Genomic DNA, 57,671 nt, shown 5'->3' with positions numbered 1-57,671 from the left:
TCCACCAAAAGATCGCTATAGTGTAAGAATTAACCGACGAGCAATTGTAATGGTTACGTCAGTTTTATTGTTTTGTTGAATGTGTTGCGGTGGAGTAATCAAAGGCGCGAGGGTTTTCGTGCCTTTGATTAAGAAAGGTTTAAGATACTGTAAATCGGGAGGCCAGCTGCTCTAATTGCGAAGCTCTGCCGTTTAAGTTAGTACTGCCGTCACGATTTTTTGCGGCTAGACTTGCAGACTCAGCACTTTGATCTGAGATGACCACGATGCGCTGTGCAATGTCTTTACCAACAATCGCTTGCTCTTCTGTTGCCGTTGCTATGAGTGCATTCATATCGTGGATATTGGCGATCGCTCGCTGGATCTCCTCAATGGCTGCTGCGGCGTCATTAGCTTGTTGAACGGTCGCTTCACCGCGTGTTCTGCTTGAGTCCATCGCTTTTACCGCTTCATCAGAAGCGCCTTTTAACTGCTCAATCATTTGGTTGATCTCACCAGTGCTTTGTTGCGTGCGACTCGCAAGTTGACGCACCTCATCAGCGACGACCGCAAACCCTCGGCCCTGCTCACCTGCTCGAGCGGCTTCGATAGCAGCGTTAAGCGCGAGTAGGTTGGTTTGCTCCGCGATATCTTGTATGACAGCGAGTGATGTCGAGATGTTCTTCACATCGCCCTCTAGCCTGCTAATCACATTACTGGCTTGTAGTACTTCTTCTGCGAGTTCACGTACCGAGGAAGCGGCAGTGTTTACCGTCAATTGTGCATCGCGAGCGTTCGTGTCGGCTGCTTGGGCTGACTCGGCAGCGCTGGTTGCGTTACTGGAAATTTCTGATGATGTTGTGGTCATCTCTGTCATCGCCGTTGCCACTTGTTCGGTCTCTTCACGCTGACTGGAAGCTAGGCTGTCAACTTGAGCGGCCCGAGACTTCATTTCTTTGGTTTCTTCAACCACGGCATGGCTAGTGCTCGATACATTAGCAATGATTTCCTGCAGGCTTGAAACAAAGGCATTGAAGTTACGTCCCAAGCGCTTAAATTCAGGGGCGTCAAACTCTTCCATACGTGCGGTCAGGTCGGCATCGCCCTTTGCAAAGCTTTGAAGTGAACTGTCGAACTTCTCTAGCGGCTTCATGATGCTGCGATTAATGAAGGTCGCAAGCACGAACACAAAGGCTAGTGTTAGACCAGATAGAATAAAGATAGTGAAAATCTTACTCTGTAAGGCAGAGGTAGCTTCTTGCTCCATTTTAGAAATAGTCTGGTCGATGTCATCGATATAAAAGCCAGTACCGATCATGAGATCCCATTCGGGGATATACCAGTGATCATTGAAGACGCTTGATTTTTCCTGAATAGAGGATCATGCTAGCAACTATGAAAATTACTCTGACCAATGAACAGAAGCAGGAACTAAAAATCCAGCACAGCACAACGCGTGACGGACGAGTTCGTGACCGTATAAAAGCGGTTATTCATGCGAGTAATGGTTGGTGCCCCGAAGAAATTGCAGACGCACTTCTTATTCATGAATCCACTGTTCGTCAACATATCAAAGATTACCTAGAGTCGAACAAGCTCAAGCCTGAAAATGGCGGTTCACAAAGCTATCTATCGGCTCAGCAAACCCAAGAGTTGGTTCAGCATCTAACTGAAAATACATACCACCATTCGTCCGAGATTATTGCGTACGTATTTGAAAGGTTTCAGATTCACTATAGTGTTCCTGGCATGAACAAATGGCTTCATCACAATGGTTTCAGCTACAAACAGCCGAAAGGCGTTCCACATAAGTTCGATGAGGAAAAACAGCAAGCGTTCATAGAGGCTTATGAAGCACTGAAAGCAAGCTGTGGCGAGGATGAATCGATAGTGTTTATCGATGCCGTTCACCCCACACTGTCAACCAAACTCTCCCATGGTTGGATACGTACAGGTCAAAGTAAAGTTCTGGAAACAACAGGTAATCGTAGCCGATTGAACATTGTTGGTGCTTTGAACCTATCAGATATTGGAGCGACCATTGTTAGCGAATACGACAGCATTAACAGTGAAAACATGGTTCGATTTTTCTGTAAACTCAGAGAGAGCTACCCGTTAAATCACAAGCTCCATGTCATCTTAGATGGAGCTGGATATCACCGCAGTGATTTAGTCAGAGATGCGGCATTTGTCCTTAATATTGAACTGCATTATCTCCCACCTTACAGCCCGAATCTTAACCCAATAGAGCGGCTTTGGAAGGTTATGAATGAGAAGTCAAGGAATAACGTTTACTTCAAAAGTAAACGGGATTTCAAGGAAGCCATTACCCAATTCTTTACTGTGACTCTTCCAGAGATTGCAGGCTCGCTGACGTCTCGAATTAATGATAATTTTCAGGTGTTCAAGCCTGCATCTTCAAGTTGATTGGGTATATACATGGAGAAGCTCAACTTAGGTTCTGCCATAGTTTGTCCCGGTTTTGGAAAGTAGTAGGTCGTATACTGTCCAGACTTGGCATTACGAATCAAGTCTTGGATAAAGTAGTTTCCCTTACTGTCTTGAGCAGAATAATAGTTGCTACCAATGTCTTTGGTGCTCGTTCCCATCAAAAGTCGATCGCCTTTTGAGTTATAGCCAAAGATATAACCATTGCCGTCAAACTTCAGATGGCGCAGCACCTCCAAACCTTCTTCTAGGCTGGCACCCTCTTTTGCTAACCTCAAGACTGAGGTTTGAGCAAGCTCAACGTAGTTTTTGAGTTCAAGTTGCTTATTGCTGAGTAGGTTCTGGCGAGTGTCATCAAACTGTTGTTGATTTAGTGCAGAAACCTTGGAGTAGGTGATCCCCAGTATCCCAATTGTAACGAGCAGCAAAGGTACTATGGTAAGTACATAAAGTCGCTTTCGAATCGACAAATTCATAAACATTCATCCTAATAGTCGTAGTTGTGTATCGTGCCCTTTTTATTGAGCATCTGAACAATAAGCAAGCAAACGCTGTGCCATTTACAGGATGAAGATCGGTAATAAAGCGTCACGGATTATATTTTCATCTTAACTATCTGTTTGTTATGGAAATAATCATAGCAGTCTGGTGGTCTGACCCGTCGTGCTGCAACTAAGGGTTCGATCAGAAGCGAGGGGTGTGATGTCACGAGGGTCGGTTTTGGTATTGGGTGGATAAATGTTGCCGCCCTCTGTTATTGATGGTGGTTATCTATATGAATTTATTAAATAAATTCTTTGTCTCTATTGCTTTTTCTTGACTATGCTCAAAGAGCGAGGCAGGGAGTTTGCCACGCAGAACAACACGTTAGTAAGGAGATATCGCAATGAAATCATTAGTGGTTTTCGTGCTTAGCACGGTATGTTCTTTTTTTGCATTAGCCGATGATGCAGGTGAGCCTGGCAATATTTGTCTAACCGATGCCGGTCTGGTGGTCACAACTCACCTCGATACCTGTCCGAAAGATATGAAGAAACTCTAACGCAATTGAACCAGCTTAGCTGGTTCTTTTTTTTCACTAGGCTTAGAACTCACTCCGCAACCATTTACTCTCACTTAAACCAAATAGCTCGTTAACTAAATTTTTCCCATTATGATTCAATGTTGGAATACACTGAATCATCGTATTGGAAATATCACAGTAATATACTTGGGTATTTTACTTTTGGTATTTAACAATATTTATTTAAGTATTTTATTCATTCCGTATTTAAGCTATTCGCTTTTACGTTAGTTCATGTTTTGTCCTATTTTGCTTTTGAATAGATGCAAAAGGTAATTAAAAATCGTCATTTTTAACCAAAATGAAACCTTTTTGGATCGTTTTTATATCGTGTTTAACCAATGGTTATCAATGTGAGCTTGTGTATCAGTGAAACTTTATAATTTTGAGACATAGAGCATTACTATTTTTTCAAAATATTGATTTGAACTATTTTAATATTTATTTTTGGTAGTAAGTTAATAACCAACAAACAAAGTAATACTTTCTAGTAGTGGCATTAATAATGGTTACAACACATGTAACATTAGTGCTCTTTGCTAGAGAATTATTATACCTGTTTGATACTAGTCAGAGTAAATGGCCATGATGGCCAACTTTTTTACCAGAAGGATGCTTGTTGAAATTTTGCCGATTGAACCGGAGGCTTCGTCTCATCTTGGCAAAAGGGATGCGCAGAATAGTTATGCTAAAAAACCTATTTAACAAACTTGGGATCGAACTTTGGTTTTCAGCCCACCTCGCATACGGCTTTGTACAGCTTGTATTCATTCCTATTGTTATGCCAGCTTTCGTTGCCGAGCGAACGGGCAGTTTTGCCAATGCAGGTATTGCAATGGGTTTCTTCGGTGTGGCAGGTCTCGCAGCACCGATTATCGGTTTACTTGCAGATAAGTTTAAAGCGCACCGCTTAGCGCAGTTCTTAGGCATGATCGCGTATATCATCGCTGGTTTCTGCTACATCGCATCGGGTACTGATTTTACAATGATGGCGATTGGCTCAGTGTTCTTTGGCCTGGGCTCCGCAACGCTACTAATGCTTAACCCAGTGTTTATTGCCTTTGCTGGATATGACAACAAAACTGAGGCATTAAAGCTTGGTCGTATGGCCCAAGCGGCGATCATCGGTACTTTACTAGGTGGTGGAGCTTTAGCGGCATTGACTGATGGCGGCTTTGGTTATGAGACAAGCTTTTACACTATGATGGCGACTGTGGCTGTTTTATCTGTTGTGACATTTCTTAGCAACAAAGAAGCCGGACAGCGCGTATTAGACACGGCTGAAGCTCGTGAAAAAGAGGCGGCAGAAGAATCTCAAGAGAAAGTGAACATCGTAAAAGTATTATTCTCGAAGTTTGGGCTGTTCTTATTTGCGGTTGCAGCATTATGTGCAGGTCAAGGTGCATTCCAGGCTCAATTTCCTAACTTGATGAAGAATGCATTCACGGTTTCTGAAGCGTTGTCGGCGACGAGTCTTTCTATCTCAGCAGTATTAGGATTGATTGTTGTTATTGCAGCTGAGAGATTTTCAGCGAAGTTTGGACCAACAGCACTATTCAAGCTTTGTACGGTTGCGTCTATCGCAGTTATCGCAGCACTGTATTTCATTGCAGAGCTTCAATTCATTCCGACTGTGATTCTACCAGTGGCTTTGGTGATCGTTTATCTACAAGGCATTACTGTGACAGACATGTGTTCGCCGGCGGTCGCATCTCGCTTAACACGTGTTGGTGCGGGCTACACGCAAGGTCTAATGATGTTCTTTATCTCAATCGGTTTTGCGACAGGTAGTGCGATTAGTGGTTTCACGGTTGAGTCATTCAGTTGGAGTGCTCTGCCTGTAGCGATTGGTGTGTTAACTGCTGTCGCATTTGTGGCGATTTGGATTGTTACCAAAGAAAAGCAAACGCACGAGCACAAAGCAAAGACAAATCAAGCGTGAGTATTATGAGTTTATTGACAAATATCGTCTCTTAATTCAGTTTGTAGTTTTTGAAGATGTCGATTGCTTGAGAAATGTGTATGTAAAAATCCGATAAACAGGGTATATCGGATTCTTACACACAGGTGAGGTAACTCAATTTAACTGCCGACTAATACTTAATTGGTCGGCATTAGTGCGCTAAGCACCTTCTTTCGAATTTGTGTTCTATTGATTAGTTCAGGTAGGCATTGAGCATCCAAAGCAGCTTTTCTTGTTCGCGAATATAGTCGCCCATTAGTGCGGCGGTACCTTCATCACTCGCTTCTGCGGCTTGCTCTAGGATTTCGCGTTGACGATGAATCAGCACTGAGAAACCGTTTACCAACCCAGTGACACATTCTTTGCCTCGGAAAGCATTTTGGTGTTCTTCAATTTGGCTTTGTTCAAGGTAACGACTGAACGAATGATCTGGAGTATGACCAATGGTCAGAATGCGCTCCGCTAGCTCATCTATTTTGGTCTGGAGATCGGTGTAGATTTCTTCAAATTTCACATGGAGTTCAAAAAACTGCTCACCTTTAATGTTCCAGTGGTAACCACGAGTGTTCATGTACAACACCTGGTAATTCGCAAGTAATTGGTTTAGCTCAACTGCGATTAACTGAGATGCGTTTTTATCAAGGCCGATTAGGTTAGTGCTTGTCATAATACTGTCCTCCAGGAAGAGTGAAATCTTGTTTTGTTGGGGTCAGTATATGGTGTTTCCAGAAGTCGGGATAATCGATTGTAAGGATAGTATTGATAGTTTTAAACTATTGAAAAGAGACCTGATGAGGTCTCTTTTTAGGGATTAGTGGGAAATAATCACTTCTTCATTAGGCACACGATGACGCTCCCCGTAGATACCTTCTTCAGTTCGCACGCCGCAACTGATGATCATCGTGATCTCATCATGGTCTGCGATACCAAGTAATGCTTTTGCTCGCTTGGAATCGAATCCTTCCATTGGGCATGTGTCATAGCCCTGTTCTCGCATAGAGAGCATAAAGGTCATAGACGCCAGTGCTGCGCTTTTGTGGAGACACACGCGCACATCTTGCTTGCTGACTTCGCGCACCATAGGCTTGTTGCGCCCTAACCAAAAGCTGTAGAGCTTTCTTACCATGCCTCGAATACCCCACGCGTCATTGTTATAGACCATAGGGATCAGCTTGTCGTAGTACTTAAATGCACGCTTTGATGTTTCATCTTCGCGGCCGGCAAAGTTTGCTCGAACGATGTCGGCGTTCATGGCCGCGCGCTGTTTCCATTTGCCTGGAGTAACGGTCACTACGACCAGCTCATTAGCGGTCTTCGCCGCATTTTGCCCCATACAAATGTCGGCAAGCTTCTGACGTTTATCTTCACTGATGACACGATGAAACGCCCACATTTGCATGTTGCTGCTGTTAGGGCTTAGCGTTGCGTGTTCAAGTGCTCGTTGCACAGCAGTATGGTCAAACGCCGCTTCAGTATCGTATTTGCGAACCGAGCGGCGAGAGTTAAGGAGTTGTTCAAGTGGAGAGGCGTTATTCATGGTTATACCTGATGCTTTTAATCGGCACCTTTCTATCAGGTATCCCGCCTCTCTACAAGTAACATGGCACTCAGCCAGAGAGGAATTATTTCGCAGATGGATAGTTTGCCATGGGTTTTCCGTTCAGCTTAATACTGCGCAGTTTGGCAAACGAGATAGGGGTTTTCTCTATGATGAACATCAAGATGACCGAGCCAACTAGTGTGCCAAAGAAGATGACCATATCGGCTGAGACTGTTTGTAGCTCGAGTTTGGCGACCAAGTTGTTCATATAGATGACGACTAACAGATGGACTAGATAGATCGGTAACACCCACTGCCCGAGCTTTAGCCATATTGGCTGATTGCCGAGTTGCGGTTTAGTAAGTAAGAAAAAGAACAAACCTGCCGCCCAAATCGCCGTACCCAATAGAAAATCATTCATATTAAATATTTGCCCCTGACCATGCAGATAATAAGCTTCTGCAAAATGCAGCAACATACCGGCAGCAGCAACAAGAAGGGCGAACGTCGCAGACATAGACCAATTATTACGGCGGGCTTCGAATCCAATGGCGACCATCAAGAAGCTAAAGAAAGGGCCATTTCTGGTAAAAATTGGCGTTGCTACCTCAGTTATGACGCCATAGCTTCCTGCGATAAGTCCGTACACATAAATAATGGCGGCAAAAGGAATGATCAGTCTGCGACATTTATTATCGACAAACCAAGCAATCATCAAGACTGCTATAGCCAAGGATGGAATAAACCACAAGTGAACTAATCCGCCTTCAAACAAGGAGTTCAGAGGTGCTTGCATAAGGTATTGCCAGTATCCTTGTCGCTCCGCTAGATAGCCATGCTCTGCAACAACACCTAAGTTAAACGGCAACACGAGGTGGATGATGCTCCAAACTAACCAAATTACCATCAGCGGTATGCAGTAGTCTTTCGCCGTTTTGTACGGAGCGGCATTCAGTTTTGGATAGATGAGATAACCGGCAATAAGGAAAAATAGCGGTACAGCGAATCGTGCGGCTTGGTTGGTGACAAAGTTTAACCAGGGCTCTTCATCAATGTAGCCGTAGTCCATAAACAACTGACAGTGAATAGAAATAATAGCCACTAAAGCGATCACTCGAGCTAGCTCGAAACTCGCAATTTTCTCTGATTTTTTAATAGCTTGCTGCATATCTTATAAATGGCTCTGCAATGAAATTGGAACCCGTCCACATTAGCATTTATGTGTATTCCTGATGTGTTCAGCATCAATAATTTAGCGTGCAACAACAAGAATTTTGCAACAATTTGTGCTGAGTCGTAAATTCCTTATCTCTTGTTGAGCGTTCACTTTTTCTAAACTGAGCGTAGAAATTATTTGATTTTATAGAGTTAGCTTACCGCATAGCATGGGATCCGATTTAAGGGAGGCAGCTATGCAACAATTAGATGAATTTGAAGACTTCAGCTTTGAGCTTGATGAATGCGATATCGAGTATTTGGGGTGGAATGATAAAGAGTGGCTTATAGAGCTTGGCGTGTTTTTACTGATTCTGGTGGCGGCTCTTTCTATTGCGGCATGGCGCTGGCTGCAAGTATGAAGGTAGGTCGTCCCGCGCTCTAGACGACCTCTTCAGAATGCAAAAGACATTAGGGTAAAGCGACATCATTCGTTGTCGAGTTTACCAATCCACCTGTCTCCATAAGCGCTCGAATAATCCGGAGTGTCGATACACTCGGCGAGATCATCACATGGCTCTAGCGGTCCAACTACCGTTCGATAGGGCAAAATGCCAGCCCAGACAGGGACATCAAGATCTTCTTTGTCGTCATTGACACCGTGTCGTCCAATTTTCACAGAAGCCTCGGTGAGCTCAATGGCAAGCACTTCTGTGGCCGTGAGTTCCTTTTGATTACTCAGTCTTACTTGCTCGGTTCTGCCCGGGGCAATATGTTCGATAAAGAAGTTTAGTACTCGATCTTTTTCTTGGTTGTCATCAATGGTCTCAAATTGACCAAACACAACGGCACTTCGATAATGAGCACTATGGTGAAACGCTGACCTTGCTAACACCCAACCGTCAAATAATGTAAAGGTAAGACACGTTTTCTGACCAGATTTTAGCGCTCGAATGAGACGGCTGTTCTTCGCTCCGTGAACGTAAACTCTGTTATCTACACGCCAAGCCAGCATCGGAATGATGATTGGACCGTCGTCTTGGTTTATGGCTATGTGCGCGATAAGCGACTCATCGATAATATCGTAAAGAGCTTGCTCCTCTAGCACCGCTTTGTGAGCCCCTTTTTTGATTTGTGTTCGTTGTGTTTGTGACAGCATGTAATCTCTCCTCCTTAATCCTTTACAGCCAGATTAAGAATATTTTGGTACTCTGTTTAGGTCCAGAATAAGATAAATGGTGGATCCAGTTTGAGTGCTATTGATTCTAGTGAGTTGACGTTACAGGTATCGTCTTTGACCTCTAGCGGTACAACACTTCAGCAAACCCTTTTTGAGCAAATACGAACGCGCATCTTAAAAGGATTCTGGGCTTCAGGTGCAAAGCTGCCTTCTACCCGCACGTTGGCTAGTCAGCTTAAGCTCAGTCGCAACACTGTGATTCAAACCTACGAGCAGCTTGTTGCGGAGGGGTATTTAATAGCGAAACCAAACAGCGGTTTCTATGTTGCAGTGTCGCTCCCGGAGCAATACCTGACAACGGAGCAGGTGGTGCCACCCTCAGAGCCCGGAGACGACAATACGCCAAACAACGGGCTGTTTGCGCCTGGCGTTGCCGAACTTGCCTCATTTCCAATGAGTACTTGGAATCGGTTATTGCAACGTCATAGCAGTCGTAGTGCGTTACTTGGAAACCAAGATTTACAGGGGCTAGTGACGCTAAGGGAAGCACTCCATCGCTACCTAACTGGAAGTCGAAGTGTTGTTTGCCACCCGAATCAAATCATTGTTACGTCGGGCGCTCAGCAGTCCATAGCGATAGCGCTTTTAGCAACCCAAAGACTCAAACCTCATCAAGGCTTTTTGGTGGAGTTCCCTGGCTATCGACAGGTCGTTAAGGTGTTGGATACCTTCAACATCGACTATGACTACGTCGATGTTGAGGGAAGTAAAGGGCTGGATATCCAACGTGTGCTTAGCAGTGATTCAACAGGTATTTACTTAACGCCGAGCAATCAATACCCGATGGGATGTTCTATTCAAACGGAGCAACGCTTGCAGCTCATAGAATGGGCGCAGAATAATCAATCATGGATTATTGAAGATGACTATGACAGTGAGTTTCAGTTTGATAGTCGTCCATTTCGCAGCATGCAGGGCTTAGCCGCGGAGAGCGGTAATGCGGACAAAATGATTTATATAGGCTCGATGAGTAAAGTGATGTTTAACTCGCTGCGCATTGGCTATATGGTCGTTCCTCCCCACATGATTCAACTGTGTTTGGAAATAAAAGATGCGCTGTCTGGAGATACGCCCGCTCTCGTTCAAGCGGCATTAGCGGATTTTATTAGCGAGGGGGCATTGGTAAGGCATATTCGTAAGATGCGCCGATTGTATGAACAGAAATACCGCTTAATAAGACAAAGCATTCAAGAGTCTTTTGGCAGCGATTGGCAAGTGGTATCGCAAGGGGCGGGTTTGCATGTAACGGTCGAGTGGCAGAGTGGCGCTAGTGAAGTTGAGCTGTCGCAGAAAGCGCACGATGCAGGCATGGTGGTGAGACCGATGCGATTCTACGAACCAATAGAAAAGCAGCGAGAGTTTGGGTCAGTAGTCCTCGGGTTTGGTAACGCCCCATTAGAGGCGATACCGGGGAAAATCAAGACGTTGAGTCAGCTTTACTATTCACTACTGAATGTCACTACTTAATGAGTTTCAACAGTGATTTAAACTGCTCTCCTCGAGCAACCTTCTGCAATTCGAAAAGTGCCATTTCAGTGGAGGTGAGCACTGCCCCCTCTTGAGCTAAGCGTTTCAGCGCCAGATCTTTGTTAGCTGGGTTTCGGGAGGAGACTGTATCCGTAACTAGGTGTACTTCATAACCTGCTTGCAGTAGATCACAGGCAGTCTGATGAACACAGATATGCGCTTCAATACCCACGAGTAAAACCTGTTTTCTGTCGCTCGCGTTTGTTGCTTCACGCACATTCGCCTCTCCCCAAGCACTAAACACGTCTTTTGCAATTGGAGTTTGATGGCTAAGCTCTTGACTGATTTCTTCAATCGTCGGTCCGAGTTTATCGGGGATCTGCTCGACCCAGATAATAGGGAGTTCCATTAGATTTGCGGCTTTCGTGAGCGTATTGAGGTTGCTAAATAGTGTCTCTTTGTCGTGCATCAGCTGCGCAAGTTTTCCCTGCACATCTATGATCATTAGCTGCGTGTTGTTTTGTTCTAACATCTAGTTCTCCTGATCTAATATTTGTTCGACAAACCAAGTGCCTGCACTGCCCAATCCGCTGCGCCAAGACAAATCAACAGGCCAGACTAAAGAACCATCATAGCGACCGACGTTTAATTTGGTAACTAGACCATGGTCGATAAACGGTTGAGCGAGCTTCGTAGGGTAAGCGACATAGCCGATACCTTGAAGAAGCATATCTTGCAGCTGATAGTGATTTTCGTAACGAATTAATCTCGGGCTATAGCGGAGAGATTCAATCAGCTCGCTGGTGGCGACTTTTCCCTCTAATGACAGGATCTGTGGGTATTGTTCAAGATCTTCGGTGGTGATTTCACCGCGTAATTTAGATAGCGGGTGATTTGGAGACGCTAAAAAGCACCATTCAATAGTGTCGACAGTCTGAACATTAGTGCCACGTGCAGGGCTAAGTCCACCCGGTGCAATCATAATATCGGCACCTTGGTCGTCATTGTCGATGGCGAGGGAGTGGGTTTCGGCATCGACCAGCACTAAGTCGACTTCAGGGAACTGACGCGTCAGCTCTGCGAAAACCTCTACAAATCTCGGGTAGAGGGTCATGCTATGAGTCGCAACAGTGATAGTAGGCTCTTCACCCCGCTGTAAAGATTGCACTTTGCGGTCAATTGCTTTGAGTCTTGGAACTACCTCTAATGCTTGGAAGTAGAGTACCTTGCCTTCTGGAGTCAGCGTGGGTGCCTTTCCTGCCACTCGCTCAAACACGCTGATCCCTAAATCGATCTCCATGGCTTGCACTGCTTGATTCACGGCCGAAGGGCTGACGCCCAGTTTGCGAGCTGCCGCAGAGAATGAACCTGTTTCGGCAATCGAAACCAGATATAAAAGACGCTCGGTATTCAGTAACATGCTTTCCACCAACAACAAAGACTAAGTCTACTCTGCAAGAAAGTAGTAAGGACGTAAACCATTAAACGTGGTTTATTCAAAGAAAGTTAATTTAAAGATAGCTTATTGAATGATAAGTTGTTTCCTAGTGGCTGTAATCCCACGTCAACGCAGCTATAGTCAGTCTTTACATTGTAAATCAAAAAAGCCCAACGTCTGTTGAGCTCTTGATAGGCGGGTGGATGCTAACCGAGATTAACCGTGTGGTTGTTCTACTCCTTTCGCATAGCTAACAATTTGCTTGTCTGAGTTTGGTTTGTACATGCGAAGGATACCTGTCCAACCTTCTTCGACATCAATATTGTTGATTGCCTGCTCGCCACAGTTGAAGTTCACGGTGTAAGAGCCGTCTTTGTTCGCCTTCAACTCATCTTTACGACTCGATAGAGCGAATTTTTCAGTATGAACATACGCATCTGAACCATAGGTCGTGATGGAGAAGAAACCGTTCTCACCCAGTGGTGGTGCGTCAAAGTTCATAGTCTGGCACTGACCTGAGCGGTCGTCTGCCAAAAGTACTTTGTAGTAAGCGTGTTCGCTTGGCAGTCCGCCGAAGCCCATTGATGTCAGACCCAACGCATGGAACTGCTCCACCTTGCGCGGTGCTAAGTGCTGCTCGGGTTTGAGCGTTTTGCCATCAGGGGCGCCCATCGCCTTGGTAAAGTCGAGTTGGAGCACGTTCGCTTCCAGCGCTAAGCGGACCTTTTCTCGATCGAACTGATCAAAGCCTTTAGGCTTATAGCGCTCAGCAGAGGATGCCATACCTTTGATCATATCTTGTTTAAGGTTGCCCTCTTTGATGTCAGCAGGGTCATTGGAGGCCACTTGAGTGCGGGCGATAACCCAAACGTGCTGTCCTGAAGAGAGCATATCTGGCGTGATCGTCACCTTGTTTTGTCCTTCTGATGCATAAAGTACGGCGACAGTGCGATGCTGTTCATCAATCACTTGAAGTGCCTGATAGCTATCTAGGATTGGCAGTTCAAAAGTCACACCACCTTTTGTGTCCCAGATTGACTTTGAATACAGTGTGTCTCGGTTCTGTCTAACGACGGTTTGTGTCTCCATCGTCAACAGTTGGCGATCGTGGGTGAAGTGGTTGATGCCAGATTTCTCTTGTTGCTCGAAAAAGTACTTATCTGACTCAGCAGCGATGAAGTTATCTTTGCTGACCTTGGTTGTGCCACCATTTTCTAGCTGCAAAGCGGTTGGTTGTCCCTTCTTCGGTAAGTGGTCACCAAGGTCATGTGCCATGGTCGTGGTTGCAAATAGAGAAGCGGTAATCGTTGCCAAAATAGTAAGTTTTTTCATCTTAGATAGCCTTATTTCAAGTTTGAAGTGCTTGCGGTGATTAAGCTCAAGCAGGGTGTCGACTTCATTCCTTGGGTCTGTGGCTATAGTAAGGCGTCGTAATTATATTTTGAAATCATGAATTTCAATTACTGATATGCATTCAGTGAATATCAAAGGCTAGTTGAGGTGCGAATGATGTAGTCTTCAGTTAAGAGAGGCAACGATTGGGTGGAATAACACCTTCAACAGTTGCTAATAGGTGTATGGGGAAGGAAGAGTAACGGATTTTAGTCTAGAGTTTTAACACCAATCGAAAACAACTGTCATAAACAACAAGGAAGTAGAATGAAGTCGTTACAGCAATGGCTAGATGCATACGGAGAAAGCCACCAGAACAGCACCAACAGAAAAATACACAAAGTAGCCGTCCCCGGTATCTATTTATCGATCGTGGGACTCATATGGTGCATTCCTCATGTATCTCTTGCTGGCGTCGCCATTAACTGGGTGTGGCTGGTTATGCTCCCTGTGATGTTTTTCTACTTTAGGCTGTCTCGCTCGGTGTTTATTCAAATGCTGCTGTTTACCCTGGCTTGCCTGGTCGTTATTACGTTTGCGGATAGGTTTGGGTTATCGATTCTCAACCTGTCGATAGGCTTGTTTGTCGTGCTTTGGATAATGCAATTCGTGGGACACAAAATCGAAGGCAAAAAGCCCTCGTTTTTCGATGATATTCAATTTCTACTTATTGGTCCTATTTGGGTTTTCAGACAAAAATAAACCCCTCTATAGAGGGGCTTAAGTGTTTCTATCAGATATCCCAATTACGAGCGGCGGCTAGAATAAGCTGCCGTTCATTGAAAGGTGGACAAAGATACTCGCGGCATAACCAATGGCGATAACAGGCATCCACTTTAAGTGGCCAAAGAAGGTGTATTTGCCGTGTGCGGCTCCCATTAACGCAACACCTGCCGCACTACCAACAGAGAGCAGGCTACCACCAACCCCTGCGGTAAGAGTAACCAACAACCAGTTCCCCATCGAGAGCTCAGGGCTCATAGTTAATACTGCAAACATGACCGGGATGTTATCGACGATAGCAGACAGAATACCCACCATCACGTTCGCCCAGATAGGATCCCACTGGGTATACATGATCTCTGAGACGACGCTGAGATAACCGAGCAAGCTTAAACCACCTACACACATGACCACGCCATAGAAGAACAGCAGTGTGTCCCACTCCGCGTGAGATACACGTCTGAATACGTCAAATGGGACGATAGATCCAAGTGCTTTCAGAGCAGCTTCGTCATTGTTGGCAATGGCGATTGCTTTTTTCTTAGCGATAGACGTTGGTAAGGTTTTGCGAAGGAAAAACCCGAAGAACTGTAGATAGGCTAAGCCCATCATCATTCCCATTACTGGTGGGAAATGAAGCACCGCATGGAACGCCACGGCGGTTGCGATGGTGAGAATAAACAGCCCAACAATCCTAAAGGCACCGCGTTTTAGTTCAACGTGTGTATGTACAGCGTCAGGTTTTGTCTTTGGCACAAAGAACGACATGATGACAGCAGGCACTAAGTAGTTCACAACCGAAGGCACAAACAGTGGCATAAACTCAGAGAATGCCACATGACCTGCTTGCCAAACCATCAAGGTAGTTATATCACCAAATGGACTGAATGCACCGCCAGCGTTGGCCGCGACTACAATGTTGATACAAGCAATGTTAACAAACTTAAGGTTGCTACCACCTACCTTCATAACGACGGCGCACATCAATAGCGCTGTGGTCAGGTTATCGGCAATGGGAGAGATGAAGAACGAAAGTATCCCGGTTATCCAGAATAGCGATCGGAAATCAAAGCCTTTACCCACCATCCAAGATTGCAGAGCATCGAAAAGCCTCCTCTCTTCCATGGCTGATATATAGGTCATGGCGACTAATAGGAACAATAGAAGCTCGGCGTACTCAAGCAGGTTGTGTTCGAGCGCTGATTTGGCGACTTCGATTTGTCCCATATCTTTGTAAACAAAGCCAATGAGTATCCAGATAAGACCGGCAGCAAGTAGGACAGGTTTTGACTTTCTGAGTTTTAAGTACTCCTCCATCATGACGAGAGTGTAGGCGATACCGAAGATCAGTAATGAGGCGTAGCCCACGGTAGATTGGGTAAAGTTAAAAGCATCGTGTGATGCCCCAGAGGAAGCGAAACTAGAGGTGGCGAAAAAAAGGGATAGTAAAAGGGTCGGCCACCGACTTATTTTCTTCATGTTTTGATCCTTCAAAAGCTAAAAAAATCAGGCGCTAACAATTGCGATACGTTATTTTAATGGTATTTCAACATCTTCGTTGTGAGCTGACTCGAATCTGCCACATCGCGTACGGCTATTTTTTGTTGACGGTCCTATCTTTTGACATGGCTTGATTAGCGCCTAATCTAAATAGAAGGTGTTAAACAAGCTTCAGAAGGAAGTGTCCAGCACCGCATACTATTCACTCTGTTCAAGGAGGATTTATGTGGAAAAAAGCGTCAAGCGCATTTGCGTTGTTAGTCGTTCTGTTTGTGTCGGTAACAGCAAGTGCCCAAGCATCACAGGATGTATTTGTTTGCGATAGTGCAAGCAAATCACAGCTGCCATTTCCAGTTCTTGAGAGTGAGTGCCCAATTGGTGAAGGTTTGTGGGGGAATACTCAACCCGATGAATCGGACCAATCTTTTTGGATTCAGTGTGGATTCGTGAAGTCAGGTAGTTTGAGGTATGTACCTGCACACTTGGCTAAACAGGTGAGCAAATCTATTTGGTTAAAACCAGAGATGAAAGGCGATCGCTGTCTTATCGGGCCTTACCAGTCATTTGACGTGGCTAAACAAGAGCTTGCGAAACTGCGTTCGACACAAACCTATAAAGACGCTTTTATTCGCTCGACGTCAACCAAGCTGTCCACAAACGAGACGCAGCAAGTCGCTAAAACATCGCCATCATCTGATAACGAAGCCGTGAGCACAGTACTTGCTTCAACGCCCTATATGATTGCGGGTCAGCATAGTCACCAAGCTTGTTTGTGTTATTTTTAGTAAGCGCTAATGCCAAACGGCTTGAGTTTTTTAGGCAAAACACTGTCTAGGTTGTCGATATCTTCTGGGAACACTTCGATGAGGGGCAGGTCATGCTCTTCGTAAAGCGCGCGCGTTGATTCAATGGTTTTTGAGTCAATCGGTCCGTTGTCAGAGCCCCAGTATTGCAGATAAAGTTTGCCTTGAGGAAGATAGAAATCGCTCACGACATCTTGCTCAATGGGCAGTTGTCTTTGATAAGCGTGAACGACGCCCGCCATATATAGCCAATTATCAATGAGTAATTCGCCTTTTGACTGAACATAGTGACCGTCGAGCGTTCTATGTTTCGCGGCGAATTTCTGTCGAAAACTTGAGAAAGATTTCTCTGTGGAGTGCGATTCTGCATCCGCACCTTTAAACTCAAGCACACTCTGTTTGAGCCTATGGTTACGAGCCACAGCAGGATGCCACACTGCAAACTGAGTGTTGCTTTGCTTGTCCCGACGTTGCTGGGCACCAGCTCTTAAGCCCTGTATGGTCACAACCCAGTCGGACTCTTGTCGTTGGATCCAGCCAAGCTCGCTGAGAAGCAAGTTGATCTTCTTTGCTGGAAGGTCAAAGCGTTCTCCGAGCTGAGTAGCTGTTAGCAATTTGTCGCTTTTAAGTGATTCATCCAAAACCAATTTGCTAGGCCAAACAATAAAACGACCATACTTTTCACTTTCTCTGTACTCGCCACCAAAGCGTGCACCCAAATCGGTCAACAGCCAACTTGAATCATGCCAAATGATGTACCCAACCTGTTTTAGCTCATTAAAAAGCGCTTTGGGTTCGAGTTGCCTCTGCTTTGCGAGGGCTGAGGTGGAAAGTTTATCGTGCATAGTCGTCTTATTTTTCTCTTTGCTTATCAAGAATGAGTTTACGAACCCGCTTCCATCAGATTGAGTAGTTTACTGGCTGCATCTTTAGGTGACGCTGCGTGACTGATAGCAGAAACTATGGCGACACCGTGAACGCCTGTTGACGCTACATCAGTGAGATTAGCTTCATTAATACCACCAATGGCAACGACTGGCAGCGCTGTTTTCTTAAGAGTTTCAGCCAAACCATCGAGACCCCAATGCGTCTTGGTATTGGTCTTAGTTGGAGTAGCGAAGATGGCACTGAGCCCGATGTAATCGATGGGTAGTGATTTCGCTTCTTCAAGCTGAGCTTCACTCTCGATAGATAAGCCTAAAATACGATCCTCGCCGATGAGCTTGCGCGCTAGAGTAGCCGGCATATCCGTTTGACCTAAATGAACGCCTTCGGCTTCAACTGCTAATGCTACGTCCACGCGATCGTTGATAATGAGAGGAACTCCGGTGCCTGTTAGCACTCGCTTTACTGCCATGGCTTTACTGATGAAGGTGCGAATATCATGGTGTTTCTCTCGAAGCTGAACCATGGTGACGCCTCCCTCAACAGCTTGTTTCACCACTTGAAGGAGTATGTCTATGTCTTGGTTCTCATCCGTTACTAAATAGAGTCGGTAAGGATTTGGTGTCATGATGTCTGTTAGCACTCGCGAAGGTTAAGGCGTGACTCGATATCTTCAGCGGTAATCTGATAGAGACTATCAAGAAGGTTCATTTGTAATGAGCCGGGTCCTTGCGACTTCTCAGCAGCGATTTCGCCAGCGATACTAAATACTGCTGCTGCGGCAACACCACTTTTCTCGCCAATTGCGGCAAATGCACCAGTAACGGCAGAAAGTGAACATCCCATGCCTGTTACGTATGGCATCATCTCATGACCGTTGTTTAGGGCGATGGTGCTTTCTTTGGTAACGATGTAGTCGGTTTCTCCAGAGACAACGACGCTACACGCATAACCGTCGACCAAGGCACGAGCTGCACTTAGCGCGGCTTCGCTGGCATCGAGTGCATCAACGCCTTTGTTCTGAGATTTCTCACCGGCCATCGCGATGATTTCTGATGCGTTACCACGAATAATCAGGTTGTCTGCAAGTTCAGCAAGCTGGCGAGCTGTTGAGGTGCGCAGTTTGGTCGCGCCGCAACCCACAGGGTCTAGAATGACTGGCTTGTTGTTCTCATTGGCTTGCTCTACGGCAAAGAACATACCTGGGCGCCACACGCTGTCTAGCGTACCAATATTAATCACTAGCGCACCTGCGAACGACATCATCTCAGCCATTTCTTGTTTTGAGTGAGACATGATCGGGGAAGCACCAACGGCTAATAATGCGTTGGCTGTGTTGTTCATGACCACGAAGTTAGTGATGTTCACGACAAGCGGTTTCTCTTCGCGGACTTTGTTTAGGGCACTGACGATTTGTAGTTGATTCATTCTATTCTCCAAAGGCTCATTCGAGCTTTTTCAGGCATATAGTCATTGTACTGGGATCTAAAAATAGTGCTAGCCGAGGTTAGGCTAGCACTGGTCTGTGATGCTTTTATATAAGCGTTTGGCGAGAGGCTAGAGCAGCTCATACAGAGAAAGCACCAGAATACCGAGAGTACAAGTTACGGTAGATAGCACTGTGGTCAACGCGATGATATTGGCAGCAAGTATCGAATTGCCGCCCATTGAACGCGCCATCACATAGCTAGCAGCTGCAACCGGAGAGGCATTCATAAAGAAAAGTATCCCTAGTTCAATACCACGAAATCCGGCTAAGAAAGCGGCGAGTGTAATCGCAAGTGGCGCCAGTACCAGCTTATAACCACTCGCAATCCAAGTAGGCGCTTGCTCTTTTTTCATCGAGCTCAGGTCTAGCGAACCGCCTGTACAAAGGAGCGCGAGTGGCAGCGTCATCGTGGCAAAGTAGTTACCCGCATCCACAACGATAGTGGGAACAGGAATAGAGAGTAGGTACACAACCAAGCCCGCCAATATCGCAATGATCAATGGGTTTTTGGTGAGTGTGGTGAGCATGATCTTGCCCGCTGATGTGCCTGAATCAGCCCCTTTGGGGGTTAAGCAGATAACGGCTTGAACATTATAGATAAAGGTCGTGATTGCGACATACAAAGCGGCCAGGGCAATGCCTCTCTCGCCGTAAGCGTTGGCAACGTAAGCGATACCTATGATGCCAGTGTTGGCTCTAAATGCGCCTTGAATTATCACACCTCGGTCAGCGGATTTCTTGAATAAAGTACCGACAGAGAGGTAACTGAACAAGAAGAATAAGACACTAGCAATGACGCCAAAGGTGAGAAATTGTTTGGCTGAGGAAAAATCGTGCTCTGACGTCACGATACTCAGAAACAGCATGGTTGGAAGCGTGACTTTAAAGACGAGCTTAGATGCCACCTCGATAAAATTATCGTTGATAAGTCCAATACGTTTGAAGACGACGCCGAGAATAATCAGCAAGCAAATGGGACCGGTAATTGAAAGTGAAAACAACAACTGTTCTATCAATAGATCCATGATTTACTTCCATATTGTTAGGGGATAGGGGCAAGGTGATTATTTCATACCTTGTCATACAAATAAACGTAGATTGCAAAATAGAACGACCGTGCTAAATTGATGTCATACAGGCGAAATCGATGATGGTGATTATGGGTAAAGGTCGGCTAACAAAAGATCATATTTTGATGAAGGCATTCGAAATAGCGAGCAGAGATGGGCTAGAAAGTCTGACTATCGGTGAGCTAGCTAAGCAATGCAACATGTCGAAGAGTGGTCTGTTTGCTCACTTTAACTCGAAGGTCAATCTGCAAGTTGCGGTTGTAGAGCATGCGGATACCACGTTTCAAGCTAGGGTGATCTCGCCAGTTCGTGAACGCAATCATGAGATGGCTAAACAAAAACTCAAGCACCTTATCGACAATTGGATGAGCTGGAATCATTCGTTTCAGGGCAGTTGCATGTTCATTGATGCGTGGCGCGATAGCCAGCAAGACGAACTTCAACAAGCACTGAGGAAAGCCATTCACCGTTGGATCCACTATTTGACGATACAAATACAGAAGGGGATCGATAGCGGTGAATTCAGTTCGACACTAGACCCGCAACAAGCCGCGTTTGAGCTCTATGGGCATTACTTAAGTGCGCACGTTTTCTACTCGCTGGTGGGTGAGCAGGAGAGCAGTCAGCGATTTTGGACTAGCGTTGACACTTCCATGCAATCTTGGTCGATATCTCAATAACTCTTTTATATGGAACGGCAGCGTAAAACGCTAACTTAAAAAAGCACGGTCGTTCTAAAAAATGTAAGCTCAACAATACAACTATCCGAGGATGACGAGGATAATAAGGACAGTCAGTCATGAGTGATAAAATCTACTTCAATACATCGAAGAAATTCAGTTTCAAGAAGAAAATGGTGAACCTTACTACTCGAGCTCACCATAAACTTGCGCCAAATCATGCGAAACGCACCGCTAAGAAACTGCTTCTAACCCCAGTTCGTTCAAAGCCGAAGAATGCAGAGCCGAAAGATTTAATCATCTCGGAAGTGAGTACCTCTGAGGGTGTGCTTAAGACTTATCGCGTCGGTACAGGGCCGGTTTGGTTGCTAACACATGGCTGGTCTGGGACAGCGAGCCAGTTCTTTCCGCTTATGGAGCATATCGCCAGCAGAGGTTATACCGCTCTTGCATACGACCACCCGGCTCACGGACAAAGTGAAGGTGCTTACGGACATATTCCAGCCTTTGTTGGCGGCTTGGAAGGATTGCTGGATAGTGAAGAAGAAGTGGCGGGTTTAGTTGGTCACAGTATGGGAACGGCGGCTGCGATTGAATGTAAACATGCCAAGCTTCAAGACAAACCACTGCTGCTTATTGCACCGGTTCTTGATTATCTCGATAACCTATTTGGTAGTGTGGCGCGTTCAGGGTACTCGATGCGACTGTTTGAAGCAGTCGTAGATGATATTCAAAACCAGTATCACTATCCAATTACTTCAATTGATCCATACAACAAGTTAGGTCGCCGAACGGCACCAACCATGATCGTACATGACGAAAAAGACCGATTCACAAAATACTCAGTGTCAGAAAAAGCAGCAAAAGAAATGCCATTAGTCACGCTGATCACGACGCAAGGTCAAGGACACGGTCGAGTCATGCACAGTGATGAAGCGAAAGCGGCGTTTGACACGCTAACGTCATAATCTTCAACGATTTGATCAAGGTTATGTTTATGTATCCATAATGTTGATGTGGTTAACGAATTGATAGATTCGTATTATGTAAATGGTTGGGTATGTGGGATCATATTTAGGTCCCACTTACATCCGTGCTGAGTGTTGGGTTCTTGTCTCAAAACAAATTACTATATCGAGTCAAAACTCACGGTAGTTATCTACTTTCAGTTCGCTATTGATCAATAGTTTAGTGATGTTTGTGGTTTCTAGGGCGCTCATCTTGAGATAGCCCCTCAAGGGAGCATCCGCCCATTGACTAAAGGAAGCCATAATAATGAATAGAAACGATAGTGTCCCCTTACCCTCCAATACCCGAGAATGGTTTTTTAACCGCAACAGCCTAATCATTCTTGCTGATATTGTTCTGTTTTACGTGCTCTACACCACCCTGCCTTTTGAGCCTAATGTCGTACTAGGCATTAGTATCTTAACGTTTATCGCTGTGCTTTGGCTCACGGAAGCCTTACACGTTACCGTCACAGCGGTTCTGGTGCCCGTCATAGCAGTTTTGTTTAATGTCTTTGATACCCAGACGGCACTGAACAACTTTGCCAACTCAATCATCTTTCTATTCCTTGGTGGTTTTGCCTTGGCGGCTGCCATGCATAGGCAAGGGTTAGACAAAGTGGTCGCAGATAAAGTATTGGTTATGGCAAAAGGTCGCATGAGCGTTGCCGTGTTTATGCTTTTTGGCGTGACTGCATTGCTGTCGATGTGGATCAGCAATACCGCAACCGCAGCTATGATGTTACCCCTTGTACTTGGTGTACTGAGTAAAGTGAATGAAGAAAGTGGTCACAACACTTACGTGTTTGTGCTACTTGGTATTGCTTATAGCGCCAGCATCGGTGGTATTGCGACTATGGTTGGTAGCCCGCCAAACGCGATAGCTGCAGCCGAAATTGGTATGACATTCACGGACTGGATGGCGTTTGGTTTGCCTACCGCGTTTATCTTGTTACCGATAGCTTTAGCCGTGCTGTTCTTTGTGCTTAAGCCAAAGCTCGATGGTGAATTTGAGATTAATCATGAGCCAGTGAATTGGGACAAGGGTAAAGTCGTCACCTTGCTAATTTTTGGCTTAACCGTGTTCTTATGGATCTTTAGTAAGCCAATCAATGCCATGCTAGGTGGCTATGCTAAGTTCGACACCATTGTCGCACTAGGCGCGATTGTCGCCGTTAACTTTGCCCGCGTGGTTCACTGGAAAGATATCGAGAAAACCGCGGACTGGGGCGTCTTGCTGCTATTCGGTGGTGGTATCTGTCTTAGCAATGTATTGAAAGCGACGGGAACAAGTGTGTTCTTGGCGAATGAGTTGAGCGAGTTAATCTCTCAATTTAGCATGTTGTTCATTATCTTGGTGATTGCCGCTTTCGTCGTGTTCCTAACCGAGTTTGCGAGTAATACCGCGAGTGCCGCCCTGTTAATCCCCGTGTTTGCTAGCGTTGCAGAAGCCTTTGGTATGTCACCTGTGATTTTATCGGTGCTTATCGCGGTTGCAGCGTCATGCGCGTTTATGTTGCCAGTAGCGACACCACCAAACGCGATCGTATTTGCTTCTGGTCATATTAAGCAGCAAGAAATGATGCGAATCGGTATCCTACTTAACATTGCTTGTATTGGCGCATTAACCCTGATTGCAGTGACTTTTTGGGCTTAACGTTTTAAAAACATCGATAAAAAATATTGCCCCCAGTCACTGTGATAGGTAGCTGGGGGCTTTTAATTTGATGGTTCTATAGGAATAAAGGGCGTACTTTTTCCAAGATGATATCCGCACCACAGGGTGAGAGGTGGATGCCATCACTTTGATAAAGTTCGGCATAACCATGACTTGTCGCGTGCTCTTCAAAGGCGATAAAAGCATCGACAACTTCAAGTTTATAAGGACCATGACCATACATCGCCTTGAGCTTTTCGCTGTGTTGGCTACTTAGCGTCTTTATTGACTGCCTCAGCGTTTCCACCGTTTCTGAACTGTTGCTAAACATAGGTAGTGACCCAATAGGATCGACGGCACTAGTGATGATTAGAATCGGTTTAATACCATGGTGCTGTGCCTGAGCAATCATACTATTTAGATTACTAGCCACGACACTGATGTCTGTCCCCCAGTTCAGGTCATTGAGCCCCCCAAACAGCACGAAAGCATCTGGTTTAGCATCAATTACTTGTAGCTCGAAGCGGCTTAGCATGCCAGTGGTGGTATCTCCTGGTACGCCGCGATTGATAAACTCGATATCCGACAATTCTTTGGCGAGTTTGCACGACCAGTTGTCACCTTGAGGTAGACCCCAGCCAGCCGTCAAACTGTCGCCAAGCAATACAACTTTTTTCATTTTCTAGTCTCTTACAAGATCGAAAAAGCCGCTCATTAGAGCGGCTTACTCAATACGCTAGTGCTTAGTTTTTGCTTACGTACTCTTTAAAGCGAGCCTTGGTCTCGGCATCGGCTTTGTTGTACCAGAAGATAAGCATCTCTTCTGCCGTGTTGTCTGATGCAGCAACAGGTGCTTCTGCAGGAAGTGTCGTAGGTTGTGCTGCAGTTGTTGCAACAGCTGCTGGAGCTGCCGCTACGGCAACCGTGCCTGCTGCAGCGATAGCCGCTACGCCGCCTTTGCGGTTATAGTCTTCTGCTTCGCGGTTGTAGTCACGACCGATCTGCATGCCATCTTTGATGAGTTGGTCTTGAACCACAACAATCTCTTTACCGTTTTCATCGGTAAGTGACCATTCTAAGTTGTCGATATTTTTCTCGGCTTGACGAGCATCGCGATAGGTTGGGACATTGAGAGTGAGCTTAGCATCGGTTGCATCAAACTTAGCGATGATAGCTTTACTAGAGATAACTTTGCGCTCGTCACGGTTGATATCGAAGTAAGGCTCATATTTGAATACAATTTGGTTAACGCCATCTGGCAAGGTTGCTGTCTCTGCAGATGAGAAAAAACCTTTAGAGTCAGTCTGTGGATCCGCAGCGTTAACAGAGAGTAGGTCTACGTTTTCTGGAAGTGCAATAGTTACCTCAGCCATTGCAACCGTGCTGCAACCAACAAGTAACGCAGCAGCAATCAGATTCGATGCTTTCATTATTATTTCCCTAGCAGAATATGTTATTCAGATTAGCCTAGCTTGCCTAGGTTACGGTGTGTTTGCAATCACGTATGTTACTTTCCGTTTAATTTTCATCAAAAAATGACACAAAAACCTGTGTATTGAAGCAGATAGTGATTGCTCTAGTAACGCCATATTAGGTCGACAATTATCGGAACACGATGAATATATGCCATTTTTTGAAGATGGTAGTTGATGGATTCGCGTCCGGTTGCAACTGCGCTCACATTTATTTGCTATTTGGATACTTTGAATCCTTAAACTGACGCTTGTTTGATATTAACTGGTAATTTCTATGCGCTTTTCGAATAGGTTGTTTTTGCCATAGAAATTGAATCTAGTAGCATCGCCCTCCAAAGCGAGAATCGCTAGTCAAGCACTGTATAGCCCAACGCAGTATCTAGAGGGGCTTGTTGAATGGAATCGTAGTGCGCACACAACTATTAGTTATTGTACTTAAAGAGATTTCATTTGAAGACGTCAAAAACTCCGCTGTCTATGGTTATGGCTGCGCTATTGTCTGTATCCACGGCTGTTTGTGCTACCGAGCCGGTTGATTCGGTTGAAGAGCCTTCGGTTAACGAGCCCTCGGCAGAAAAGCCAAGCGATGACCTCCAGATAAAACCTGACAACGACACAGCTGAGCCCGAAGGTACAGATGGTGGCGCTACGCCCTCAGAAAACGAGCAGGATTCCGAAGCGCTTCCTGACCGCAAGTTTGCAGCCTTTCCCGTGCCTATTACCGATGATGCTCTGGGTGTTGGCTTAGGTGTGAACGCCATGTATATCCATGATAGAGAGGAAGGGGCAACAAACCCGTCTACCAGTATGTTTTACGGTCAATATACCGATTCAGATAGTGGAATGGCGATCGTTGGTCACGAACACGTATTTGCTCACGACGCTTGGCGAGCAGGCTTCTACGCGGGACATTTTAGTCTAAACCTCAAATATACAGGTCGCATTGGAGCAAAACTTCCTAAAGCTGCTCAGTATGCGTCCTATTCAAACTTCGTTTATGGTGAAGTTCGCAAGCAGATCGTTGATGACCTCTACTTTGGTGTTCAAGGGCTTTGGAGTGGTGGTGACGCCAGTCTAAACGAAAAAACGGACCCTGAAATCAAAAAAGCCTTCGAGAATGCCATGAGCGGAAGCAACCATGCGGTGGGTTTCTTGATGACGTATGACTCACGCGACAACATGATGGGTGCCACTCAAGGACTCAATGTTGATTTAAGCACGCTTCATTACTCAAAAGATAAAAAAACCGGTAAGCCTTTCCACCGTTTAGATGCCGAAGTAAGCCAATACTTTCCGATTGGAGATGATGTCTTCGCTTATCGCGTGATTGGTAAAGAGATGATTGGTGATACTCCTGAGTATGAGTTTGTGACGCCTGACCTACGCGGGGCGGATTGGAACAAGTATCGTGGCAACTCAATGTATCAGGCGGAAGTCGAATACCGTCATAAGTTCTCTACGCTCTGGAGTGGTGTTGCTTTTGCTGGGGCTGCAGTGGTCCAAAATGATGACCGCCAGGTTAATAGCGCTGTTCAAACCGAGGTGATTCCGTCAGCAGGTATTGGTGTTAGGTATTTACTGAATGCCAAAGAACGTTTTACGGTTGGTGTAGACGCAGCGGTGTCTAAAATGGGGAATACCAGCTTCTATATTCGATTTGGTGAAGCTTTCTAACTATCGACTGCGAGCAATGGCGAGAAGGGTTAAATTGTCATTGTGAATGAATGATTTGTCGTTATTTGTGGTGCTTATAATTAAGTGCAATTTATGTGCTATTGTTTTACGATAGAACGCAATTAATCAATTAATCAAAGGGTTGAGTATGCTGAATATTGAACAGCTAGTGGCATTCGTCGCTGCAGCAGAGCAAGGTTCATTTTCTGCGGCCGCAAGGCATCTTGGTAAGAGTCAAAGCTCGGTGAGTATCGGTGTGAATAACCTAGAGCTAGACCTAGGTATTACACTTTTCGATAGAAGTACCAAGTACCCTAAACTCACTCCGCAAGGTGAACGAATGTTGTCGCAAGCGAAAGTGCTATTGCGACAAGCTGAGCGTATCAGAAACTACTCTAAAGCCAGCGTAGATAGTGTGGAAGACACATTAAAAATCGCGCTTGACCCCTTACTGCCGTTTTCGCTTATTGATTCAGCGATCGAGAAAATGTCTCAGCGTTTCCCTTTTACTCAGGTAGATGTATCTCGTTTGGGTGCTCACCACCTAACCAATGCGCTGATCAAAGATGAAGTTGAGCTTGGGTTTAACCTAGCCGCAGATGCTGTGCCGGATGGCGTCGATTTTATCTCGATAGCGAATATTGAATGGGTATGTATCTGCAGCCCAGACTCTATCTTTGCTGACATGCAGCAGGTGAGCAATGAAACGCTTATTGGTGAACGACAAATTGTCTGCCGGAGCATGATGCAGAATAAAGTTCTCAAAGCACAAGGCGCCTTTTCTCAAGATATTTGGCAGGCCGATGACCAAGAAGATGTGATTAAGTTGGTTGAGCAAGGTATTGGTTGGGCCATCGTGCCACGCGATTACATCGTAGAGAAACAAGCGATGGGTACCCTGATCGACTTCAGACCTGAGTTTCAACGTTATGAGATGATGAACTCTGCAGACGTGCTGTGGAAGTCAAATACGCGCTTGGGCCCTGCGGCCAAATACTTATGCGAGATGCTGGGCGTGTTCTAATCTCCCATTTATTAAAAAAGCCCTCGCATGTTCTCATGCGAGGGCTTTTTTATGCAATTTTGCAGCTATAGACTTGGTTGCGTCCTTTTAACTTAGCTTGTTGCAGGCTCTTTACTCCTCGGCTAAGTGTCGCGTCTACTGAGCCTCCTAGTTGTGTCAAACCAATAGATACCGTAGCCTCTATAGAACCTTCGTCGACATCCAAAGGCTGTTTCTCGATAAGTTGTCTAAACCAATCCATTTGTTTCTCAGCATCCTCAATATGGTTAGTGTGAAATAGCACACTAATACAACCATTTTGACCTCTAGCAATGCATGTTGCTTTCGGCTTAGGGAAGCTCCTACGCGCAATATCGGCCACATGCACGACGACACTATCTCCAATGTGTTCGCCATACTTTTCATTAATGCCTTTAAGACCATTGATATCAACCACGGCGTAGAACATGGCATTGTCGCTTCCTGATACGGCGATATGGTTTCGCATGCTCCATTCGTTCTCAAGGCCAGTGAGGGCATCGTCCATTGCCACCTTTTTAGTTAACAAGAGATTAGCTAGTGCGACCTCAGAAAAGTCTCTTATCGCCCTGATGAGTCCTTCAAACGCATAGAAAGAACTCTTTAGGTAGACAACACCGATTAGCGCGTCTTGATGATAGAGAGGCAAGGTGTAGTGGCGCCCATAGATATGAAGCGTTTGAGCAAGAGGGTCATGTTTGTTGTTGTACAGAAAATGGAGACTTCTTGACCCGAAAACTTTAGGGAGTCTTTCACAATGAAAAATAGACCTTGAGTTGCCGTGAAAATCTATGGTCTTGAAGTAGTGTGTCTCAGCGTCATACAAGCAGAATTGAACGCCTTTGTGATAGGTGAATCGGTCGAAGATGGTCTTCAAGTCATGTTTAAACTGTGCGATGTCTTCTGCACGAGTCAATTCAGATAATGCCTCATTCAGTTGATAGGTGATGTAGTTTATCGAGAAGACCAGTAACAGCAGCGCAAGGATGACGACGGCGGTCAGCGATATCTGGTAGGACGTAAATAAAATATCTGTCTGACTGGTTCCAGAGACAAACACCCAACCCATGGGATTTTGTGCGCTAAAGACGCTCTTCTTTAAGTTTCCATTGTAAAAGTAATCGTATTGCCCTCGCGTTTCACCAGCGTCAATTTGGTCTTGTAATCCACCTAAATAGCTAATCGAGGCCGTACCGATACGAGCTGGGTTGGGGTGAAAAACCAGTTGTCCAGTCATCTTATCAATGACAAACACATATCCATTGTCCAAGGTTTTGAGGTTAGCGAGATACTGAGTGGTATGTTGTACGTCGATTTCAAACCAAACTTCAATCGGACTCTGGTTCTGTTCTTGTTTTATCGCAAATACCCAAAATCCATCAGACTTTTGATAGAGTGTGGAAACGGCGTATCGGTGTGCAAAGCCATCAAAACTGTGCCATTTAATTGAGGCCTGGCTGCTGTCAGTGAGCCCATCATCATTAAAGTTGGAATAGTATTGCGTCTTGGTGTTGTATAGCGCGATGCTTTTATACAAGTAGCTGTTGGCTAATATTTGATTGGTCAGAATATCGAAGCTATTTGAATCAATGCTTTCTTGTAGCAAATCAACCTTGGCAAAGGTTGCTTCAATCTGTGACCAAACAAGGGCAGAGGCAACCTTCACATTGTCTTGAGACTGGGACTTGGCCAGCGCCTGTGAGCGCTCATAGTGCTGATAAGAGAGGTAAATCAGTAGGGTGATAAGCACAAAAGTGAGCGGTTTGAAGGTGCGAAGTAACAGCTTAGGCAACGACATAAAATATAGAACCAATTGAGTACTGCGCCGATACTACTATTAATGAGTTATGTATTTCAAAGTATTAATAAGGTTAGCGATAACCTAGATCAATAGAATTAAAAAAGAGCTCACAATGTGAACTCTTTTAGGTTGATTTAGCGCCACGCTAGTTACGATGCGTTGGCAGAGTAGTGAAGAATAGCCATCGACATCGGAGCCTGAAGGATTTCCCCCTCAGCATGTCCAACTTCCGCATCAGAGATGTGGGTATCACAGATGGTTTTCCATACTTGTGAGCGATCGTTTGGTAGCGTAAAGCGCGCTGGCGCTTTGGTTTGGTTGATTAAGTAAACCATTTCGTCGCCATCGTCACCGATACCAATATGAAGCGCAACACTGCTCAAGCGATTCCAGTCTTCCATGCTCATCAGTTGACCGTCAACACGACTCCAGAAAATACGGTTGTCGTTACGTTTCTCACCACTGAATGCACGAATAAACGGCACCATATACTCCTGACGAGCAGCCAGCATCTCAGATAGCCACTGCTTGAAGTGCGTTTTCGCCTCTTCCGGCTCCCAATTCAACCAGCTCAATTCGTTATCCTGACAGTAGGCATTGTTATTGCCTTGCTGGCTATGAGATAGCACATCGGCAGTCAAGATATGAGGAATACCGAATGAAAACAGAAGGGTGGCCATGAAATTACGTTTTTGCTTTTCACGAGTCGCCAGCACGACTGGATTATCTGTCGGACCTTCAACCCCATAGTTGTGAGAGCGGTTGTCACCGTGCCCGTCACGGTTGTTCTCACCGTTTGCTTCGTTGTGCTTATGCTTGTAAGACACCAAGTCTTGCATGGTGAAACCGTCGTGGTAGGTAATGTAATTGACGGTCAGTTTATAAGGCCAGTTAGCCGCACTATAAAGATCACGTGAACCCATGATACGAGTCGCGAACTCTTTTAGGTAGCCTTGGTCACTTCGCCAGAAGCTTCGAGTGATGTCGCGCAGCCTATCGTTACACTCATTCCAACCAAATGGGAAATTACCGACCTGATATCCATTTGGACCGATATCCCATGGTTCTGCGATTAGTTTGGTCATCTTCAAAACAGGATCTTGTGCCACCGCTCTGAAGAAAGCCGCTTCTCGGTTAAAGTTGTCACCATTTCGACCTAAGGTTGCTGCTAAGTCGAAGCGGAATCCATCAACCTTAAACTCTTGAACCCAATATCTCAGGGTATCCATGACTAAATTCAGAGCTGGTTGATAGTTCAAATCAACGGTATTTCCGCACCCGGTGTAGTTGGCGAAATACTCACCGTGACGCAGATAGAACTTGGAGTCGAGAGCTTTGAGGTTAAAGACAGGGCCGTTATCGCCACCCTCTGCGGTATGGTTGTAGACCACATCTAAGATGACTTCGATACCAGCTCGGTGAAGCTCTCTAATGGTGGTTTTAAGCTCAGCTACCGCATCCTTGTTCGCATAACGAGGATCAGGAGCCATGAAGACATAAGGGTTGTAGCCCCAATAGTTCACCTTATCCATTTGCAATAGATGAGGCTCATGCATGCAAGCAGCGACAGGCAGTAATTGTAGCGAGTTAATATTTTGCTCTTTGTAGAACTGAAGCATAGGCTCGCTAACCAAACCAAGGTAAGTACCTTGCTGCTCGACAGGAACGTCAGGGTTGAGCTTAGATACGCCTTTTACATGTGTCTCAAATAACACCATCTCATCACGTGGGATTCGTGGAGAGCGAACACCTTGCCAATCAAATGCATCGTCAACAACAATACAAGCAGGCAGCTCAAAGCTTTTCTCTGTAGTAAAAGGTGGAACGTAATGTAAGGCTTTATCCAGGGCTTTAGCATATGGATCGGCGATGTATTGACGTTCCTCGCAAGTTTCTATGACAAAACCATAACGTTGTCCGGCTTGGATACCGTTAAGGTGAATATGCTTGATTCCAGCATAATCTTCACAAAGTGGGAACAACTCTTGTTTGTTGTTGTCATCATAGAGAGCGAGATAAATAGTTTCGCAATCGGGTGCATGAATAGCAAAGTTACAGCCGTATTCATCTAGTATGGCACCCAGCGGATAAGGGCTAGATTGATGTTGCGTCATAGAGATTTTTTCTATTTGTTCGTGAATGACATTAATCGTGCTTTCAATAGTTAATAGGTTTGTAAACTTTAGGTCAAGCGAAGATCACATAATTTTAAATGTAATTTAATTTCACATTTACTACGAAAAAGTTAAAAAAAGTGATGTAAAGCATATTGTGCGCGTCAAAACATAACCGATATCCATACTACTCCCCCCCTTATTTGTGATCTGCACTAAAAAAACGCCATGCGGTTATTTTTCTCCTCCTTTCTCATCCCCCCTAACTATCGATAGGGTGGAGGACGCCTCCATCAACCGACTTCGTTAATCTGCAATTGTTCAATCAACTCGGGACCCTAAACCGATATTTCAAGTTTGAATCACTTTGGTACTGCCTCCGAAGTGTTTTAGAAGAAATTGAATATAACAATAAGTTAAACGGAGTTTTCTAAATGAAAAAAGTAAGTGTAATTGCTGCTGCAGTGGTTGGTGCGCTCAGTGCTGGTTCAGTAAGCGCGGCAGAAGTCGATTTCCATGGTTATATGCGTGCAGGTATGGGCTTGAACGCTGATGGTGGTTCTCAATTTTGTTACGGTAATGGCGGCCCTGCTGCACACGTAGTTGGTCGTCTTGGCGACGAGTGTGACATGTATGGTGAGTTCATCCTAAATGCGAAAAACCTATATGAAGCAGCTGATGGCGGTTCTTTCAGCGCTCACACTCTTCTGGCATTCGGCACTGCAGAAGATCCAGCGACTCAACGTGATACACGCGGCAGTTCTTTCCAAAACATTGGTGAATTAACAAGTCCTTGGGACGGTCAGCGAGCATCTTTCCGTGAAGCATGGGTTGACTACACTATGGCTGATGGAAAAACACTTTGGGCCGGTAAACGTTACTATGGTCGTAAAGATGTACACATCCTAGATATGTACTACGTGAATACATCTGGTGATGGTATTGGTATTGAAAACATCGATTTGGGTGCCGGTAAATTCTCTGCTGCTGTGTTCAACCGCAAGTGGAAAACGCCGCTGACTGAAAATGCAGACTACAACCCAGGTAACGTTCCAGGAACTCCGGGTTACGATCCAAATTTGCCAGATTATGATCCATCACGACCTGTTGATGATGACAAATACAAAGATCCTCTAGAGGGTACACAAACGTATGCTTCGTCTCCTACATTGGACTTCCGTTTCAATGGCTTAGAGGTAAACACCAATGGTACACTAGACTTTACCTTCTTTATCTCTAAACCGTTCTACACTGATGCTCAGAAAGATGCGATTAACAACAACACTGGTAATGTTGGTGATTGGGGTCTAGACGAGGTTGGTTATAGCTTTACCGTTGAGCATACGCAAGGTAATTTCTTCGGTGGATTCAACAAAGCAGTCCTCCAATATAACACTGAAGGCTTTGCATGGGATGGCTATGGTGTGAACAGTCACATGGGTATCGGCTACAACATGGAACAAGGTCAAAAAGGTCGTACATCTTGGCGCTTTATTGACTGGGGTGTGATTGCATTCGACAAATGGGATCTAGGATACTCGTTTATCTATTCTCAACTTGATAACCCTGGCAGCGACAAAAAAGGTACTCGCTGGAATGCTGTAGTTCGTCCATCGTACAAATGGACAGAAACTATGAGTACAGTATTTGAAGCGGGCTACTACAATCAAGATGATCCATGGATGTCTGAGTCATCAGATCTAAGCAAACTTACGATTGCGCAACAATGGCAAGCTGGTGAAAGCTTCTGGGCACGTCCAGCAATCCGTATTTTCGCAAGTAAATACAGTGGCGATCAAGTAATCGAGAAAAATGACCTAATGGTTGGTGCACAAATCGAAGCTTGGTGGTAAAAATACACGAGCAAATATAGACAGGGCAACCTTCGGGTTGCCCTCTTCAGAGAGGAAAATATTGAATGAAGCGTCTCCTATTATCAACAATCGGGGTTTTGTCATTGTTAGGTTGCAGTACACCTATAGATGTAGTTACTACTCCCCAAAAAGCGGAGATGCAGCAAGTATCTGATTTACAGAATGTAAACTGGAACTTGGTCACAGTTCCCAGTTTGTTTAGATTCGAAATAGAAGCGAGCAGTCAAGTCATTCGCAACAGCGAAATTGATAGTGCGGTGGCGGGATTTAGCTTTGATTATAATGGCAACCCGACAGAGCTCAAGCTCACGAGCATAATGAGCAAAATGGATGTATTTGTTCCTAATCTGGCAATTTTTGATCAGAACTTTAACCACATCCGAACATACAATTCTGGTAACTTTAGTTATGATAGAGATGATTTTAATGTCGGTGAAGCTATGCAAGGTGAATTGGTGCTTAATCTAGGCACTCAAGTAACCAGAGTTTATGCACTTGTTTTTACTACAGAAGAAGCTCTCACGGAAACTACGACAGTCATTCATCCCGCTAAAGCGTTTGCGATAGCTAAACGTGTTGACCCGCCCTCTATACCTGACCCGATAAAAAAGCATAGTAAATATGGCACTGTTGAGGTTGCTTTGAAGGATCTCTCCAGCGGTTGGAGCGGCTTTAGTCGAGAACCTTACTATGGAGATAAAACGGAAACTGTTAATACTGTAAGTGATGTTGCTAAGCCGTTGGTTGCAATTGATACTATTCCAGAGACTAAACAGTATTATCATTCTGCAATAAAATCGGCTGTAGCGGAAGATAATATACCTAAGGCATTGAGCTTACTTGATGAGGCTAAAGCACTTAACATTGAAGATGCTCAGCAGGTATTTATACAAGCAATCAATGCTAAGTAAACATTTCTAGAGAAATTGTGATTGGTCTCGTGGATGTGAAGTTGTAATACATCTGTCAATATCTACGGGGCTTTTATTTATTTAGTAGAAAATAACACCTTTCTGATTACATCAATTTAACCCCCAAAAGTGACTTTCCTCAAATAAATCGAATTATAAAACCTATACCTTATAAAAAAGAGAATTGTGATCTTTGTCATGCTTTTTTGTGTTTTTTATACCTGTTATCGGTCAGGCGTCGAGATTGATACTTAATTCTGACAAAAAACTCTTTCTTCTTCATTTAATACTTGAAAGGACCGCTCGTCACCTTCCCGATAGCCCTATCCCCCACCCTGTAACAACAAAACTCTCATCATTATTCTCCTCCTCCGATTGTTTTCCTTGCGAGTCATACATTCCACTGCCTTTTCGGATGTCGCTTGAGAAAAATAACAATAATAAACGGAGTTAATAATGAACAAACTATGTCTAGTTGCAGCGGCAGTATCGACTGCACTAGTTGCAGCCCCTTCTTTTGCTGTTGATTACTTTGGCTACTTTCGTGCGGGTACTGCGCTGAGCTCGAATGGCACGGGTGATACGAACTACGAGAAACAAAAAGTAGGTCGTTTAGGTAACGAAAACGACAACTACTCAGAGTTTGGTTTTGGTAAAGACCTGAAAACAGGTGACCAAACTTGGCGCGTAGAATCCATGATTGCGTCTGGCAACAGTGGTACTAACGGTTGGCAAGATGGCGATTTCAACGTGGCTCAGTACAACGTTCAAGCAACGGGCCTATTTAGCGCTGACAAAGAAGCGACCGTTTGGGCCGGCAAGCGCTACTACCAACGTCGTGATGTACATATCACGGATTTCTACTTTTTGAACACGTCGGGTACCGGTGGTGGTATCGAGAACATTTCAGTCGGTAACCAAAAGCTGTCTGTGGCGTTAATCGAAGATAGCAGCACTAAGCAAAAGACGCTTGATGGTAAGCAGTGGGTGCAGAAACCTGGTACCAACCCTGGTGAAGCCGGTAGTTGGGTAGAGCAAGACAAGCACAAAGAAGATGAAGTTAAAGGCTATATCGCTGATGTACGTCTAGCGAATATCGGTCTGTGGGAAGACGCAACACTTGAAGTGGCAGGTGCATACAACTTCTCGACAGGTACCGCTTCTGGCAACAAAGACGTTCAAGCGGATGATGGCGCTTTGGTGACTGCGATCCTTCATCAAAATATGAGCAGCGGTTTCAACCAAACGGTAGTTCAGTACGGTAACAGCTCATACGGTGCTCAAATGGCGGATCTGGGCAATGGCGGTAACTTTGATCGTCGTGACGACGCGAATAACGACGCTCAAGGTGTTCGTCTATTGAACTGGGGTGTGATCAGCTTGGGTGATAAGTGGGAAATGGGGCACCAATTCCTTGCGGCTCGCTCTACCGATGCAGCTATCTCGGCAACCAACCGTGCTAAAACCGATCACGAACTGATCTCTGCGGTTATCCGTCCAATGTACCAGTGGACAGACACCGTCCGTACCGTGTTTGAAGCGGGTTCGTACGTTGAAAATTACAGCAATTACGGTAACAAAAAGGGCAGCAAACTCACGGTGGCTCAGGCATTTTCTATGGGAGAAGGCTTCTTTGCTCGTCCAGAAATCCGCGTTTACGGTACTTACCTTAACGACCGCTCAGACAGCGCTCAGTTAGCGGATAAGTCTAAAAAGAATGAGTTCCTTGTTGGCGTTCAAGTGGAAGCTTGGTTCTAACACTTAACGAGAGCTAAGACGATAGGGCGGAGGATACTTCGCCCTTTTTAGGAGACAATAATGAAACTATCAACCACCCTCATTAGTAGCTGTTTGCTTTTAGCGGGCTGTCAGAGTGCAGACGTTGTGGAGCAGACGTCACTACCGACTCAGGCTAAGATAAACAGTGTCTCACAACTGAATGTATTGTCTCTAAAGGCACCAAGTGAGCAGACCTTTTCCATAGCTGAAGACAGTCAACGATACATCATTGATGGCGTAGAGAGTCCGGTTGTGGTTGCTTCTCTGCCACTATCCTCAGGCGCTTTAGACATTACAGTGACAAGCTTGATAGCTTCGTCGGCTTTTGCTCCTTACATCGCCATTATCCGTGAGGATGGCAGCATCATCGAGCAATATGAGCTAGAAGAGTTCAACTATTTACCCGCTCGCTTTCATCTTGGAAACCGTCTAGAACTCACGTTTACGTTTATGCCGCCAAGTAACAGTTCAGATCTCATGCTTGTGGTTTACACCAAGCCTAAAGCGTTGAAGGAATCAGTGAGCGTTACCCACCCAGCAAAGCTCGATGCTGAAGCTCGCGGGAACTACTTGCCCGAGGTCAAAGACATCGAAGTGCCGTTCGCAGAAACGGGGAAAGTAGTTATCGCAATAGCAAGCAGCGAGCAACAGCAATCAAACGTATCGCGAACCCCATCGGTCGCAGTAACAAAAGAGTCGAGCGCTTTCTATCATGATGCGATTACAAAAGCCGTTCGAAATAATGAGCTAAAAAAAGCGGTGAGCTTACTTGAGGAGGCGGAATCGCTCGGTGTGGAAGGGGCAAGAGAAACCTTCAATAACGCGGTGAATTCGACTGCATCGCAGTAATTTAGATGAATTATTGAGCTAATGTTGTAAAAGCGTGGGTTAGATCGAAAATCGCGCTTAATTGTTCGGACTATCAGCCGTTACTATAGAGAGTAACCGTTACTAAAAAGCCCGTTCATACTATGTCGACATTAGCCATTGCCATCGGCGCCACCAGTTTGTCACTTGTACTGGTGTTCGTCTGGATGTTCTCACTCTCTCTGCGTAAAAAGCGTATGGAGGAGGAGCGCATCGCTAGAGAAGCTGCCTATCGAAGAGCAATGGAAAAAGCTCGTCAGCAGGAAAGACAAGATCGAATCTTTAAAGCAGAGACCGGTCACGTTCCTACCATCTTATACCTTGCCAAAGAAGCAGAACGAAGCAAACCCAACGAAGCGCTGTACTGGTATCACAAAGGTGCTTTGCTCGAGAACATTACTGCGATGTACGGTATTGTTCGATTAAGTGACAAAAAGCGCGAAGATTTGGTGTTGCGTGAGCAGGCTAATTACTGGCGCTTGTGCATCGCTGGGGCAGAGGGCGATATCCATGCTAAGTTTGAAGCTGCGAAAGCGCTCATCTATGGCAAAGGTGTCGAGCGAAATATTCCGCAAGGTGTTGCCAAGGTTCAAGAAGTCGCGGAAGAGGGCAACCTCGAAGGGATTTTGTTCATGGGAGATTGGAACATCTCACCAGACAACCCAACGCCGTCACCAAAACAATCGACAGAATGGTTTGAGATCGCTGCTGACAAACAAAGTGAAGAAGGGATGACTAAGCTCGGTCTTAACTACTTAAACGGTGTCGGAGTAGAGCAAGACATTCAACGTGCCTGTTATTGGTTGGAGCGAGCCGCGGAGAAAGGCAACATTGAGGCCATGTACTTTGCCGGTGAAGCCTGGCGTGAAGTGAAGCCTAATGGCGCGTCTATCGCCTATATTTGGTTGTTCATGTCCGCGTATATGGGGTATGAACCTGCCAAATCGGCTCGCGATACCGTGGGAAGTACGTTAGGTGTGGATTCTGTTGTAGGTCTTCAATCACTAGCCAAGCCAGTACTGAAGAAGCTCCAATTTGGACCCGTTGTAAAACACTCGCTTATCCGTGCCCTCAACAAGCTCTATAAACGTGAACTGCCGCTGTTTGGTTTAACTGTAGACAAAGCGGAAAGCAAAGAAGAAGTAGAGAAACCAATCCCATCTGATGAAGTGTCAGAGCAGGAGCTGCCTCAATCGGATATAGATGACAACTCCGCTCAGTATTCGTATTCCAGCTACGGAACCAACTACACCGCATAAAGTTTCAAATATGACGTGCTGTTTCATACAGGGCAGTTATCTAATGCGTATAAATCATTTTTGATTATATATTTCATTATTGTTACTAGATGATTTCATGTCTGTACTCGTTGATGAAATTGAACTCAATATTGATGTGAGTCCCGTCACTCAATGTAGGGGTTTGACATTTCCATGACAAAAACAATGTTCAAAAAAATATTCTGAGCTCAGTTTTGGTGTGACGCATGAGGATGCTTGGCAGTGGCCTCATCGTTTGCACATTAAATCCGGTGCCAAATTTGGCATTCCTGTTCTATACGGAGCTTTTTATGAAATCTTTTAAAATGACATTGGCGGCTGCTCTTGTTGCTGCAGTAGCACTTCCAGCAAGCGCAAACTACGTTGACGTTCGTGGCGCATACAACACTGAAGCAAAAACTTACGAAAGCCGTGTTCGCGCGGGTATGGGTTTTGCTGAAGACTGGGAAATCCACCTAGAAGGTACTCAAGGTCACGGCGACAAAGCGTTTAGCCAAAACCAGCACACAGTAGCTGCGTTCGAGACTGAGCTTAACTATAACTACGCGATCAACGATAACGTAACGCTAACTCCAGGTTTCGTATACTGGAATGGTACTAACCACTCTGAGTACCGTCCATACCTAAAAGCAACGTACGCAACAGGCAACTTCTATACAGCTGCTCGTTACCGTTACCAAGCTGCAACTAACGCAGCAGACGGTTCTAACGTGAACAACACTAACCAAGTTGACGCTTGGATTGGTTACAACATTTCAGACTTCAACCTAGAATATAACCCTGCTTATATCGCTCAAAATGGCGGCGGTGCATTCACTGGTAACGTTGTAGGTGGAGAACTAGAGAAGGGTGATTCAAAGTGGGAACACACGTTCCAAGTAAAATACACAGGCTTTGAAAACTGGGCTCCATACCTAGATTACCAAATCCTAGATAAAACATACGGTACACTTAGCAAGAACAACCCAGCTGAGATCAAAACTGAAAACCGTGTTCGTGTGGGTGTAACGTTCAACTTCTAATCTGCTTGTCGTAGATTAAAGTAAACCATATCCTAAGAAAATGCCGCTCTTACAGAGCGGCATTTTTGTTTTCTAACCCTAAACCACCTTCTAGGAAGGTGGTGATCGTCCATTAGGGCTTTGCCCGAAGGACGCTCATGTTCAAGATATCCAAGTTTGTAACCAGCAAATCAAGGAGAAAAAGAACATGAGCAGATATGAATCCGCTTCGCACGTATATCACAGGTGCCAGTACCACATAGTTTGGACGCCGAAGTACCGACTCAAAATACTCAAGGGTAACTTGGGCAAAAGAGCTGTACCGAAGTATCTATATCTACAGCAACATGAAAAACTGCAAGGTTGTAGAGTTGAACGTTCAAGTAGATCACGTCCATTTAGTTGTGAGAATGCCACCAAGTTTGAGTATTTCAAAGTATATGGGATTTGTTAAAGGACGGACAGCGATAAGGCTGTTCAACAAATTTCCGTATTTAAAAAAGCAGAAGTTATGGGGCAGTAAGTTTTGGCAGCGTGGCTACTTTGTGGATTCGGTCGGAATGAACGAGGAAATAATCCGAAGATATGTCAGGCATCAGGACCGTGTGGGAAAGGAAGAAGAGCGTCAGATGCATCTAGGGTTGAGTAACTAAAAGTTAGCCCCCTTCTAGGGGGCCATTCAAAGCCACCTGCTCAGCAGGTGGATTTTTACATGGAGAGACTCCAACTTTCATTAACCGGGAAGTTTTTCAGTTCTTCGCGGTTTAGGAGAAACTAGGTACACAAATGGTAAGCGGTATGTTTGGATCGCCAAAATATCGAAGTTCTGCCATTAACTAGCCGCTATCGGCGGAGCACAGCGATCCATCTGCCAAGATTTAAAAGGCTCATCAGCGAAGCTGCGACATAGGTCAGTGCTGCCGCTTTAAGGATTATTTCTGCATGTTTCAGGTCACCATCGTGCAGGTAGTTGCCTTTCTGTAGGATAGGCAAAGCCTTGCCATAACTAGCATCAAACTCAACTGGAAGAGTCAACAGGTGCACCAAGGTACTTAATGCCATCGAAACAACACCTATCATAATCGTTATCGCACCCGCTTGCGGTACGCGAGTAAGCATAAGGACAACAGGAGCAGCAACGAGCATCAATCCGGCAATGCGCTCGCCAATCATGGCTGTCTTTACAAGCTTTTGCCGAGCTAGGAACAAGGTTTCTCTACGTGAATCTTGGATGGCATGTCCCACTTCATGGGCAGCGACAGTTACTGCCGTTAGTGAGTGTCCTGAATAGTTGTTCGGCGTAAGACGGACAGCCTTGGCTGAGGGTTCATAGTGATCACCGTTAGCAGCCTCCTCTACGTCAACGTCATCTAAGCCGAAGCTATCTAACAGGTGACGAGCTAACTCAGCTCCGCTTCCCTGCTCGCGGTAGCGGCCGGCCGGTTGACTGTATTTTTCCATCACGTGCTTGACCCACAGTCCAGGACCAAAGACGACTGCCGCGATTAAGAGTAATAGGATTATCCAGAGCATTAATTCAGTATGTTATCAGCAATTATGAGGCTATTGGTTATTATACGCATAAAATGGCCGGCAGATACTCGCTATCACGCCAAGTCAGATGCTCTTTTAGTTCTATCTTCTCGGTTTGCTCTGAGTTTAACGGCTTATTGTGAAGTGGTGGCATACATGGTCAATACATCGAGTGGAACAATTTCAAGGGAGCTCTCTTCGCAACTAGCTAGCACGATTAATGGGGCCATTCCCGCTCGCCAAGCTTCTTTCCAGCGCAGTGCACAAAGACACCAACGATCACCTGGTTTTAACCCTGGGAAGTCAAACTCTGGCCTGGGAGTAGAAAGGTCATTGCCACGGGCTTTGGTGAAGACGAGGAAGTCCTCTGTCATGACGGCGCAGATAGTCTGTTGACCCATGTCGCTACCAACGGTACGACAGTAGCCATCTCTAAAATACCCAGTATTAGGTTTACAACTGCAAAGCTCTAGCGGCTCTCCAAGTACGTTATTTGCGCTGTTCATTATAATTCCTACCATGAGCTAGCTTCCTTGGACTACAGTGTAGTAGAGAAGCTGGGAGTATTTGATGAATTAATTACTTCTTACTTCGGTTGCTGTACTTTCTAGCTTGTCATTTTCTGAGCTAGTTAAAGATTGTGTCTTCATTACTACTTCATGGAAAGATATAGAAAGTAAACAAGCATTGGTAGAGTTTGTTGAAGTATCTACAGATGAAAGTTCTGATAGCTTCATCGAAGTAACAGACCGAATTACAGTGTTTGATAATGATGGAATACTTTGGTCTTAGAAGCCCTTTTTCCAACTTCTCTTGGCAAAGTATCAGGCAAAAAACTTAGATTCTAGTTTGCATAAAGTAAGACCGCCCAAGAGCGGTCTTTTCTATTTGCCTGCTCTGAGTTGTTCTTCAATTAATCCACGCAGCCAATTGAGTGCTGAATTGCGAGCCATTTTCGTTGGCCACACCATGTAGGAGTCAAAGGTTTTGGTTTCAAATGGGAAGGGCAACGACTGTAAGTTGAACATCTCTCCGTACTGGAGAAAGAGAGTTTCCGGCACGACTGCAAGTGCTTGAGACTGTGATACAGACGGCAACATGCCTAACAGCGATGAATGTTGGCTGAAGACTTTGCGGGGTGGCAGCACATCACTCACTAACCATTCTACAAAGGTTAGATTCTCGCGACGAATATTAAGCAGTACGTGGTTTTCGTCCATGTACCTTTGTTTGGTCATCTTGCCATCTTGTAGTCTGGGATGAGTTGCGCTGGCAATACAGATCAAGCCGTCACTGTGTAGAAGTTTAGACTGAAATACACGACTATCTGATGGAGCAACATCGATCACCAAGTCTACTTTTTCCATGCGCAAGTCTTCGTAGATACGCGCGTCTTTGGGGGGGAGTTCTTTCAGTACAAGCGAGATGTTGGGGTATTTTTCAAACACATGCATACGCTTGTGCAGACGCAGTAGGGCTGCTTCATGACAATAGATAACGAATCGACGTCGACTGGATTCTGGCTCAAAGTTGGCGAGTCCTTCGATGAACCTATCAATCCCGAGAATATGCTCTTGTACGTGCTCATAGAGCTCAACCGCAAAGCGGGTTGGCTTGATGCCACGCCCTGTGCGCGTGAAGAGCTCACCGCCCACAGCGTCTTTCAACCTTGCCAACGCGTTACTGACCGATGACTGCGTTAAATCGAGCTGTTCTGCCGATTTCGTGACCGACTCTGTCTCGTAAGTGGACACAAAAACTCGCAGCAAGTTAAGATCAAACTTCTTTCCGCTAGCCTTTCCCGTTTTATCCTTGTTATCCATTGCGTGTCCTTGCCAAGTAAAAATGTAGGGGAATTAATCCAAGTTCTTCTTAAATCTTAGTGCAGCAACAACAATACCGATGACGGTAAACCCTGCGAGCCAGAGTGTATCTCGCCACATGTCCATTAAATCAGCGCCACGTAAAATAATTCCTCGGATCATGCGCATGAAATGAGTCGCGGGCAATGCTTCTGCTATCCATTGTGCCGCCATTGGCATGGCTTCATAGGGGAACATGAAGCCAGACAACAGAATGGAAGGAAGTAAAATAAACACTGTCATTTGCATGGCTTGAAGCTGAGTTTGAGCAATGGTTGAGATGACGAGTCCAAGCGTTAAGCTCGCGGCGATAAATAACAAGCTGCCAAGCAGTATCTGACTAATTTGTCCATTAATCGGTACGCTGAAAATCAAATAGCCTAGCCCCAAAATAATAAATATCTGAATAAGACCAATGAAGATATAAGGCACAATCTTACCGATCATTAACTCCATCGAATGAATAGGAGTGGTGATGAGTAGCTCTAAATTGCCACGCTCACGTTCACGCACTATCGCGGCGCTGGTAAATAGAATCATGGTCATGGTTAAGATCACACCAAGCAGACCAGGCACAATATTTACTGCAGAACGTTGGCTTGGGTTATAGAGCAGTGTCGCTTCAAAGGTTTTGGTTTTGTTGGGCTGATAGCCCGCGATGGCAAACTCAGCGATGGGCATGGTTTGAAGTGAGAGCAACGCAGCGCTGACCATAGTATCTGAGCCATCGACAAGCCATTGTCCGAGCGTCTCTTGGTGGGTAATGCGCTGCGTAAGGTTAGTGGGCAATATGAGCGCAGCACGCACCACACCTTCTCTGATTGCGGTTTCTGCTTCCTTAACCGTGGGATAATAGGCTTTGACATTGACCACCTGAGTGACTTTCACTGCTTCGACAATCACTCGCCCTGGCGCGGATTCACTCTTATCGACGACAGCAACGGGTATATTGCGAACGTCAGTATTCATGGCAAAGCCAAATAGAATCAGTTGGATCAGAGGGATCATGATCACCATGCCAAATGTAATGCGGTCTCTCGACAGTTGGCGGATTTCTTTGACCATGATGGCGCTCATGCGCGTTAAGCTTTTCATTGGCGACCTTCTCCTGTGACAGAGACAAACACATCTTCTAGGCTCGGCCTTGCGGGAGTGAGCTCGGCATTTGCGAGCTCAGGGACAGTTTGAATGAGCCACTTAATCGGGTCTGCCACATTCTGATAGATCAGTACTCGCAGTCGGATGCCCAACTGAGCGGCAGAGCGAACCTCTGGACAAGCAATAAGACGTTCTTTCAGCGCTCTCAAGTTAGGTGCTTTGACCTCAATGATGTTGACTCCCATGTTGTCCATCAGCTCTTCAGGCTCGCCATCTGCCCGCATCTCACCGGACTCCATAATCGCAAGTCGATGGCAGCGCTCCGCCTCATCCATGTAGTGCGTTGTGACAAGTATGGTCGTGCCTTGGTCGCTGAGATCGAACAGTTGCTCCCAAAAATCACGTCGATTCTCCGGATCGACGGCAGAGGTCGGCTCATCGAGAAATAGCAGTTCTGGGCGGTGCATGGTCGCCGAGGCAAGGGAGAGCCTCTGTTTCTGTCCACCACTCATACCACCTACGCGTTGTTTTTGGAGATCAGTGAGTCCATAGATGGTCATTTGTTCTGCTATTCGCTGTTTCAGCAGCGCTCTGTCTAAACCGAAGATCTGACCGATAAACTGAAGGTTCTCAAGAACCGTTAAGTCATCATACAGAGAGAACTTCTGTGTCATGTAGCCGATCTTGAGTCTAAGGGCTTCTGACTGCTCTGGGATCTGAAGGCCGAGAACATTCACTTCTCCTTCAGTAGGACTAAGTAATCCCGTCAACATACGTATGGTCGTCGATTTACCGCACCCATTTGGACCCAAAAATCCATAGATGCTGCCTTTGGGCACAGACAAGTTGATACCATTGATAGCGGTAAAATCACCGAACTTCTTAACCAGATTGGTTGCGGTTACAGCAATATCAGTCATCTATCTGAGTCCTTGCAGGTCAACTTGAGCAGGGACGCCGGTAGGCAAGTTTTCAGCACTGTCTGGAAGGTCAACCTCAGCGAGATACATGAGTCGAGAGCGCTCATCTTCTGTTAACGCGTAGTAGGGGGTGAATGATGGATCGGCGGCAACCCAGCGCACCGTACCTGTCAGTACCTCGTCCAGACCATCAACATGAACATCAACTTGCAAGCCGGGAACAAACTTGACTCGTACTGAAGAAGGGACATAAACGCGTGCATAGGGAATTCTGTCGGCAAGAACGACAGCAACGAAAGCGCCTACTGACACTCGCTCACCTAGGTTATAAGGTAGGCTATCTAATATGCCGTCTCGCGTTGCTACTATGGTAAGTTCATCGAGCTGCTGAGTTTGTAGTGCAACATCCGCTCTCACCGCTGCAAGTGCGGCCTCAGCTTGAGTAATGTCTTCTGGACGCGAACCTGCGGTTAGCTTTGAGAATTCTTCATTGGCTGAGTTAAGCTCGGCTCTTGCGGTATCGCGACTAGCGACGGCTTGGTCTTTTTGAGACTGGCTGGCAAGTTTCTTTCTGACTAGTTCAGAGGCGCGCGAGTAGTTTTTCTGCGCCTCGGTTAATTTGGCTTCTGCCATGTCGACGCGCGCTTTTGCCGCGGCGATGTCCTCAGGTCTTTCACCATTAGTAAGGCGAAGTAAGTAGGCACTGGCTTTAGCTTCTTCAGCAATCGCATGAGCAAGCACGGCTTCTTGGCGTTTGGTGTCTAGGCGCACTAGTACGTCACCGGTTTTGACTCTGGTTCCTTCACGTACGGGGAGTTCGCGAATGATTTCACTTGCCGTTGAGGAGAAAGAAATACGGTCTCTCTCTAACGTGCCTAACGCCTTACCGTTGTCGTCATTCTGACAGCCAAGTAGTGCTAAGACGAGTGGAAAGATGACGAGCAGCGAACGTTTCATACATAACCCTTCTAACAGATTTCTATTATCAATATTAGAAGGGCAGTGGTGAATTTCTAGCTGAATTTCATCAAGTTATGAAGTCAAGTAGCTTTTGAGCAATTAGATGAGTCGAAAGATTTCTTTCGATTAATTTTAGTGGCATCTTGCCGCTGGAGACGACGTCCTTCCATTCATCAAACATACTGTGAAAACCTTTACTTGCCAGCATTGGTGTCCAATCCTTGAGCTGAACCTGCTCTACAAGGTTGTTTTGATAGCATTGACCTGACACAAATGAGTCAAAGCGATAGGCTCTGTCATCGTGGCTACTGCTAATGACTTCATGTGTGATGCCAAATTGACGATTCATCGAGGCTTCAAAGATCACGCCGCCTTGTTGCCACTTCACATCAAGTCGCGCTAGCTTAGCACCGTCCATTTGGTGCTGGACATGGATATCATCGAACTCAATGCTCCCGTTTAGATTGATACTGTCCAATGGATGAATAAAGTCGTCGAAAATAAAGGTTTTCGCATCACCTGGAAGTGCATGGCGGTGTTTTTCCCAGCGTAGCGATTGCAGAGTTCCCGTATCCGATAGGGAGTATTGGTTAATCAAAGGCAGGTGACGACGGTTAAAACCGATATAAAGCGGTACTTGTTTTTGTTCTGCTAGTTGATACAGGATTTCACACTCTTCATAGCTATCTGCCAGCGGCTTATCAACGAACGTTGGAACACCATGTTCGAGGAAATATCTGGCAATTTCTGGGTGCACAGAGGTCGCCGCATGAATCATCACAGCATCAGGCTTAAAGTTGAGGACAGCTTGGTATTGAGTTGTTGTGTCGCTGACGCGAAACTGGCTTGCTAGCGCATTAAGAGTCGCCGCATCGCGAGTGCAAAATATGGGATGAACATCTGCTTGAGATGTCGTGAATGGTAGATATGCCTTTTGGGCTATATCACCCATGCCAATGTGTGCAATTTTCAATATAAGCCTCGGTTTTGACTGCTGTTTTATAGATTTATACTGTTTTTTGGCAGGTTAACACAGTGCATCTGTTTATCGCTACGACCTAGCTAGAAGATTTTGTTGCGGATGTTTTTAATCAGTTGTTAAACGTAATACGTTTTTTTCTAAATTGTCTGAAACCACATCACGTCCTGACACACTTTTGCTGTTTCTTACTAGTACCTGTCATAGGGATTTCGTAGATTAAGCTTCGTGGATTAAGTAAAGGAATCAGGGTTAGGGAATACCGTACTATCATGAAAGATCAGTTAACCATCTCAATTTCAACGATTAACGGCTCTTCGCATTGGCAATTGAGTAAATCAATGCGCCGCAGCTTAAAGAGTTTGGCGTGGATTGGTTTGGTGCTGGTGTTAGGCGCTGGTTTGTTGATTCAGCATTTGTATGAGGTAGTGGATTACGCCGAGCTAAAGCAGGCAGAGCTGGCAAGTGAGTCACAAACCCTTGGTGATGAGCTAGCAAACTTGCAAGACCTTAAGCAGAGTCTTCAACAAGATCTGTCTGAGCGGGAAGAGCGCATTACATTAGTCTCTGAGCGTCTAGCGGATCTAGAAAAGGTGTTAGGGGTTTCTGAGCCCACCGATGACATTGACCTCGATTCGCGACTTGATGCCGCCGCAATCCATTCTAATGTGCGTATGACCATGCTCAATCAGATACCGAGCGGTTCACCTGTTGGGAAAGAGCGTATTTCCTCTCAGTTTGGTAAGCGACAACACCCAGTCACTCGAAAATACAAAATGCACCGTGGTTTAGATTTTGCGGTTAATACCGGAACCAAAATTTATGCGCCAGCGGATGGTGTCGTTGAGGTGACCAGACGCAGTAACAAAGGCTCTGGAAACTTCCTTAGATTGCAGCATTCATTTGGCTTCTCTAGCTCCTATTCACACCTAAAAGGTTTTGAAGTTCGTCCAGGGCAATTTGTCCGTAAAGGTGAGCTGATTGCCATCTCGGGCAATAGTGGGTTGTCATCCGGTCCACATCTACATTATGAGGTTCGCTTTGTTGGGCGAGCACTGGATCCCAAACCCTTTGTGGAGTGGGGCGTGAATGATTTCGAAGATATTTTTAAAAAGGAACGAGCAATAAGATGGGAATCTTTAGTAAAAACAGTGGAACAAAGAGTCGCTCAGCAGCTTCAACTCTCATCGCCAAAGGCTGTGTTATTAGCGGAAAACTCAAACTAGAAAACGATATTCAAGTCGATGGTGTGGTTGATGGTCAACTGCATATCGAAGGGGTATTAGTGGTTGCTGAATCTGGTCGCGTAAAAGGTGAAGTGTTTGCCAAGCAGCTTGTGGTCAACGGTATCTTAGAGGGTGACTGCCATGCGGAGCAGATTCAAATCCTCGCTAATGGTCGCGTAAAAGGTAAGGTGTGGAGTAACAACTTAAGCATCGAACCGGGCGGTAAGTTTTTCGGTGAAACCGCAGAGTTACCTGAAAAAGAAGTTGTATCTTTGAAAAGTCAAACCAGCAAAGAGGTTAGTGCGGTTAAAGCTAATACCGCGAAAACCGACTCGAAAGCCCCAGAGGCTAAAGCCGTTAAAACTGCATAATCGAATCCCAGCGCGTTCCAGTTTCTTTCTCTGGGACGCGCTGTTCCCTACTCTTATCAATAAACTCATCAGCACGGTAGGCTATACTTCTGTAAGCCATTACGCACCTCAAAGTGACGCTGTCACATAAGTGTAATGCAGACTAGAATGCCGCATTGTGATCAAAGTAACGCGGCTAACTTGATAAATATCAAGCCAGCCCTCGTATAACCACAAAGCACTATTTCAAATGACACTTTTCCCATTACAGTTATGGGAAAGCCTTATGCATAAATGCACGTTATAAGTCACCAATAAGGCGGAGCATATGTCACGAAATAAAACCTCAGAAAGCCGACGCCGATTCCTCCGCGACGCCGCACGCACCGCCGTAGGTGTCGGAGCTGCTGCAACCGTCTTGGGATTGCAGTCTAAACAAGGGCAAGCCAAAACCAGTGGCGGTGTCCCTATTCGCCCGCCTGGCGCGCTCGAAGGCAACCAATTTGATCAAGCCTGTCTGCGCTGCGGCCTATGCGTTCAGGCATGCCCCTACGATACGTTAAAACTGGCAACGTTACTTTCACCCGTAGCGTCGGGTACGCCATACTTTACGGCACGCGACATTCCCTGTGAGATGTGCGAAGACATCCCTTGTGTGGTGGCGTGTCCAAGTGGGGCACTCGATCATTCATTGACCAATATTGATGATTCTCGAATGGGACTCGCGGTCTTGATCGACCACGAAGAATGTCTTAACTGGCAGGGACTTCGCTGTGATGTCTGTTACCGGGTTTGCCCGCTTATCGATAAAGCCATCACGCTAGAGCCCATTCGAAACCAGCGAACTGGATACCACGCTATGTTTATCCCAACGGTGCACTCTGACGCATGCACAGGATGTGGTAAGTGTGAACAGGCCTGTGTGACAGAAGTTCCGGTGATCAAGGTTGTACCAATCGAACTGGCTAAGGGTTATATGGGCGATCATTACCAGCTTGGTTGGGAAGAGAAGGTTGAGCTTCGCGATGGACAGTTCCCTGAAACGCCAGATATCGCACCAACCGAGCATATCCGCATCAACGACGGGAGGAAATAATGGCTAAAAATCTCGCGAAAGATGCAGGTAAAGATGCGATCCGAGAGTTAGGCTGGTGGCGTGCTCATCGATTTCTCATTCTACGTAGGTTGTGTCAGCTCACCATCGTTGGTCTGTTTATGATGGGACCTACGTGGGGTATTTTACAGGGTAATTTGTCCTCTAGCATGCTGCTAGGTACTGTCCCGCTCAGCGACCCTTTATTGGTCCTGCAAACCTTAGCTACCGGACATTGGCCAGAGGTGAATGCCTTAATTGGTGTCACTATCGTTGTGGTTTTTTATGCCTTGCTAGCTCCTCGCGCGTTTTGCGCTTGGGTGTGTCCACTAAATATCATCACGGATATGGCGGCATGGTTGCGCCGTAAGCTGAATCTCAAAACCAGCTTTAAGTGGTCTCCGACAATACGTTACTGGTTGATCCCCGTGATCTTACTTGGCAGTGCAGTATCGGGATCGCTGCTCTGGGCGTGGGTGGATCCTGTCGCGACACTTCATCGTGGTTTGGTTTTTGGTATGGGAGCCGGTTGGATCTTAATTGCTTTGGTATTCTTGCTTGATCTTGTCTTAGTCGAGCACGGTTGGTGCGGGCACCTTTGTCCACTTGGAGCGACCTACGGTGTGATCGGTCGTAAGAGCCTTATTCGCGTGAAAGCGACACAGCGCGAGGCCTGCACCAAGTGTATGGACTGCTATAACGTGTGTCCTGAGCCCGATGTATTAAGACAGCCACTCAAGTCTGGTGATCGACGGATTATGAGCCAAGATTGCATCAGCTGTGGCCGATGCATTGATGTGTGTGCGCCTAAGGTATTGGAGTTTAAGGTTAAACCTGACTCTGGTGAGCTCTAGACAAACAAAAACGCCAGTTGTTCTTCAACTGGCGTTTATCCTAGTTCGCTATATCTAGTATGTTGTCCTTGACTCCGTTTGTTCTAAACCAGCCCGCAATACTAAAACGCTCGCGATTGGTAGGCAGCACTTCGTGTGGGAACTGCTCAGAGAAGAACACAAACAAACGGCCAGATTTTGGTTTAATACGTGTGATTTCGTTGTCATCGAGATCGTAAACCACCAGGTCGCCGCCCTCTTCGTCGCTCCACTCATCATTCATGTAAAACACGGTGGTCAGACGTCGGTTCTCATTACCACGGAAACAGTCGAGATGCTTTTGGTAGAAATCGCCTTTCTCATATTTGGCGAAATGTGCCTCATACTCAAATAGCCCCAAGAAAAAGTTTTGGTTAGCGGTTTGGCGAATGATTTCCATCTTGCTAAGAAATTGCCCCACTGGATCGCCAAGATCGGGTGAAAGCCAACAGATCTTGTCACTGCGAATGGCACTTTCACGCATCACATCATCATTACGACCAATACGCGCTTTATTCCATTCTTCTGGTAAGCACTCTTTGAGAGCCGAAACTTGCTCGGCAGAGAGGAAGTCATCCCAAACGTAATAGCCATGTTGGGTCAGGTTGTCGATCAGTGTTTGCATGATGCACCATCGTTGTTAGAAACAGGGAGGGCGCTTTATAAAGAAATAGACAGCATGCTTCAATTTAGGTTGTTTATCGTGACGATAACGCTTGATGAAGGGTAAGCGGGGATAAGGGGGAAAGAAGTCGCCCCTTACCGCAGCAAGGGGCACAAGATTACTGAATGTAATCGATAAGGGCTTGCTCACTTGGTAGCGCGGTCATCGCGCCTTTTTGCGTTGTCGCTAAAGCACCGCAGCCGTTTGCCCAGCGAACCGCATCAACGATGGTCTCATCATTGATCCAATCTGCTGTTTTAGATAAGCGAGTTAATAGGCCGCCAACAAAAGCATCGCCTGCACCTGTGGTATCAACCGGCTTGACTGGCGTGCCGGCAATCAGCTGTTGCTCATTGTCCCGAATAATCAATGCGCCTTTTGCGCCTTGAGTAATGAGCACAAGTGTATTGTTGTATTCGCCAAGCGCTGCGATACCTGCGTCAAGGTTGTCGGTTTCAGTTAGAAACATCAGTTCATCGTCTGAGAACTTAACCACATCGGCCAGAGCGATTGCTTGCTGGCACACAGGCTTGATAAGGCTTTGGTCGCCCCACACTTCGTCGCGAAGGTTTGGATCGAAACTGACAAAGCCGCCTGCTTGCTTAATGCGTTTCATCGCTTCTAACGTAGCGCTGCGGCTTGGCTCATTAGCAAGAGCGATTGAGCAAACGTGCAACCACTCGCCAGCGCTAAACTCAGGAATGTCGCTCACTTGCATAAATTGGTCAGCACTCGGCTTAACCATAAAGGTGAAGCTGCGTTCGCCGGATTCATCAAGATCAACGATAACCGTTGAAGTGCGCTGGGCTTCATCTAGTAGCATGAAGTCAGTATTCACGTTTTCTGAGCTCAGCGTTTGCTTCATGAAGCGCCCTAGTGGGTCTTGACCGACACGGCCAAAAAATCCGGTTTCACCACCGAGTCGAGCGATCGCAACAGCGACGTTTGCAGGAGCTCCGCCGGGACATTTTAGATACGTCGTGTCCGTATCAGGAATCAAATCTACAACGGCATCGCCAGTTACCCAAACCTTACTCATAACAAATTTCCTGTACTAATCGATTTGTTTTGAGTTTACTAAATCGATTTAGCAAAGAAAATGTGTTTTAATAGACACCATGATAGTGGCGCTAAAAATTGTGATCTCAAGCACGATCGCGATCCGCAGTGAAGATCTTCTTTATATAAGATGCAACAAGTAGGAAGCATAAGTAGAACGCGATGAGCAAAAAGCTAAAATTGGCCGATATCGCACAATTGGCAGAGGTCTCTAAATCGACAGTCAGCTTTGTGCTGAATGGACATGCAGAAAAACACCGCATTAATAAAGAGACGGTGGCACGCGTGCTGCGTGTCGTCGAGGAGCATAACTATTCGCCCAGTGTTTATGCCAGAGCGCTTAAGTCGAAAAAGACTCAAACTTTTGGCTTGATTATCCCAGACCTTACCAATATGGGTTTTGCTACGATTGCGAAAGCACTGGAACAGTTGTGCTTAAACGCGGGCTATCAGCTTTTAATTGCTTCTACCGATGACGATCCTTCTCAAGAACAAAAGGCGGTGGCGAACCTTATTGAACGCCAGGTCGACGGCATGATGGTGGCTTCATGCTTAGATAGTGATGACTATTATCAAAGTCATATCAAAGATATTCCTGTGGTGTTTTTTGACCGGGAGCTGGAGTCTGAGCGCTATAGTGAGATAACAACGGATGCGTATGACTCTACGAAAACTATTGTGTCTGCACTGGTTAAAGATGTGTCTGAATGTGCGTTTATCGGCGGGCAGCTCTCTTTGTCTCCTAGTCGGGAGCGTTATCAAGGCTTCGTCGATGCCATTCAAGACGGTGGGCTGGTGCTGCAACCTGAGCTTGTCTTTAACCAAGACTATCAGCCTCAAAGTGGTTATGAGATGATGCAAAGCTGTGTTGAGCATCTTGGCCGGCTTCCCTCAGCACTGTTTACAGGATCCTACTCTTTATTAGAAGGTGTGCTTAGGTATCTAAATGAGCAAAATCTAATGGCGGTTGCCGCCCAGCAGCCGATGAGACTCGCCACCTTTGATAACTATTCTGTTCTCGATTGTTTGCCACTGAAAATCGACTCTATCGAGCAAGATTGCCAACAGTTGGCGGTGAAGACGTTTGATTGTTTGCAAAAGACGCTGTCTAATAAGGACTATAAAAGCAAGATGAGCATCCCTGCTCACATTCACAATCGGAGACGCTAGCGCCACATGGACTCGAGATCACTACAACCTCTCTATATACAGATCGCCGATACGCTCAAACAACGTATTGATGATGGGCTATACCCACAAGGTTCCAAGTTGCCCTCTGAGAGTCAGTTAGTAGACAGTTTGGGGGTGAGTCGTGTGACTGTGCGCAAAGCACTTGGTCAGTTGGCCGATATTGGCTATACCGTTTCGGAAAAAGGGAAGGGGACTTATGTTGCGGTGCAAAAACTCAAACATGACTTTTTGGGTATGGCGGGCTTTGCACAGGAGCTGCAAGGCGCGGGCTTAGAAGCGAGCAACCAAGTTGTCCATTTTGAAAAGACAGTGGCCGATGAAGCGTTGGCCGAAAAACTGCAGGTTGATCTGGGTTCTGAATTGTATCGATGCGGCCGTTTGCGTGTGGTTAATGGTGATGTGGTGTCTTATGAGGACTTTTATATTCCAGTAGCCCTATTGCCTGAGCTCAATGAAGAGGTGTTGTCTGGATCTAAGTTTGCCTATTTAAAAGAGCAAGGGATCGAGATGGTGAAAACGCATCAAAAGATCAAGCCGTCATTGCCGAGTAAGCTCGTTCAAGACAAGTTGTCTGTTGAAGCGCTCGAGCCGATTTTGATCAACGAATCGATTAACTATCGCAGTGAGACTGAACCGTATGAGTACTCTATCGTCTACTACAAGTCGAGCGTTTATGACTTTGAAATAGTCGCTAGGCTTTAGTCTCTGCCAAGATCAACGAAACCACCTTTCAATAAGGTGGTTTTTTTATATGCCCTCTATCTATTATTGATTGTGATGACAAGCACGTTTCTCACGTTCAATACGACAAAAAGGTTTGACCTGTATTTTACCTGTATTACATTAATACACGTTGAATACAGGTTACTATTTTGTGCTCTTAGGAGAGAACGAAACAATGGCAAGAAATGCTAAAGTTGTCGCATCGCAAGTCATGGACTTGCTCGGTGGTGAAGGCAACATCGAACAGTTGACGCACTGCGCAACACGTCTTCGCGTCGTCACTAAAGACGACTCAAAAGTTAACGCTGAACAACTCGGTGAGACAGAGGGTGTTCATGGTTACTTCTTCAAAAATGGTCAGCATCAGGTCATTTTAGGTACTGGCTTTGTGGGCAAAGTCTTCGCTGAGCTAACGGGTAATGGTGAAGTAGAAACGAGCGCCGCACCTAAGAAGGAAGAATCTGGTAGCACGTTTCAACGAGTTACTCGAACTTTCTCAGACATCTTCGTTGCGATTATCCCTGCTCTCGTTGCAACGGGATTGCTCATGGGATTGCGCGGACTGATCGTTAGCGGCTTCGGTGTTGAATTATCACCTCAGCTAACGACGCTTTCTCAAGTCCTTACCGATACCGCTTTTATCTTTATCCCAGTTTTGGTGACTTGGTCTGCCATGCGAGTGTTTGGTGGTAACCCTGTCCTAGGTATCGTTTTGGGCTTGATGCTGGTGGCACCGCAATTGGCTAACAAGTGGGATGTGGCGTTTGGTAATGCAGAAGCCCTAATGATTCCATTCTTTGGTTTTGAGATTGCGGTTACCGGTCTGCAAAGCTCAATACTGCCTGCTGTATTTATGGGCTGGTTCGCCGCTATGGTCGAAAAAACCTCTCGTAAATACGTACCAGAGGTGCTGGATCTTATCCTTACGCCGTTTATCACGCTCTTAGTATCACTGATTGCTGGATTGGTATTTGTCGGTCCATTACTACTTGGTATCGAAAAGTTCATTACTGATATCGTGGTTTACTTCCTGCAAATCCCTTACGGCATTGGCGGTCTCATCTACGGTGGCGCTATCCAGTTCATGGCAGTGACAGGTATGCACCATACGATTGTTCCAATTACGATTGCGATGGTGACTGAGACTGGCTTTGACTACATCAACCCACTGGGCACAGCAGCAATCGCTGGTCAGTTTGGTGCGGCGATGGCAGTGATGACAATGCAAACCAGCAAGGTGAAAAAGTCGGGTATGTTTGGTGCAGCGCTACCAGCACTATTTGGTATCACTGAGCCTGCGATGTTCGCGGTGACGCTTCCTCGAGTTAAGCCATTCCTTTACGGCTGTGTGGGCGGTGCGATTGGCGGTTGTATCGGTGCTATTGCTGGTATTGGCTCAGCAGGTACGGGTGCCACTATGCTACCAGGCATGCTGCTTTACTTGGGTGGTGGTCTAGGCATGTACGTTGTGGTTATGTTAGTCGCGGCATTGGTAGCCTTTGTAATGACCAAGCTATTCTACAAAGAAGCAAACTAATACATTGATTTTTATCCCCTCATGGATGAGCGAGTCACATGGGGGGATTTTTTTATTTTCAGTTTTAAAGAGAGTCGTTATGGATTTTTCGAACCGTCAAAACCGTATGGTTAGGCTAGACGAAGTTTCGGATGAGTACTTACAGCACATCGCTTCACTCACCAAAAATGATCCTTATTATCCAAGCTACCATATCGCACCAAAGCACGGTTTGGTGAATGACCCTAATGGGCTTAGCTTCTTCAATGGTGAACATCACATCTTTTATCAGTGGTTTCCTCTAGGCCCGGTGCACGGCCTAAAACACTGGTATCACGTCTCGACCAAAGACTTTGTCCACTTTAAAGACAGAGGTGTTGCGCTTTATCCTGATCAAAATTACGACCAGCACGGCTGCCATACTGGTATCGCAGTGGTGGAAAATGACCAACTGAATCTGTTGTATACTGCGCACTATGTCCCAGAGCCTGACACCGGTCATCCGACTCAGGTTTTGGCTATCATGGATAAAGAGGGGAATGTCGAGAAAAAGGGAATCGTTGTCGATTTCAACCCAGAGCACTACACTCACAATATGCGTGACCCTGTCACCATAAAGCGAGATGATGGCTACTACATGCTTATTGGTGCTGAAAGCCACCAAAATGAAGGTAAGTTGGCTATTTATGGTGGTCAATCGATCGATAGCTATAACTATATGGGAAATGTCGATATCGGTCTTGAGCAGTTTGGCTTTATGTGGGAATGCCCTAATTACTATGAAGAAGACGATAGCGGCGTGTTTATCTTCTCTCCTCAGGGCGTCTCATCCGACAATAAATATGATCTCAAGAACGTCTTTTCCGTGGTCTATATTGTTGGCAAACCAATTGATACACAAACCCTGAAGTTTGAGAATCAAGGCTATTTTGAGTTAGACAAAGGTTTCGACTTTTACGCGCCTCAAACGTATCTCGATGAGCAGGGGAGGCGAATCCTTATTGGTTGGCTTGGCAATTCGAAAAGCGAGTATCCAACGGATAAAAACTACTGGGCACATATGCTAACCATGCCTAGAGAAGTCGAAATTCGCGGTAACAAACTGATTCAAAAGCCACTTATTGAAATGGAAGCGTTGAGATTAAGTGCTCAATCACTTGCTGCAAAGACTGAGCTAGCAAGTCGCGCATTTGATTTGGACGTCTTGGTTGAAGAGAATTTCGTAATCGAGTTTGCTAACCAAAACGGCGAAAAAATGGTGTTTTCTGGTACAGATTGTGAGTGGCAACTCGATAGAACCGCGGTAACCGATGTGCATGCAGAGCAATTCGGAACAGTGCGTTATGCCAAACGCGTCGGTGCACACAACAGAGTGAGAATCTTCGTCGATAACTCAAGCATCGAGATATTCTGTGATGATGGTGAAACGGTACTTACGTCAAGACTGTTTGTGGCGGACCTTAATCAGCTCAACTTGTCGGGTGTCACTGGTACGATCCATTATCTCGATTCAATACAGTACAACTAGCAGCATGCTATAACGAATAAAGGTCAGCGAATGCTGACCTTTTTTGTTTTCTATAAGCCTTTCAAATAAATGAAAAGCTGGAGAGCGGCGGATTGTTCAGCGCTTGGGTTGTTATTATCTGAAGCGCTGTTTTGACGAGCTGAGCTCAAGAATCATATCTAACTCTTCGTCAGTAACGAGAGCTTTAACTTGTTTATCGCTAAATAGGCGGTCGACGAATAGCTTAACATCTCTTAGCTGTTCATCGTCTAGACGGTGGATAGCATCAACAATGTCTTTTTCTAGCGTTTGATTCATACGACTCCCTCCCTCGGTTCCCTACTACATAAATTAGACGATATGCGACTGATAGCAAGTAAAAGTTTATGCACTCTAGTGACTAGTCTTGGTTTGAGGCTCAGAGTTTCGTTTGTCGTCTAGTCTGCACTCTGTATAACAAGCGGCAACGAAAATACACAGAGCCCTTTAATGACACGGTCTTGCTTCAAATTTGCAGCAACTGGTTAACATGTGTTTAATGAATTTATCAATAGATTAGTGTGAGGAATATCACTATAAGACTGCGGATTGATTGAAAGTTCCCATAAATTGCCTCAATAAATGTTTTTAAAGCTAAATGTATATTTATTTATATATAAGATATTGATTTAAATGACTTTATATATTTTTCTAAAAGCGTGATTTAGATAGGCATTTTCAGTTTCTTAGGATTGATGGGGTGAATGAAATTCCCCAAAATTGCTCTCGTTCATTCGATAAATGATTTCAAGTTTTTTGTTT

General features: G+C 45.6%; 53 protein-coding genes and 2 pseudogenes. 27 read left to right on the top strand and 28 right to left on the bottom strand.

The window, feature by feature from the left end:
* Positions 1-139 precede the first annotated feature (139 nt).
* A pseudogene (locus AC6I8U_RS20020) lies at positions 140-1,318 on the bottom strand (methyl-accepting chemotaxis protein); the annotation flags it as partial.
* Between the two features lie 56 nt (positions 1,319-1,374).
* Here AC6I8U_RS20020 and AC6I8U_RS20015 point away from each other — a divergent pair.
* Positions 1,375-2,406, top strand: coding sequence for an IS630 family transposase (locus AC6I8U_RS20015; protein WP_498016649.1), 1,032 nt, complete (start codon positions 1,375-1,377; stop codon positions 2,404-2,406).
* Here the strand turns inward: AC6I8U_RS20015 and AC6I8U_RS20010 are convergent.
* Positions 2,376-2,903, bottom strand: coding sequence for a cache domain-containing protein (locus AC6I8U_RS20010; RefSeq protein WP_498019448.1), 528 nt, complete (start codon positions 2,901-2,903; stop codon positions 2,376-2,378). The two genes, AC6I8U_RS20015 and AC6I8U_RS20010, sit on opposite strands and share 31 nt — an antisense overlap.
* Positions 2,904-3,313: 410 nt before the next feature.
* Here AC6I8U_RS20010 and AC6I8U_RS20005 point away from each other — a divergent pair, with 410 nt between their 5' ends.
* Positions 3,314-3,469 carry a hypothetical protein gene (locus AC6I8U_RS20005; protein ID WP_197058753.1) on the top strand — a complete coding sequence of 52 codons (156 nt, stop codon included), beginning with the start codon at positions 3,314-3,316 and terminating at the stop codon, positions 3,467-3,469.
* A 706-nt stretch (positions 3,470-4,175) separates the two neighbouring features.
* Positions 4,176-5,432: an MFS transporter gene (locus tag AC6I8U_RS20000; protein ID WP_498019447.1), complete on the top strand. Its 1,257-nt coding sequence runs from the start codon at positions 4,176-4,178 to the stop codon at positions 5,430-5,432.
* Between the two features lie 214 nt (positions 5,433-5,646).
* On the opposite strand, the gene AC6I8U_RS19995 is transcribed toward AC6I8U_RS20000, so the two are convergent.
* From AC6I8U_RS19995 to AC6I8U_RS19985, 3 genes are all read right to left on the bottom strand, one after another.
* Complete coding sequence (locus AC6I8U_RS19995; protein WP_234496166.1) at positions 5,647-6,120, bottom strand: Dps family protein; 474 nt, start codon at positions 6,118-6,120, stop codon at positions 5,647-5,649.
* 144 nt (positions 6,121-6,264) lie between these two features.
* Entirely contained in the window at positions 6,265-6,990 is a 726-nt protein-coding gene (locus AC6I8U_RS19990) for a nitroreductase family protein (RefSeq protein WP_498019446.1), read from the bottom strand.
* Positions 6,991-7,075: 85 nt separating this feature from the next.
* Positions 7,076-8,149 carry an acyltransferase gene (locus tag AC6I8U_RS19985; protein WP_498019608.1) on the bottom strand — a complete coding sequence of 358 codons (1,074 nt, stop codon included), beginning with the start codon at positions 8,147-8,149 and terminating at the stop codon, positions 7,076-7,078.
* Between the two features lie 256 nt (positions 8,150-8,405).
* On the opposite strand from AC6I8U_RS19985, the gene AC6I8U_RS19980 reads away from it, so the two are divergent.
* On the top strand, positions 8,406-8,570 hold the full coding sequence (locus AC6I8U_RS19980; RefSeq protein WP_446566769.1) for a hypothetical protein: 165 nt from the start codon (positions 8,406-8,408) through the stop codon (positions 8,568-8,570).
* Between the two features lie 65 nt (positions 8,571-8,635).
* On the opposite strand, the gene AC6I8U_RS19975 is transcribed toward AC6I8U_RS19980, so the two are convergent.
* Positions 8,636-9,307: a pyridoxamine 5'-phosphate oxidase family protein gene (locus tag AC6I8U_RS19975; RefSeq protein ID WP_498019445.1), complete on the bottom strand. Its 672-nt coding sequence runs from the start codon at positions 9,305-9,307 to the stop codon at positions 8,636-8,638.
* Between the two features lie 90 nt (positions 9,308-9,397).
* Here AC6I8U_RS19975 and pdxR point away from each other — a divergent pair, with 90 nt between their 5' ends.
* Positions 9,398-10,855: a MocR-like pyridoxine biosynthesis transcription factor PdxR gene (gene pdxR / locus AC6I8U_RS19970; protein ID WP_498019444.1), complete on the top strand. Its 1,458-nt coding sequence runs from the start codon at positions 9,398-9,400 to the stop codon at positions 10,853-10,855.
* Here pdxR and AC6I8U_RS19965 read toward each other — a convergent pair.
* The 3 genes from AC6I8U_RS19965 to AC6I8U_RS19955 all read right to left on the bottom strand — a co-directional run bounded on the left by AC6I8U_RS19965 (position 10,848) and on the right by AC6I8U_RS19955 (position 13,625).
* Positions 10,848-11,387 carry a hydrolase gene (locus tag AC6I8U_RS19965; protein ID WP_498019443.1) on the bottom strand — a complete coding sequence of 180 codons (540 nt, stop codon included), beginning with the start codon at positions 11,385-11,387 and terminating at the stop codon, positions 10,848-10,850. The two genes, pdxR and AC6I8U_RS19965, sit on opposite strands and share 8 nt — an antisense overlap.
* Positions 11,388-12,275 carry a LysR family transcriptional regulator gene (locus AC6I8U_RS19960; RefSeq protein WP_498019442.1) on the bottom strand — a complete coding sequence of 296 codons (888 nt, stop codon included), beginning with the start codon at positions 12,273-12,275 and terminating at the stop codon, positions 11,388-11,390.
* Between the two features lie 234 nt (positions 12,276-12,509).
* Entirely contained in the window at positions 12,510-13,625 is a 1,116-nt protein-coding gene (locus AC6I8U_RS19955; protein WP_498019441.1) for a DUF1254 domain-containing protein, read from the bottom strand.
* 327 nt (positions 13,626-13,952) lie between these two features.
* Between AC6I8U_RS19955 and AC6I8U_RS19950 the strand changes: the two genes are divergently transcribed.
* Positions 13,953-14,387: an Mpo1 family 2-hydroxy fatty acid dioxygenase gene (locus tag AC6I8U_RS19950; RefSeq protein WP_498019440.1), complete on the top strand. Its 435-nt coding sequence runs from the start codon at positions 13,953-13,955 to the stop codon at positions 14,385-14,387.
* Between the two features lie 57 nt (positions 14,388-14,444).
* On the opposite strand, the gene nhaD is transcribed toward AC6I8U_RS19950, so the two are convergent.
* Positions 14,445-15,887, bottom strand: a complete 1,443-nt coding sequence (gene nhaD, locus AC6I8U_RS19945; protein WP_234496176.1) for a sodium:proton antiporter NhaD — start codon at positions 15,885-15,887, stop codon at positions 14,445-14,447.
* A gap of 245 nt (positions 15,888-16,132) precedes the next feature.
* Between nhaD and AC6I8U_RS19940 the strand changes: the two genes are divergently transcribed.
* Positions 16,133-16,693: an SPOR domain-containing protein gene (locus AC6I8U_RS19940; RefSeq protein ID WP_498019439.1), complete on the top strand. Its 561-nt coding sequence runs from the start codon at positions 16,133-16,135 to the stop codon at positions 16,691-16,693.
* Here the strand turns inward: AC6I8U_RS19940 and AC6I8U_RS19935 are convergent.
* The 4 genes from AC6I8U_RS19935 to AC6I8U_RS19920 all read right to left on the bottom strand — a co-directional run bounded on the left by AC6I8U_RS19935 (position 16,690) and on the right by AC6I8U_RS19920 (position 20,110).
* Positions 16,690-17,556 (bottom strand): glycerol kinase, encoded by an 867-nt coding sequence (locus AC6I8U_RS19935; protein WP_498019438.1) that lies wholly within the window; start codon positions 17,554-17,556, stop codon positions 16,690-16,692. The two genes, AC6I8U_RS19940 and AC6I8U_RS19935, sit on opposite strands and share 4 nt — an antisense overlap.
* Positions 17,557-17,594: 38 nt before the next feature.
* Positions 17,595-18,224 (bottom strand): thiamine phosphate synthase, encoded by a 630-nt coding sequence (gene thiE / locus AC6I8U_RS19930; protein ID WP_498019437.1) that lies wholly within the window; start codon positions 18,222-18,224, stop codon positions 17,595-17,597.
* An 8-nt stretch (positions 18,225-18,232) separates the two neighbouring features.
* Positions 18,233-19,024 carry a hydroxyethylthiazole kinase gene (gene thiM / locus AC6I8U_RS19925; RefSeq protein WP_498019436.1) on the bottom strand — a complete coding sequence of 264 codons (792 nt, stop codon included), beginning with the start codon at positions 19,022-19,024 and terminating at the stop codon, positions 18,233-18,235.
* A 129-nt stretch (positions 19,025-19,153) separates the two neighbouring features.
* Positions 19,154-20,110, bottom strand: coding sequence for an AEC family transporter (locus tag AC6I8U_RS19920; RefSeq protein ID WP_498019435.1), 957 nt, complete (start codon positions 20,108-20,110; stop codon positions 19,154-19,156).
* Between the two features lie 134 nt (positions 20,111-20,244).
* On the opposite strand from AC6I8U_RS19920, the gene AC6I8U_RS19915 reads away from it, so the two are divergent.
* From AC6I8U_RS19915 to AC6I8U_RS19905, 3 genes are all read left to right on the top strand, one after another.
* Entirely contained in the window at positions 20,245-20,835 is a 591-nt protein-coding gene (locus AC6I8U_RS19915; protein ID WP_252017256.1) for a TetR/AcrR family transcriptional regulator, read from the top strand.
* A 119-nt stretch (positions 20,836-20,954) separates the two neighbouring features.
* A complete protein-coding gene (locus tag AC6I8U_RS19910; RefSeq protein WP_498019434.1) occupies positions 20,955-21,803 on the top strand; it encodes an alpha/beta hydrolase in 849 nt (282 codons plus the stop codon).
* A 307-nt stretch (positions 21,804-22,110) separates the two neighbouring features.
* Entirely contained in the window at positions 22,111-23,499 is a 1,389-nt protein-coding gene (locus tag AC6I8U_RS19905; RefSeq protein WP_498019433.1) for an SLC13 family permease, read from the top strand.
* A gap of 76 nt (positions 23,500-23,575) precedes the next feature.
* Here AC6I8U_RS19905 and AC6I8U_RS19900 read toward each other — a convergent pair whose 3' ends face one another.
* Positions 23,576-24,178 (bottom strand): GDSL-type esterase/lipase family protein, encoded by a 603-nt coding sequence (locus tag AC6I8U_RS19900; RefSeq protein ID WP_498019432.1) that lies wholly within the window; start codon positions 24,176-24,178, stop codon positions 23,576-23,578.
* A gap of 64 nt (positions 24,179-24,242) precedes the next feature.
* Entirely contained in the window at positions 24,243-24,929 is a 687-nt protein-coding gene (locus AC6I8U_RS19895; protein WP_042469722.1) for a DUF2057 family protein, read from the bottom strand.
* A 495-nt stretch (positions 24,930-25,424) separates the two neighbouring features.
* On the opposite strand from AC6I8U_RS19895, the gene AC6I8U_RS19890 reads away from it, so the two are divergent.
* Together AC6I8U_RS19890 and AC6I8U_RS19885 are read left to right on the top strand one after the other, a co-directional pair.
* Positions 25,425-26,648 carry a hypothetical protein gene (locus AC6I8U_RS19890; protein ID WP_498019431.1) on the top strand — a complete coding sequence of 408 codons (1,224 nt, stop codon included), beginning with the start codon at positions 25,425-25,427 and terminating at the stop codon, positions 26,646-26,648.
* Positions 26,649-26,796: 148 nt separating this feature from the next.
* Complete coding sequence (locus tag AC6I8U_RS19885) at positions 26,797-27,672, top strand: LysR family transcriptional regulator (RefSeq protein WP_128648908.1); 876 nt, start codon at positions 26,797-26,799, stop codon at positions 27,670-27,672.
* Positions 27,673-27,721: 49 nt separating this feature from the next.
* Here the strand turns inward: AC6I8U_RS19885 and AC6I8U_RS19880 are convergent, their stop codons facing one another.
* Both AC6I8U_RS19880 and glgX read right to left on the bottom strand, forming a co-directional pair.
* Positions 27,722-29,488 carry a sensor domain-containing diguanylate cyclase gene (locus AC6I8U_RS19880; RefSeq protein WP_498019430.1) on the bottom strand — a complete coding sequence of 589 codons (1,767 nt, stop codon included), beginning with the start codon at positions 29,486-29,488 and terminating at the stop codon, positions 27,722-27,724.
* 152 nt (positions 29,489-29,640) lie between these two features.
* On the bottom strand, positions 29,641-31,605 hold the full coding sequence (gene glgX / locus AC6I8U_RS19875) for a glycogen debranching protein GlgX (protein ID WP_498019429.1): 1,965 nt from the start codon (positions 31,603-31,605) through the stop codon (positions 29,641-29,643).
* A gap of 434 nt (positions 31,606-32,039) precedes the next feature.
* On the opposite strand from glgX, the gene AC6I8U_RS19870 reads away from it, so the two are divergent.
* The 7 genes and pseudogenes from AC6I8U_RS19870 to tnpA all read left to right on the top strand — a co-directional run bounded on the left by AC6I8U_RS19870 (position 32,040) and on the right by tnpA (position 39,970).
* Entirely contained in the window at positions 32,040-33,458 is a 1,419-nt protein-coding gene (locus tag AC6I8U_RS19870) for a carbohydrate porin (RefSeq protein WP_498019428.1), read from the top strand.
* Positions 33,459-33,523: 65 nt separating this feature from the next.
* Entirely contained in the window at positions 33,524-34,390 is an 867-nt protein-coding gene (locus AC6I8U_RS19865) for a MalM family protein (protein ID WP_498019427.1), read from the top strand.
* A gap of 456 nt (positions 34,391-34,846) precedes the next feature.
* Positions 34,847-36,148, top strand: coding sequence for a maltoporin LamB (gene lamB / locus AC6I8U_RS19860; protein WP_498019426.1), 1,302 nt, complete (start codon positions 34,847-34,849; stop codon positions 36,146-36,148).
* Positions 36,149-36,208: 60 nt separating this feature from the next.
* Positions 36,209-37,018 carry a MalM family protein gene (locus tag AC6I8U_RS19855; protein WP_498019425.1) on the top strand — a complete coding sequence of 270 codons (810 nt, stop codon included), beginning with the start codon at positions 36,209-36,211 and terminating at the stop codon, positions 37,016-37,018.
* A 122-nt stretch (positions 37,019-37,140) separates the two neighbouring features.
* A complete protein-coding gene (locus AC6I8U_RS19850; RefSeq protein WP_498019424.1) occupies positions 37,141-38,295 on the top strand; it encodes a tetratricopeptide repeat protein in 1,155 nt (384 codons plus the stop codon).
* A 311-nt stretch (positions 38,296-38,606) separates the two neighbouring features.
* Positions 38,607-39,338, top strand: a complete 732-nt coding sequence (locus tag AC6I8U_RS19845; protein WP_498019423.1) for an oligogalacturonate-specific porin KdgM family protein — start codon at positions 38,607-38,609, stop codon at positions 39,336-39,338.
* Positions 39,339-39,525: 187 nt separating this feature from the next.
* Positions 39,526-39,970: pseudogene (gene tnpA / locus AC6I8U_RS19840) on the top strand (IS200/IS605 family transposase).
* 190 nt (positions 39,971-40,160) lie between these two features.
* Here the strand turns inward: tnpA and AC6I8U_RS19835 are convergent.
* The 7 genes from AC6I8U_RS19835 to AC6I8U_RS19805 all read right to left on the bottom strand — a co-directional run bounded on the left by AC6I8U_RS19835 (position 40,161) and on the right by AC6I8U_RS19805 (position 46,663).
* Positions 40,161-40,850, bottom strand: a complete 690-nt coding sequence (locus AC6I8U_RS19835) for a zinc metallopeptidase (RefSeq protein ID WP_498019422.1) — start codon at positions 40,848-40,850, stop codon at positions 40,161-40,163.
* 134 nt (positions 40,851-40,984) lie between these two features.
* On the bottom strand, positions 40,985-41,356 hold the full coding sequence (locus AC6I8U_RS19830) for a DUF2237 family protein (RefSeq protein ID WP_498019421.1): 372 nt from the start codon (positions 41,354-41,356) through the stop codon (positions 40,985-40,987).
* A 378-nt stretch (positions 41,357-41,734) separates the two neighbouring features.
* Positions 41,735-42,673, bottom strand: a complete 939-nt coding sequence (locus tag AC6I8U_RS19825) for a LysR family transcriptional regulator (RefSeq protein ID WP_498019420.1) — start codon at positions 42,671-42,673, stop codon at positions 41,735-41,737.
* Between the two features lie 33 nt (positions 42,674-42,706).
* Entirely contained in the window at positions 42,707-43,807 is a 1,101-nt protein-coding gene (locus AC6I8U_RS19820) for an ABC transporter permease (RefSeq protein WP_498019419.1), read from the bottom strand.
* Positions 43,804-44,730 carry an ABC transporter ATP-binding protein gene (locus tag AC6I8U_RS19815; RefSeq protein ID WP_498019418.1) on the bottom strand — a complete coding sequence of 309 codons (927 nt, stop codon included), beginning with the start codon at positions 44,728-44,730 and terminating at the stop codon, positions 43,804-43,806. Before AC6I8U_RS19815 ends, AC6I8U_RS19820 begins: the two co-directional genes overlap by 4 nt.
* The gene (locus AC6I8U_RS19810) at positions 44,731-45,687 is read right to left on the bottom strand and encodes an HlyD family secretion protein (RefSeq protein WP_498019417.1); all 957 of its coding nucleotides are present in this window, start codon (positions 45,685-45,687) and stop codon (positions 44,731-44,733) included. It lies immediately after the preceding gene.
* A 70-nt stretch (positions 45,688-45,757) separates the two neighbouring features.
* Positions 45,758-46,663 carry a Gfo/Idh/MocA family protein gene (locus AC6I8U_RS19805; protein WP_498019416.1) on the bottom strand — a complete coding sequence of 302 codons (906 nt, stop codon included), beginning with the start codon at positions 46,661-46,663 and terminating at the stop codon, positions 45,758-45,760.
* A 278-nt stretch (positions 46,664-46,941) separates the two neighbouring features.
* On the opposite strand from AC6I8U_RS19805, the gene AC6I8U_RS19800 reads away from it, so the two are divergent.
* The 4 genes from AC6I8U_RS19800 to napH all read left to right on the top strand — a co-directional run bounded on the left by AC6I8U_RS19800 (position 46,942) and on the right by napH (position 50,192).
* Positions 46,942-47,895 (top strand): M23 family metallopeptidase, encoded by a 954-nt coding sequence (locus AC6I8U_RS19800; protein WP_234496222.1) that lies wholly within the window; start codon positions 46,942-46,944, stop codon positions 47,893-47,895.
* Positions 47,799-48,266 (top strand): bactofilin family protein, encoded by a 468-nt coding sequence (locus AC6I8U_RS19795; protein ID WP_234496223.1) that lies wholly within the window; start codon positions 47,799-47,801, stop codon positions 48,264-48,266. Before AC6I8U_RS19800 ends, AC6I8U_RS19795 begins: the two co-directional genes overlap by 97 nt.
* Before the next feature lie 307 nt (positions 48,267-48,573).
* Positions 48,574-49,341, top strand: a complete 768-nt coding sequence (napG, locus tag AC6I8U_RS19790) for a ferredoxin-type protein NapG (RefSeq protein WP_252015634.1) — start codon at positions 48,574-48,576, stop codon at positions 49,339-49,341.
* Positions 49,341-50,192 (top strand): quinol dehydrogenase ferredoxin subunit NapH, encoded by an 852-nt coding sequence (gene napH / locus AC6I8U_RS19785; protein WP_498019415.1) that lies wholly within the window; start codon positions 49,341-49,343, stop codon positions 50,190-50,192. The genes napG and napH overlap by 1 nt, the downstream gene beginning before the upstream one ends.
* Positions 50,193-50,232: 40 nt before the next feature.
* Here napH and AC6I8U_RS19780 read toward each other — a convergent pair whose 3' ends face one another.
* Both AC6I8U_RS19780 and cscK read right to left on the bottom strand, forming a co-directional pair.
* Positions 50,233-50,835, bottom strand: coding sequence for a 2OG-Fe(II) oxygenase (locus AC6I8U_RS19780; RefSeq protein ID WP_498019414.1), 603 nt, complete (start codon positions 50,833-50,835; stop codon positions 50,233-50,235).
* 157 nt (positions 50,836-50,992) lie between these two features.
* Entirely contained in the window at positions 50,993-51,913 is a 921-nt protein-coding gene (cscK, locus tag AC6I8U_RS19775; RefSeq protein ID WP_498019413.1) for a fructokinase, read from the bottom strand.
* Between the two features lie 182 nt (positions 51,914-52,095).
* Between cscK and AC6I8U_RS19770 the strand changes: the two genes are divergently transcribed.
* The 4 genes from AC6I8U_RS19770 (at position 52,096) to AC6I8U_RS19755 (ending at position 56,891) form a co-directional block, all read left to right on the top strand.
* Positions 52,096-53,103: a substrate-binding domain-containing protein gene (locus AC6I8U_RS19770; RefSeq protein WP_498019412.1), complete on the top strand. Its 1,008-nt coding sequence runs from the start codon at positions 52,096-52,098 to the stop codon at positions 53,101-53,103.
* Between the two features lie 6 nt (positions 53,104-53,109).
* Positions 53,110-53,826, top strand: coding sequence for a GntR family transcriptional regulator (locus AC6I8U_RS19765; protein ID WP_498019411.1), 717 nt, complete (start codon positions 53,110-53,112; stop codon positions 53,824-53,826).
* Positions 53,827-54,022: 196 nt separating this feature from the next.
* Complete coding sequence (locus tag AC6I8U_RS19760) at positions 54,023-55,384, top strand: PTS transporter subunit EIIC (RefSeq protein WP_234496229.1); 1,362 nt, start codon at positions 54,023-54,025, stop codon at positions 55,382-55,384.
* 79 nt (positions 55,385-55,463) lie between these two features.
* Complete coding sequence (locus tag AC6I8U_RS19755; protein ID WP_498019410.1) at positions 55,464-56,891, top strand: sucrose-6-phosphate hydrolase; 1,428 nt, start codon at positions 55,464-55,466, stop codon at positions 56,889-56,891.
* 114 nt (positions 56,892-57,005) lie between these two features.
* On the opposite strand, the gene AC6I8U_RS19750 is transcribed toward AC6I8U_RS19755, so the two are convergent.
* On the bottom strand, positions 57,006-57,188 hold the full coding sequence (locus AC6I8U_RS19750) for a hypothetical protein (protein WP_042469775.1): 183 nt from the start codon (positions 57,186-57,188) through the stop codon (positions 57,006-57,008).
* Positions 57,189-57,671: the final 483 nt, after the last annotated feature.

The organism is Vibrio sp. KUL80, from assembly GCF_059725495.1.
Note: the sequence above shows the minus strand (reverse complement) of the source record. Positions and strands in the feature narration are given on the sequence as shown.

Bases quoted from the DNA above. Each gene is read 5' to 3' on its own strand.
- AC6I8U_RS20015 (WP_498016649.1), top strand. From the start codon at position 1,375: ATGAAAATTACTCTGACCAATGAACAGAAGCAGGAACTAAAAATCCAG.
- AC6I8U_RS20010 (WP_498019448.1), bottom strand. From the start codon at position 2,903: ATGAATTTGTCGATTCGAAAGCGACTTTATGTACTTACCATAGTACCT.
- AC6I8U_RS20005 (WP_197058753.1), top strand. From the start codon at position 3,314: ATGAAATCATTAGTGGTTTTCGTGCTTAGCACGGTATGTTCTTTTTTT.
- AC6I8U_RS20000 (WP_498019447.1), top strand. From the start codon at position 4,176: ATGCTAAAAAACCTATTTAACAAACTTGGGATCGAACTTTGGTTTTCA.
- AC6I8U_RS19995 (WP_234496166.1), bottom strand. From the start codon at position 6,120: ATGACAAGCACTAACCTAATCGGCCTTGATAAAAACGCATCTCAGTTA.
- AC6I8U_RS19990 (WP_498019446.1), bottom strand. From the start codon at position 6,990: ATGAATAACGCCTCTCCACTTGAACAACTCCTTAACTCTCGCCGCTCG.
- AC6I8U_RS19980 (WP_446566769.1), top strand. From the start codon at position 8,406: ATGCAACAATTAGATGAATTTGAAGACTTCAGCTTTGAGCTTGATGAA.
- AC6I8U_RS19975 (WP_498019445.1), bottom strand. From the start codon at position 9,307: ATGCTGTCACAAACACAACGAACACAAATCAAAAAAGGGGCTCACAAA.
- AC6I8U_RS19965 (WP_498019443.1), bottom strand. From the start codon at position 11,387: ATGTTAGAACAAAACAACACGCAGCTAATGATCATAGATGTGCAGGGA.
- AC6I8U_RS19960 (WP_498019442.1), bottom strand. From the start codon at position 12,275: ATGTTACTGAATACCGAGCGTCTTTTATATCTGGTTTCGATTGCCGAA.
- AC6I8U_RS19955 (WP_498019441.1), bottom strand. From the start codon at position 13,625: ATGAAAAAACTTACTATTTTGGCAACGATTACCGCTTCTCTATTTGCA.
- AC6I8U_RS19950 (WP_498019440.1), top strand. From the start codon at position 13,953: ATGAAGTCGTTACAGCAATGGCTAGATGCATACGGAGAAAGCCACCAG.
- nhaD (WP_234496176.1), bottom strand. From the start codon at position 15,887: ATGAAGAAAATAAGTCGGTGGCCGACCCTTTTACTATCCCTTTTTTTC.
- AC6I8U_RS19940 (WP_498019439.1), top strand. From the start codon at position 16,133: ATGTGGAAAAAAGCGTCAAGCGCATTTGCGTTGTTAGTCGTTCTGTTT.
- AC6I8U_RS19935 (WP_498019438.1), bottom strand. From the start codon at position 17,556: ATGCACGATAAACTTTCCACCTCAGCCCTCGCAAAGCAGAGGCAACTC.
- thiE (WP_498019437.1), bottom strand. From the start codon at position 18,224: ATGACACCAAATCCTTACCGACTCTATTTAGTAACGGATGAGAACCAA.
- thiM (WP_498019436.1), bottom strand. From the start codon at position 19,024: ATGAATCAACTACAAATCGTCAGTGCCCTAAACAAAGTCCGCGAAGAG.
- AC6I8U_RS19920 (WP_498019435.1), bottom strand. From the start codon at position 20,110: ATGGATCTATTGATAGAACAGTTGTTGTTTTCACTTTCAATTACCGGT.
- AC6I8U_RS19915 (WP_252017256.1), top strand. From the start codon at position 20,245: ATGGGTAAAGGTCGGCTAACAAAAGATCATATTTTGATGAAGGCATTC.
- AC6I8U_RS19910 (WP_498019434.1), top strand. From the start codon at position 20,955: ATGAGTGATAAAATCTACTTCAATACATCGAAGAAATTCAGTTTCAAG.
- AC6I8U_RS19905 (WP_498019433.1), top strand. From the start codon at position 22,111: ATGAATAGAAACGATAGTGTCCCCTTACCCTCCAATACCCGAGAATGG.
- AC6I8U_RS19900 (WP_498019432.1), bottom strand. From the start codon at position 24,178: ATGAAAAAAGTTGTATTGCTTGGCGACAGTTTGACGGCTGGCTGGGGT.
- AC6I8U_RS19895 (WP_042469722.1), bottom strand. From the start codon at position 24,929: ATGAAAGCATCGAATCTGATTGCTGCTGCGTTACTTGTTGGTTGCAGC.
- AC6I8U_RS19885 (WP_128648908.1), top strand. From the start codon at position 26,797: ATGCTGAATATTGAACAGCTAGTGGCATTCGTCGCTGCAGCAGAGCAA.
- AC6I8U_RS19880 (WP_498019430.1), bottom strand. From the start codon at position 29,488: ATGTCGTTGCCTAAGCTGTTACTTCGCACCTTCAAACCGCTCACTTTT.
- glgX (WP_498019429.1), bottom strand. From the start codon at position 31,605: ATGACGCAACATCAATCTAGCCCTTATCCGCTGGGTGCCATACTAGAT.
- AC6I8U_RS19870 (WP_498019428.1), top strand. From the start codon at position 32,040: ATGAAAAAAGTAAGTGTAATTGCTGCTGCAGTGGTTGGTGCGCTCAGT.
- AC6I8U_RS19865 (WP_498019427.1), top strand. From the start codon at position 33,524: ATGAAGCGTCTCCTATTATCAACAATCGGGGTTTTGTCATTGTTAGGT.
- lamB (WP_498019426.1), top strand. From the start codon at position 34,847: ATGAACAAACTATGTCTAGTTGCAGCGGCAGTATCGACTGCACTAGTT.
- AC6I8U_RS19855 (WP_498019425.1), top strand. From the start codon at position 36,209: ATGAAACTATCAACCACCCTCATTAGTAGCTGTTTGCTTTTAGCGGGC.
- AC6I8U_RS19850 (WP_498019424.1), top strand. From the start codon at position 37,141: ATGTCGACATTAGCCATTGCCATCGGCGCCACCAGTTTGTCACTTGTA.
- AC6I8U_RS19845 (WP_498019423.1), top strand. From the start codon at position 38,607: ATGAAATCTTTTAAAATGACATTGGCGGCTGCTCTTGTTGCTGCAGTA.
- AC6I8U_RS19835 (WP_498019422.1), bottom strand. From the start codon at position 40,850: ATGCTCTGGATAATCCTATTACTCTTAATCGCGGCAGTCGTCTTTGGT.
- AC6I8U_RS19830 (WP_498019421.1), bottom strand. From the start codon at position 41,356: ATGAACAGCGCAAATAACGTACTTGGAGAGCCGCTAGAGCTTTGCAGT.
- AC6I8U_RS19825 (WP_498019420.1), bottom strand. From the start codon at position 42,673: ATGGATAACAAGGATAAAACGGGAAAGGCTAGCGGAAAGAAGTTTGAT.
- AC6I8U_RS19820 (WP_498019419.1), bottom strand. From the start codon at position 43,807: ATGAAAAGCTTAACGCGCATGAGCGCCATCATGGTCAAAGAAATCCGC.
- AC6I8U_RS19815 (WP_498019418.1), bottom strand. From the start codon at position 44,730: ATGACTGATATTGCTGTAACCGCAACCAATCTGGTTAAGAAGTTCGGT.
- AC6I8U_RS19810 (WP_498019417.1), bottom strand. From the start codon at position 45,687: ATGAAACGTTCGCTGCTCGTCATCTTTCCACTCGTCTTAGCACTACTT.
- AC6I8U_RS19800 (WP_234496222.1), top strand. From the start codon at position 46,942: ATGAAAGATCAGTTAACCATCTCAATTTCAACGATTAACGGCTCTTCG.
- AC6I8U_RS19795 (WP_234496223.1), top strand. From the start codon at position 47,799: ATGGGAATCTTTAGTAAAAACAGTGGAACAAAGAGTCGCTCAGCAGCT.
- napG (WP_252015634.1), top strand. From the start codon at position 48,574: ATGTCACGAAATAAAACCTCAGAAAGCCGACGCCGATTCCTCCGCGAC.
- napH (WP_498019415.1), top strand. From the start codon at position 49,341: ATGGCTAAAAATCTCGCGAAAGATGCAGGTAAAGATGCGATCCGAGAG.
- AC6I8U_RS19780 (WP_498019414.1), bottom strand. From the start codon at position 50,835: ATGCAAACACTGATCGACAACCTGACCCAACATGGCTATTACGTTTGG.
- cscK (WP_498019413.1), bottom strand. From the start codon at position 51,913: ATGAGTAAGGTTTGGGTAACTGGCGATGCCGTTGTAGATTTGATTCCT.
- AC6I8U_RS19770 (WP_498019412.1), top strand. From the start codon at position 52,096: ATGAGCAAAAAGCTAAAATTGGCCGATATCGCACAATTGGCAGAGGTC.
- AC6I8U_RS19765 (WP_498019411.1), top strand. From the start codon at position 53,110: ATGGACTCGAGATCACTACAACCTCTCTATATACAGATCGCCGATACG.
- AC6I8U_RS19760 (WP_234496229.1), top strand. From the start codon at position 54,023: ATGGCAAGAAATGCTAAAGTTGTCGCATCGCAAGTCATGGACTTGCTC.
- AC6I8U_RS19755 (WP_498019410.1), top strand. From the start codon at position 55,464: ATGGATTTTTCGAACCGTCAAAACCGTATGGTTAGGCTAGACGAAGTT.
- AC6I8U_RS19750 (WP_042469775.1), bottom strand. From the start codon at position 57,188: ATGAATCAAACGCTAGAAAAAGACATTGTTGATGCTATCCACCGTCTA.